This is a genomic window from Micromonospora noduli, assembly GCF_003264475.1.
Taxonomy (GTDB): domain Bacteria; phylum Actinomycetota; class Actinomycetes; order Mycobacteriales; family Micromonosporaceae; genus Micromonospora; species Micromonospora noduli.
This window is the reverse complement of record NZ_PYAC01000004.1, coordinates 1-55526: the sequence shown is the minus strand read 5'-3', so window position 1 is coordinate 55526 and position 55526 is coordinate 1. Positions and strand designations below refer to the sequence as shown.

Sequence of the window (55526 nt, the reverse complement as noted above, 5' to 3'; positions counted from 1 at the left end):
CCGAACACAGCGCCGAGGAGCCGGTAGGCGAGGCCTACTGACCGTCCCGGTCCCGGCCCTGCCGCTCCGCGATGCGCCACCCAAGATCCGCGCAGTTTCGGGGAAAGTGCTGCCTCGCTGCCCGCTGAGGCAGCACTTTCCCTGAAGTTGCTTGGATCTTGGATGGCGCGTCGGTGTTTGCGGGCCGGGCGGCGTCAGTTCAGGGCGCGCCAGAGCAGGTAGAGGCCGATCGTCGTACCGAACACCACGATCACCGTCTTGAGCACCACCGACGGCAGCCGGCGGACGAGCCGGGCGCCCGCGTACCCCCCAATCAGGGTGGCCGGCGCGACCACCGCGACCGCCGCCCAGTTCAAGGGGCCGAACAGGGCGAACACCACGAGCGTCGTGAACCCCACCACCGCCGACAGCAGATTCTTGATCGCGCTCACCCGGGCCAGGGTCGCGTCCAGCACCAGGGCCAGCCCGGCCACCAGCATCACCCCGAGCGCCGCACCGAAGTAACCGCCGTACACCGCACCGAGCGCGACCATCGTCTGCACCGCGATCGTCCGCCGGCGTGGCGACAGGTCCCTGGGATGACCGACCAGCCGGCGCAGCGGGTCCTGGAAGGCCAGGACCGCCGTCGCGCCGAGGACCAGAAAGGGTACGACCAGCTCGAATGCGCGGGCCGGAGTGGCCAGCAGCAGCAACGCTCCGAGGATCGTGCCCACGATGGTGGTGGGCACCAGCGTGGCCAGCGCGCGGGGTCTCGGCAGGTCCTGCCGGCTGCCCGCCACGCTGGCCAGGTACCCGGGGAAGACGGCGACGGAGTTGCTGACGTTCGCCGGCACCGGGGGCAACCCGATCGCGATCATCGCCGGGAAGGTGATCAACGAACCGCCACCGGCCACCGCGTTGACAGTGCCAGCGGCGAGACCGGCGGCGAGCAGCAGCGCGGCGTGGGAGAGATCCATAGCCCCACGAGGCTAGCCGTTGCCCTACGGCACGCATTCGCCGGATCGTCCGTGAGCAGCGCGATCTTGCCCGGGCGGGGCGGCAATACCCGCAGCATGCTCGTCGTTAGGATGAGAGCGCGACGGACGAGTCGACCGGGCGGCCGCGTCGGCGGGCTTCGGCCCGCCGCCGAGGAACGTCCGGACTCCACAGGGCAGGGTGGTTGTTAACGGCAACCCGGGGCGACCCGCGGGAAAGTGCCACAGAAAACAGACCGCCGACCCCAACGGGGACGGTAAGGGTGAAACGGTGGGGTAAGAGCCCACCAGCACCCCGGGTGACCGGGGTGGCTCGGTAAACCCCACCCGGAGCAAGGCCAAGCAAGGGCCGTCACCGCAAGATGACGACCCGGCGCAGACGCTTGAGGGCTGCCCGCCCGATGTCTGCGGGTAGGCCGCTGGAGCCTGCCGGCAACGGCAGGCCGAGATGGATGGCCGCCGCCGGCGCAAACCCCTCGGGGTACGCGCCGCGCACTGAATCCGGCGTACAGGTCGACTCGTCCGTCGCCCACCAGCTCAGAAACCTGATCAAGGTTCTGATCTGGATCTATGTTCGGGTGTCGATGGTCGTTCATGGTCAACATTAAGCGGCGTTTGACGCCCTGACTGCGCCCTGACGCCCTGGAGACGCCCTGAGCGCCGGCTCAGTCGGGCAGCCGGAAGCCCCGACACACGGCCGCGGCCGACTCGCTGGCTTCCGTAGCGGTTTTGGTGGTCCCATTCGTGGATGAGGTGGGATGAGTGCGTGCCGGAGCTGCTGGAGCACCTGGGGGAGATGGGTCTGGTCGGGCTGGTCAAGATTGACGGGGAGCGGGAGCGCAAGCCCTGGACCGTGGTGATCTCGGGTCAGCGGCTCGATGGTGCGGCGATAAGGGTCGACGGCCACAGCCTCGATTACTGCCTGCGGCATGTGGTCGTCGCGCTTCACGAGCGCTTCCCAGACGAACTCGCGCTGAGCTGAGATCCGACTGTGGGGCGGTTTCCCGGCGGCTGTCGGTGGCTCACCGCCGGCCGGGCTTGCCGCCCCGCACCCGCGCGGAGCGCGGTGCCTTGATCCAGAACAGAGGAAATCGGCAGTAACAACACTGCTCACGGATGTCCCGTCACGGCTGATGCTTGACACTCGCGTCCCACCTGATGCTTGACATGATCACCGTTTGGCTTCTTGATCGCGTGTTGTTGCGGTAGGACTCGATCTGGGAGCCGAGATCGGCACTGGTGGAGATGTCGATCGTGGAACAGCGGTATCAGGCCGTGATGGCGGTCCTGGGACCAAAACCTAGTTAGGCCCAAGCGTCAGACGTTGAAGCGGAACTTAGACCGGCTCGCAGGTGACCTGCGGCGGCCTGGCCGGCGCGCTGCATACGCTCGTTCCGGGGCTCACGGTGTTGATGGCTCGTTGCCGACGTTTCGCTGCTTTGTGCCCCGTGTGTGCCCCGGCAGGCTCCGTGCCTCTATCTAGTCACCTGACTCCACTACGTCAACTGGTGAGAAATCAGCCCTTATCATCTTTTGATTCGGCCTCCTGCGGCCATTTTTTCGCCAAGAAAGTTTCGAAGTCCTCATTAAGGATGCGTGATTCGGAATTGCCCGCCAAGACCTCCAATCTCACTTCTTGAACCCAGGACTGCAGGTCATAGCAATGCTCCCCCAAAAATTCGACCCTCTCCGCGTATCCGCAGCAAAAATATTCACTGCTGGGCTTCGCGGTCAAAAATTCCTTCCACCCCCTGTGGGTATGTAGTCCGTAAAAAACGATCCCCTTATCGAGTGCTTTAATAACTACACTTGGGTAGTGAGTTTCGTGAACACTTATCGCCTCTTCGACCTCCTTGGCAGCGAGGCGCATTCCGAGGGTTTCGTCATCAAGAAATCTCACATTTCGCTGATCGTGATAGTCGCTATGTATTCTGCTAGCTTCGTCGAATGCACGTCCAGCTTTGTAGATCAAGCGAGAAAGCTGATTCAACGCATCGTAGCTCGCCTGATTTCTGGCAAATGCGACTTGCCGTTCATGTGCTAGGTCAACCTGGGCGATAGCAGTTCGAAAAGCTGAGCGTCCTTGCAGCCAAGCCCCAAAAGCGGTGAACGCGCCACCGATAACAGCACCCACGAGGGAACTGACGACACCTGCCCAGAATGCTGACATCACTCAACCTTGGCACGGCTCGTCAAGGCTATATTGACGCCTAGCAGTCCACGGTAGGCGGGTCTGAGGCCGGGGTGGGGATGCGGCGCGTGCAACCCGGGCAGGCCCCCGCCTGCGGTGGCCTCGCCCAGCGGTACCGTGCGATGGTCGACCTGGGTGCCGGCTGCGGGCTGCGCCAAGGCGAGATCCTGGGGCTCGGTGTTGACGACATCGACCTTGACGCGGGATGGGTGCACGTCTCGCGTCAGGTCAAGCTCGTCCGCTCCCGGCTCGTCTTCGGCCTGCCTAAGAACGACCAGGACCGCCAGGTGCCGCTGCCCGACTCCGTCGCCCTGGTGCTGCGTCAGCACATCAAGGACTGCGATTCGGTGGCGCTCACCCTGCCGTGGGAGAACCCGGCCGATGAGGAGCGGGTGACGGTGCCGCTGCTGTTCACCACCACTCGGCGGGGTGCGATCAACCGGCACACCTTCGACGACAGGAGTTGGCCCCGCCGTACGGACGGCCGGCATCACGCCGACCCGGGAACCCGGCATGCACGCGCTGCGCCATTTCTACGCCTCGTCGCTGCTCGACGCGGGGGAGAGCATCAAGGCCCTGGCGTCGTACCTCGGGCACGCCGATCCGGGCTTCACGCTCCGGGTCTACACGCACCTGGTGCCGGCCAGCGAGGAACGCACCCGCAATGCGATCGACAGCCTCTTCTCAGCGGCTCGGGGGCAATGAGGAACCAGCGTCACGGCGTGAGGCGCTGGGCCGTCAGGGGTGCCTTGTAGTCTCCGCCTATGCCTCGGTCTCGCCGGAAGAAGAAGAACCCAAGTCGCGGCCAACAAGGAATAGCGCTGTATTACGACATGCGCGTCGAGGATAATTTCGAGCGCTGCGCGCAGCGTTTGGTGGAAATCGTGGCATTCGCTGCTCGAACTCAACCCCGCAAGAAGCGATACTTGTACCTGGATGTTCAGGGGCACAAAAACGACGCGGGCGGTTACGATCGAGATGCATACGAAATTATTAAAGAGTTCTTGGCGGGCTTCCTGATGCCTTATCTTACAGAGGTTCACACGCCGCTCGGGACATTTCGAAATCCCGAGGGGCAGCGGAAGGACGTTCCTGAAGTCTTGGAGGTCAGAGACCCCGACGAGCGTCCGGACGAGTTGCTTGACCTGAAAATGCGAGTTAGAGGGCGGGTGCAAGATGGTCGCAGGACAAGGCCGCCGCTGTCGAGGATCGCCGACTATCTCGGAGTGAAGGAAGCGGCCTGCATAATCTGCTGGTCGACGCCGGTTCATCGTGCTCACGCCGTTCCGGATGGCTTAGGTGGTTCGAACGATGTCCGAAACTTCGCCCCTCTCTGCGAGGAGCATCATCGGCAAGCACCTGACGTGATCGATGCGGAATCCTTCTGGAATTGGATCGACTATGCCTGCGAAAAGGAGGCGGGAAAGCGCCTTGCGATCATGCATAAAGCAGCACCCGCGTTGATTCCAGATCCGGGCCCTGAGGTGGTTCGCTCTCCGGCCACATTCTTTGAGCAGATCAAGCGCGAGTTGGTCGAGCTGTACGGTTGGGTGGAAAGTGACTTTGAAGGGCTCGCCTGGACTCGGGTGCTTGATGATTTCTATGTCGTCCTAGAGCAGGCGACCGGCAAGCATTTCGGGGTTGATCGCAAGGTCTCCACCTATGCATGGGCCTACAACATGGCCAAGAAGCGAGTGCATCTGAGAGGCCTCGCAGGTGACGACACTTCCCACGCCTGACGCCCTGGCGACGCCCTGAGAGGGCGTCAGAAGGGTGAAGCGCCTACTCGGGGTGCGTATACCTTTCACAATCCGGCGTACAGGTCGACTCGTCCGTCGCCCACCAGGTCGGCCGCCATCACGCGGGGCCGACCTACTGTTTCGCCAGATGCTGCTGGTCGTCATTGGTCGGCGCTAGACGGCCCGGCGGCGGCCCAGACGGCCCACGGACAGCCGCGTGCTGCCGATTCTGATGGTTGACACCTGCCGGGGGACTCGGCGGATCATCTGGCGTGCTTGATCAAGCAGGACGGGGCCAAGCAGATGATCGACCCCGGACGACCGGCTGTCGCCAGTGGGTCCGGAGCCGCCGAGTTTCTTGAAGTTTTTCGGATCGGCGGCAACCTGCGGGTGGTGGATCGCATGTACCCGGATGTAAGCCAAGACAGCCACGATCCGGAGGACCTGAGATGTCTACGCGTCTACGTTCGCTGTTACCCGTCGCCACCGTCCTGTTCGGACTTGCCGCTTGTAGTTCCACGTCGTCTCCTACGCCGCCCGCCGCTGCTCCGCCCGCCGCTACGTCGACTCCCACTTCGGCTGCTCCGGTTGAGGTGGCCCCAGCCACTTCGCCCGCTGTGGCTGCGAAGGCGTCGGACCGTACGGCCGGGAGCGTCACGTGTCCCTCGGCGAAGGCCCTCGCGAAACTGGTAGCACTGCCGAAGGGCTGGTATTTCGTTCCGTCGAGCGTGGAGTGCTGGAAGGGATGGGCGACGGCCGAGCCGGACGGTCCGAGCACCGGCGACGGCGTCTACCTGTTCCAATACAAGGCCGGCGCGGGCTGGCGGTACCACAGCCAGGGCAGCGCTTACGACTGTAAGGATCTCGGTATCAACGAGCCTGCGCCGTTCTGCCAGTATCCCTAAGCCATGGTGACCGAGGGTAGCGCGCTGGTCCGTACCGGCGACGGTATACGGCATAGTCGGCCCGGGCCGCATCGACGGACAGCGCCGCCGGAACGAATTTCGGCACACGGGGGGCACGAGCGGAGCATGTCGAACTCCATAGACGAGCTTTTTCGCGAGTTCGTCCAGACCCGGTCGCCCGCGCTGCTGCGGACGGCGTTCCTGCTGACCGGTGACCGGCACCTCGCCGAGGATCTGGTACAGGATGCGCTGGCCCGCACTCATCGAGGCCGAAACCGGCTGGATGATCTCGGACACTTCGAGGCTTACACCCGCACGGCCATGTACCACCAGCATGTGAGCTGGTGGCGGCGCCGCAAGGTAGCCGAGTCCATGCCGGGCGATCTCACCGACATGGCGCAGCCCGGCAGTGACCACGCCCGGCGTACCGATCTCAAGCTCGCGCTGCACAAGGCCCTTGCCCAACTCACCCGGAGGCAACGCGCCGTGCTCGTGTTGCGGTTCTTCGAGGACCGCAGCGAGGCCGAGGCCGCGGATCTGCTGAACTGCTCAGTTGGCACGATCAAGAGCCAGACCAGCAAGGCGCTGGCCCGCATGCGAGAGATGGCACCCAACCTCCTCTCGGCCGTGATGGAGGAAGCCTGATGACCGACAACCTCGGGCCGATGCGTCAGGCCATGTCCGATCTGGCCGAGCACGGCGGCAGAACCGACATGTACGAACGCGCCCTGCGCAAGTCGCGGCAGTCGCAACGGCGTACCGCGTTCACCACCGGCGCCGCCGCGGTGGTGCTCGCCATCGGCGCCCCGGTCACCTTTGCCACCGTCAACCGGCCGGGACCGTCGACTCCGGTCGCGACCCAGCCGCCGGCACCCAGCGTCGCCCCGACCTCCGCGACTCCGAGCACGACGCCGTCGTCGACGCCGAGCACGACGCCGCCGTCGTCGTCGACGCCCTCATCCACGCGAACCAGTAACCGACCCCAGTATCCCGACTGTCCCTCGGCGAAGACCCTAGAGAAACTGGTGAAGCTGCCTAAGGATTGGTATTTCGTGCCGTCGAGCGTCAGTTGCTGGCGGGCCTGGGCGACGGCCGAACCGGACGGTCCGATCACCGGCGACGGCGTCTACCTGTTCCACTACAGGGCCGGCGGGGGCTGGCGGTACCACAGCCAGGGCAGCGCCTTCCATTGCGAAGACCTGGGGATCACTTCCGGCAACCCACCGTTCTGCGAGATGGACTGAAGCGTCGTGGACCAACTACCTGCGGCCCAGCGTGACGCTCGGCCGCGGGCTCCCGCCTTAGTCCGGTGAGGTCCAGGTCCGCCGGCCTCGCCGGCACATCGATGCTGAGAAAGAGATGCTCAAAGGGACTAGCCAACGAACCGGCCGGGTGGGTTGCCCCACCCGGCCGGTGTCCGGATCCCTGCAAGCAGGCTCTAGTGCTTCTTGAACACCGGCATGGTGTCCAGCGTGGTGGTGATGTTCTGCGTGGTGCCGCCCCGGTACGTCTTCCCGGTGAAGATGTCGGTCCAGCTGTTGCCCGGCGGGAACCACACCGACGTGGTGGCGGTGGTGCCTGGCGTCGTCACCGGTGCCACCAGGTAGTCCGGGCCGTAGAGGTACTGCGAACCGGCGGTGGCGTACGCGGCCTGCTCATTCGGGTAGGCCAGGTACATCGAGCGGACGATGGGCGTACCCGTGCGGGTGGCCTCCTTGGCGGCGGCGTAGGTGTACGGCAGCAGCTTTTCCCGCAGGTTCAGGAACTTCTTGGCCGACGCGTTCGCCTCCGGGCCGTACTGCCAGGGCAGCCGGTCGCTGTGATTGGAGTGCAGCCGGTCGATCGGCTGGAACGTGCCGAACTGCACCCACCGGGCGTAGAGGTCGTCGGGCAGCTTGGTGCTGCCCGGTTCGGTGCCCGGCTCCTGGAGGCCGCCGGTGTGCCCGCCGATGTCGTGGCTGACCGCGGCCAGCCCGGTCGCGGCCGACTCGCCCGGCGTGTAGCCGACCTCCATCTGCAGCGTTGACCAGTCGGAGGTGGTGTCGCCGGTGAAGTGCAGCGTGGTGCGCTTGTCGGCCCACGGCCCGGTCGACACCGGGGTCGGGCTGCTGTAGCCGCCGGCCTGCAACGAGCCGTACGCCCGGGAGAACGCGAAGCCGGTCTTGTCGGCGTACTGCTGGTTGATCCACGCGTCGGCGGTCACTCCGGCGAGCGAGGACTTCGTGTTGTCGCAGCACCAGTCCAGCCACCAGAGGTCCGGGCCCTTGGTGCCCTTCGGGATCATCCCGTCGTGGAGCTGCATGTACGCAGTGAGCTGGTCCGGGTCGCCGAAGTCGAACGCGTAGCAGTCGGGGCCGCCGTTGCAGCCGACGCGCTGTAGCTTGCCCTTCGCGGTGGCCTGCGCCTGCGCGAACTTCGGGTCCGAGCCGAGGATGCTCGGGTGGATGTTGATGCCGGTGTGCAGGCCCTGCTTCCTGGCCCAGTCGAAGAACGCCGTCGGGTCGGGGATGCGGGTGGGGTCGATGCTCCAGCCGTTCCACTTGTCCGGCGCCTTGACGTCGGTGTCGAGGACGAGCACGTCCAGCGGGACACCCTCGGCCTTGGCCCGGGTCACCAGGTTCTGGAACTCGGTGGCGGTGCGGTCGTAGTACTCGGAGTACCACACCCCGTACGCCCACTTCGGCAGTAGCTTCGTGGGCCCGGTCAGGGTCGACAGGTCCTTCAAAGCACGGGTGAAGTCCTGCCCGTACGCGAAGACGTAGCCGTCCTGCTTGGCGGCGGGCCGGGGCTTGGTGGTGCTCAGGGCCGAGGCCGAGTCGTCGAGCAGGTACCAGCCGTCCTGGTAGAGCAGGCCCGGAGCGGTGAGGGCGGAACCGGTCACGCCGTCCAGGCCCCGGCGGTAGCCGCCGAGCGGCGCGTGCGGGGCGAGCAGCGGGGAGCCCTTGCTCGTGACGGCGACCGTGTCCACGTTGACGTTGCAACTGGCGTCCGTGGGGCAGCCCAGCGTCACGGTGTTGGTGCCTCGGTCGAGGTGGACCGGGACGGAAACGGTGTTCCAGTAGTCCCACCCGCTGGTCGGCGGAAGGGTCGCCGTGACCGGCGCCGCCGTTCCCGCGGTGACCGACATGGTGCGCGTCTGGCTCGGCTGGGCACCGGCCTGGCCGTTGGCGTACCGGATCTGCACCTGGTAGTCACCGGCGGACGGAACATCCGTCACGGTGAGCGCGTCGGCGGACGTGGTGCTCTCCAGGCCGGCCAGGAATCCCGTACCGGAAGCGCCGTTGTGGTCGTTCGCGGGCCTCGCGCCGCCGGTCAGCGCGCCGGTCTCGGCCTCTCCCAGCGTGCCGAACCGCAGGGGCTGCGGCTGGGGCGGGGTCGGCGCCGGGAACGAATCGCCCGGGTTGACCACCGCGAGGCTGTCGACATTCACGTTGCCGGAGTCGTTGGGACCCCGTACGACGCTGATCTCGTGCCGGCCCGCGGTGAGGTCGACCGGCACGTTGGCCAGGCCCCAGGTGTCCCAGTTTGCGATGGGCGGCAGCGTCAGCGTGTGGCCGGCGTCGCCGTCGACCTGAACAGTAAGGGTGCGGTCCACGTTCTGGCCGTCGCCGCCGGTGCTGTTGGCGTAGCGGACGGCGAGCTGCTTTGTGCCGCCCTCGGGAGCGTCGAGCGCGAATTTGATCGAGTCGCCGGACGAGGCGAAGCCGGCCGCGAAGCCGCGTCCGGTGAATCCCCTGTGGTCGGTGGCCACACCGGGCCCGTTCAACTGCAGCGATTCGGCCTCGCAGAGCGCGCCGAACGCGCAGGCCGGGGCGGTGTGGCCGGCCCACGGTTGCCCCTGCACGGTCTGCTTGCCGGCCTTGAGCTGCACCGTGAGGTTATCGGCGGTGAACGCGCCCGAGCCGACCCGGTAACGCAACGTCATCGCGCCGGTGTCGAGGGTGAGCCAGCCGTGGTCGACGTGCTTGGTGAAACGCGTACGGGGGAAGTCATCGCGCCCGATGGCGTTGAACGTGGCGGCGTCGGTGAACCTGCCGTCCTTCTGGTACTCGGTGCGGATCAGGGTCGGGGACAGCACTTCGAAACGTGCGTCACCCGACCGTACGGCTCCGTCTTGCGCCCGGTGGCGACTGGCCTGGGCCGGCGCGGACGGGGCGAGCGCCAGCCCCGTGATGAGAATGCCGACTGCGGCGACTGCTGTCGCGCTACGGCGGGGTGAGTTCCGATAGAGCAAGATGCGCTCCTCGTCTCAAATGGAGGAAATGAGTCGATGACAACGCTGTCACTCGCTCGAAACGCATGTCAACGGGCCTCGGAGGGTGTCCCTTCTCTCTTTCGTCACCTGCCGTACTCGTCCGGCAGGCGTCGCTGCGCACGGTGACGAAGACGGGCCGCCAGGTTGGTGGGCTACCGCCCGACCACCAGCTCAGACGTACGGGGTCCAAGGCTCGGGCTGTTCGGCGTCCCAGCCCAGCTTGTCGAGTGCGCGCAGGACCGCGCCCGCGCGGGGAGTCCAGAAGAGCAGGATCTGGTCGCGTCCCTCGACGTCGAACCAGACGGCGGTCGCCGGCAGCGGGAACCGTCGGTGAAACGGATGGTGCGCCAGCGCGGCCACGTAAAAGTGCTCCAGGGTGTCCGATCCGGTGCGCGACGTGAAGGTCAGCGTGCTGCCGTCGGCGTGCAGCTGCACTGTCGGCCAGGCCATTCGTCGGACGGCTCTCAGGGGGTTGCCTCGGGTGAAGTCGAGGCGGTCAACGTAGGTGAGCCCGCCGCGCGCATCGAAGGTCTCCGAGATCATCGTGAGATGGTACGGCGGGTACCAAGGACGAGCCGCAGCGGCGGCAGCTACCAGATAGGCGCGCGCTCGTCGATGAATCGAGGCGGTTCACCGAGGAAGGTGTCGGCCGGAACCGCGCCATGTGCCAGGTTGAGCGTGTCCAAGCGGTACAGCCAGGCGCCGTCAGACGTCCCGGTGAAGCGGTAGTTGATCTGCCAGCGCAGCCATTCGCCGTGAGCGAGTCGCACCGCGGGCGGCCGGCGATCACGCCGCGGCCTACCCCAGGCCGACGCGAGCAGTTCAACCCGGAGTTGACCGTCCACCAGCCGGAGACGCACATCGCTCCGGTACGACACGCGTCGCAGGCCCTCGCGAGGCTCGAACCCATCGGCCTCCGCCATGTCCACCTCGTGGGCGAGCGGCGCGGCCCGTGCCGGCAGGGCGAACGCCACCGGTACGGCGTTACGCCGGGTCGCCTCGGCTCCGCCGCGCGAACGCTTGGTCCACGACGTGCGAACCCACTGCACGACAGCATCCACCCGGCGATACTCGGCCGCTACCTGTCCTGACGCAACCCGGATTCGCCCACCCAGCGTTTCAACACGACGGGCTCCTCACTCGGGGCTGGCCACACCTGCACGCGCAGCCGCTCCATCGTCTGCAGGGCTTCGTGAGGTGGTGGATCTGGTGGTAGTCCGCGAAAAGCTCCACGTCCAACGAATCCACGCCACGCTCCTCTGTCGATCTACCTGCGATGATCTGGTACCTGGCTCGACGACGCGCAGACAAGTTGGCGAATGCGGTCGGTCTCGTGACGCTCGGCTTCGGTGTGGTGTTGACGGCCATGCCACGACGCAGCGCGGCAGCCCTCGGCTGGGTGGTCGCCCCGTCCTGGCCCGAGGGGTCGGTTTGACTGATCTCGTCGTCGGTTCCGGCGTCTTGTGTGAGCGCCCCCGTTAACCGACGAGTCCGACAAGCGTTCCGGCAGAGTCCGCACTGCTGACAATGACGACGGCCCGAGAACAGGACGCGTCCGCCGTCGAGCGTCGGCTAGCCGACAGTCAATTGCCGAAGGCTGGTAAAGCACATCAAAAGGCGCTGTTGATCGACGTTAGGTGGGGCGGGCAAACCGAAGGGCTGGCTAGAACTGTGAACTCGACGGATATAGTCCTTTCGAGAGACACTCCATCGTAGAGGGAGCTGCTATGCCAGACGTCCCGCCTGCTCAGCCGAACTACGCCGAGGTTCGCAGGGCAGAGGATCAGAAAAAGTACGCCGAAGAGCAGCATCGCCTTCGCAAGAAAGAAGAGGAAGACCGTCAGAAGGCCCTTGTCGCCGAGTCTCGGCGCCGGGCAGCGGAAAACGGGCAGAGTCGCTAGCTGCGACATCGCCGCTCTCGTGAGATGACCCAAAAGGAGGCGTGACGCATCATGCAAACCGAGTCCGTCATCGTGGAGACCGCAATCCCTCTAGCCGAGGCGGCGGCAATACTCAACGTAGCGCTAGCCGGCCACAAGGCCACTATTGAACCCTTGACGGTCAGCAACAACCCCCTTGATCAGCTAGGCCATCAGCCCGACGTGGCATTGTTGGCCTCCCGTAAGGGCGCCATGGGGGCATGGGGCGTCCGGGTTTACCTGACAGATTACGGGGATCGTCGTGAGATCCACCTGGAGGCACTCGGCGACGGTGGTTTTTCCCGCGCCTTCCATGGCATCAAGAACACCTTTTCTCTGTCGAAGAGCCTGGCCAAGGCGCAGGCATTGGCCGCCAATGTCGTGAATTCCGACGCGACTGCGGTCGTTCGATAGCCGCGATTCGTATGGGCGGGCGGCAGCGAGGATGGCAGCCCTCCTCAGGGGGCGTCGGACAACCTGCCTGCCGCTAGCGGGGAAGGTAGTCCTCGCCCGGCACTCCGTCGGGGCACGACCGGCGCAGAGTCTCCCGTTCGGGACCGGGTCACTCAAGACCAGGCGGTCAGCAGCGGGGGCGGTCGAGTGGAGCGGCGGCACCCGCGAGCGCTTCGACTGTCGCCGTCGGTGCGACTGACTCCGTCGGCGTCGGTGCGGGCGCGGTGGTGGGGCTGGGCGGGGCAGAGGGTGAGCCGCTGGGCGTGGGGGAAGCCTGGGCAAGGGTGGCCGTGCTGCGTTGCACCTGCTTGGTGACCATGCGGATGCCGGTGGCGGTCGCCTGGCGTCCGTACACGTCGGTGACCCTGATGCTGTATGGCCCGGGGCCGATCCCGCCCTCGATGGTCCAGTGGTTGTCGCTCTGTCGGGCCGCCTTGCGGAAGCCGCCGCCCGGTCCCTTCGCCTCGACCGAGCGGAGTGGGTTGCCGTGGTTGCCGACCTGCACCGCGAACCAGTATTTCGAGGCGCCGCCCTTCACCCGGAAGGTGAGCCCTCCGTCGAGTGGCGGGTTCACCACCGCCCGGTACGTCACGGGCGCGATGCCCTGCGACCGGTCGGCGATCCTGGTGAACGCCTCGGTGGACAGGTCGATCTTGCTGGGCCCGCAGCCGCCGCACTGGTCCATCACCATGACCCGGACCTTCCCCTTCGGGCCACTCACCTCCAGGTAGCTGCCGCAGGCCGCCGATCCGGAGTACTGGGATGCGCCGAGGGCCACGTAGAGCCGGTCCGCCGGCGGGCCCGGGAAGGAACAGTTGCCGCCGGAGCGGCCCGCGTCGTAGAAGCTGGCGGTTCCCTTGTGGATGACGTTGCCCGTCGGCGGCGCGGCGCAGGCCGGGGTGGCGCCGCCGCGAACCGCGAGGGTGATGCCCAGGACGGCGGCCAGGGCGGTGACCCCGGCGCCGGCCAACCAGTGTCTGACCCGCCGACTCGACCGGGGCGTGCCGTCGTCGCCGGCCGGGATGTCGTTGTCGGGGGCCGTGCCTGGTGCCGTCACGGCGCCTGATGTTGCCGCACCGCGCTGTGGCAGCGCAAAGCCGTCCCACCGATCGTCACTGTCTGGATCGGCGGGGGCGCAATCCGTTGAGGGCGGTGCTGACGACCAGGTCGGCGTACTCGGCGGTGAGCGGCCCGCTGCGTTGCAGCCAGCGGTTGAGCACCGGCCCCCAGATCATGTCCACCGCCACGTTGAGGTCGATGTCGTCGGCGATCTGACCGGCTTGCTGGGCGCTGCGCAGGCGCTGCCGTTTGGCCTTTTTCAACGGCCCGTCCAACCGTTCGGCGTACGCCGCGGCCAGCTCGGGGTCGAGCGCGATCTCGGTGGCCAGCGCGCGCATTGGTTGCTCGTACCGGGGGTCGTTCATCTCCTCGACCGTCGCGCGCAGCACCACTGTCAGGTCCGCCGCGAGGTCTCCGGTGTCCGGCAGCGTCGGCGGCCCACCCTCGGTGGCCTCGCTGAGCATGAGGAAGGCGTCGAAGATGACAGCGCCCTTCGACGGCCACCAGCGGTAGATGGTCTGTTTGCCGACGCCGGCCCGCGCGGCGATGCCCTCGATGCTGAGCTTCGCGTACCCCGTTTCCTGAAGCAGGTCGAAGGCCGCGGTGAGGATGGCACGCCGGGAGGTCTCCCTCCGGCGGGCCGTGTTGGGCGTCATGGGCAGAACGATACCAGCGTACGAGACGAACCGTCTCGTCTTGACGGCGGCGGCGTGGCAGGCCTAGTCTCGGTCCATCACGAGACGGACCGTCTCGTCTTGAAATCCTTGGAGAGCACATGCGTACCTGGTTCATCACCGGTGCCAGCCGCGGCCTGGGCCGCGCCTTCGCCGACGCCGCGCTCGACCGGCGTGACCGGGTGGTCGCCGCCGCCCGGACCATCGCCACTGCCGACTTCGACGAGAAGTACGCCGACCGGCTGCTGGCCCTGACCCTCGACGTGACCGACCGCGCGGCGGTCATCGCGGCAGTGGACACCGCCGTCGAGCACTTCGGCCGGCTCGACATCGTCGTCAACAACGCCGGAACCCTGTCCATGGGCATGATCGAAGAGTTCACCGAGGCCGAAGCGCGCGCCCAGTTCGAGGTCAACCTCTTCGGCGCGCTCTGGGTCAGTCAGGCCGTGCTGCCGCACCTGCGCGCCCAGCGGTCCGGCCACATCGTGCAGGTCTCCAGCATCGCCGCGCTCGGCGGCTTCCCGAGCACCGGCCTCTACAGCGCGAGCAAGTTCGCCCTGGAGGGCATGAGCGAGGCGCTGGCGATGGAGGCGGCGGCCTTCGACATCACTGTCAGCATCGTGCAGCCGGGCGGATACTGGACCGACCTCTACACCAGCGTGCGCGCCACCACCCCGATGGACGCCTACGCGCCACTGCGCGCCGAACTGGAGCGCCAGTGGGCGGAAGGCTCGATCGACAGCGAGCCCCGTCTGGCCGCCGAGGCGCTGCTGCAACTGGTCGACAGCGACGAGCCGCCGCTGCGGCTCCTGCTCGGCAGCATGGTGTACGACCTGGCGTTCGACATCGCCCGCCGCCGGATGGACACCTGGGCGAGCTGGGAGCAGGTCAGCCGCGCCGCCGAACACGCCGTCGCCGCCCCCGGAGCTGACGGATGAGAGGGCTGCTCGTATCGCCACGAGCAACCGGTGCGGCGTTCTAGGCTCCGAGATATGGCGGCGGCGTGCCCATCGTTGGCACATAAGTCCGGGCAGAGCCTTTCACCCATGATTTCTCCTCGCGAGGCGCAAACCTAGACGGAGAGGAAACACGCATGGCTGTCAAAACCAAGACTCGTCCCGGCACCACGGAGATTCGGCCGTTCTCGGTCGACATTCCTCAGGCCGACCTCGATGACCTGAAGAGGCGCATCAAGGCCACCCGCTGGCCGGACAAGGAAACTGTGGACGACCAGTCGCAGGGCGTGCCACTCGCGACCATTCAGGCCGTCGCCCGCTATTGGGAGAAAGAGTACGACTGGCGCAAGGTCGAGGCGCGGCTGAACGCCGTACCGCAGTTCATGACCACCATCGACGGGGTGGACATCCACTTCATCCACGTGCGCTCGAAGCACGAGGACGCGCTGCCGCTCATCGTCACCCACGGGTGGCCGGGCTCGGTGATCGAGCAGATGAAGATCATCGAGCCGCTCACCGACCCGACGGCGCACGGCGGGAGCGAGTCGGACGCCTTCCACCTGGTCATCCCCTCGCTGCCCGGCCACGGCTTCTCCGGCAAGCCGACCGAGTCGGGGTGGAACCCGCAGAAGATCGCGACCGCCTGGACGGAGTTGATGAAGCGGCTCGGCTACAACCGGTTCGTCGCGCAGGGCGGCGACTGGGGTGCGGTCATCGTCGACCAGATGGGCATCCAGGCACCTCCGGAACTGCTCGGCATTCACACCAACATGCCCGGTGCGATCCCACCGGAGATCGACCTGCTGTTCCAGGGCGACACCACCGGCGCGAACAACGCCATGGGCTCGCTGCCATCCGGCCTCTCCGACGACGAAATGCGTGCCGCCGAGGAAGCCAACTACGTCTGGAAGCACGTCGCCTACGCCCTCATGATGGCGACACGTCCGCAGACGCTGACCGGGCTGGCGGATTCTCCGGTTGGCCTGGCGTCCTTCCTGCTCGACCACGACGCGAAGAGTCTGGCCCTGATCGCGCAGGTCTTCGATGGGGCCCAAGCGGGCCTCACCCGCGACGACATCCTGGACAACATCTCGCTCTACTGGTTGACGAACACCGCAATCTCCGCGTCCCGTCTGTACGCGGAGAACAAGCTGTCGTTCTTCGCCGCCAAGGGCGTGAACGTCCCGGTCGCCGTGAGCGTCTTCCCCGACGAGCTGTACGAGGCGCCGCAGAGCTGGGCCGAGCAGGCGTACTCCAACCTCATCTACTACAACAAGCTCGACGTGGGCGGGCACTTCGCGGCCTGGGAGCAGCCGAAGATCTTCTCCGAAGAGCTTCGCACCGCCTTCCGGTCACTGCGCTAGATGGCCGTGCACCTGCCCCCGCTGAACGGGGCGGCCGAGTGGCTCAACTCCGAGCCACTCGGCCCCGCCGACCTGGGTGGGCGCGTCGTCCTGGTCAACTTCTGGACGCTGACCTGTATCAACTGGTTGCGCCAGGAGCCGTACGTGCGTGCCTGGTCGCAGGCCTACCGCGATGACGGGCTGGTCGTCATCGGGGTGCACACGCCGGAGTTCGGATTCGAGCACGACGTCGACTGGGTGCGGCGGGCGGTCGCGGCCCGCTCGATCGACTACCCGGTGGCGGTCGACAACGACTACGCGATCTGGAGTGCGTTCGACAACCACTACTGGCCGGCGCTCTACTTCGTCGACACCGACGGCGTCATCCGCGACGAGCACTTCGGCGAGGGACGCTACGAGCAGTCCGAGCGGGTGCTCCAGCAACTGCTCGGCATCGAGCGGGAACCCGTACCCGTCCGCGGGCTCGGCCCGGAGGCGGAGGCCGACTGGACCAACCTGCGCACGCCCGAGACGTACCTCGGTTTCAGTCGCGGCGAACACTTCGCGTCGCCGAACGGCCCGGCGCTCGACGAACGCCGCGCCTACCAGGTGCCCGAGAGCCTCGGCCTGAACCAGTGGGCGCTGGCGGGGGAGTGGACGATCGGGTCGGAGAACGTCGTGCTGGACGCGGCCGGCGGCGGCATCGCCTTCCGGTTCCACGCCCGCGACGCGCATCTCGTGCTGGCCCCCGGGGCGGGAGCGTCGATCCCGTTCCGCGTGCTGCTCGACGGTGACGCTCCCGGCCCGTCACACGGCGTCGACGTCGACGAGCACGGCAACGGCGTACTCCAGGACGGCCGGCTCTACCAGCTCGTCCGCCAGGACGGTGCGGTCCGGGAGCGGACCCTGGAGATCACGTTCGGCGAGCCCGGCGCCGAGGCGTACGCCTTCACCTTCGGCTGACGCACAGATCGACAGTGTTCACAGTGCCGGAGACCGGTGAGAAGCTGCGTACCTGAGCGCCGGGACGCAGACGGCTGTCGGTCGCGTACCGGTCGGCGAGCGCCTTCTCCGCAGCCTCGTCGCCGTCGTCGGCTTCGAGCAGCAGGGCGGCGATCTCGTCGGCGAGCGTGAGGTCGGCGTTGGCGAGGTGGTCGGTCATCGCGCCGAAGCTGTCCCACAGCAGCAGCTCGTCCTTCTGCCGATGGGCCAGTTCGTGCAGGACGTAGTTGTAGATGAACCAGGCGCCGTGGACCGGCATGTCGGGGGCCACGCCGTAGACGTCGGGATCGATCGTCCCGGCCCGGTACGCCGACCACACCCGCGCTGCCGAGTCGAAGAGCCCTGCCGTCGGGTCGATGTCGTAGCCGTCGAACCGCCAGTCGCCGGCCGGGTCGAGCTCCGGGTCGGCCCAGACCCAGCGTTCGCCGTTCCAGTACTCCACCAGCACGTGATCGTGGTGCCAGCCGGGGGTGAAGTAGGAGGCGAAGCCGACCCGGCTGCGGCTGGGAATGCGGTGCTGACGAAGGATCGCGATGGAAAGCAGTGTGTGGTCCCGGCAGCAGCCGGCCACCCGGTCCACCGCCGGGCGCTCAGCGGTGAGTGGCACTGGAAAGCGGGACTGGTCGGTGTCGAGGATGCGGTCCACCCAGCGGCGGTTCACCTCGTCGAGCCGGTCGACGGGCAGGTCAACTCCACCGGCCCGGTAGTGGACGATCACGTTGCGGGCGGTCGCCGCCACGCTGGGGATGTCGGACGCCACGGCGTCGAGGAGCCCTCCGTGTCGACCGGGGTCGCTGTAGGGGGACTGTGTCCGGTAGTCATCGAGGTCCATGGGGTCAGTCTCGGGGCCGCCACCGTGTCAGGGTCAAGGCGCTTTTCCGGATAGTGTCGACTGCTGTGACAACGCCCGAGATCACCATCGCCACCCCAGCGGACCGCGACGCGGTGGTTCGTTCGCTGGTCGCCGCGTTCGTCAAGGATCCGATCCTGCGGTGCCTCTTCCCCGACGAGGAGACCTATCCGCGATACGCCGCCGCCTTCTTCGGGCACCTCTTCGACAAGCGCGTGCACCAGTCGTCGATCTGGACGCTCGGTGGGGGCGCGTCGGTCGCCATCTGGGAGCCACCGGCGGGGTCGCTGACCGGGTCACCGCAGGGCGGGCTCGCCGCTCACTACCCCGCCGACGTGCTGGCCCGCGTCCAGAGCTACGACGACGCCGTGCACGCCGCGCTGCCGACGTTCCCGTTCTGGTACCTCGGCGTCCTGGGCACCCACCCCGACAGCGCCGGACGCGGTTGGGGCCGTGCCGTCATGCGGGCCGGCCTGGCCCGTGCCGCCGCCGACGGCCTGCCGGCGATCCTGGAGACCAGCAACCCGGCCAACGTCGAGCTGTACCGCCGGGCCGGCTGGGAGGTGGCGGGCTTCCTGGCCGAGCCCGTGCCCACCTGGATCATGCAGCAGCCGCCGCGCTGAGAACGCTGATTGCGCGCCTCCTACGATCGGCGGCGTGCACACCACCCCTTCCAGCCCCATCGACGTGCCACAGATCTTTCCGGCGGTTGCGCCGTTGGCGCGGACGACCGTCCGGTTGCATCCCCGCCCGGGTGCGCCGACAGCGGAGCAGAGTTCGGTGGGCGGCCCGCTGCTGTGGCCGGCCGACGAAGCCTGGCCGATGTGCGATGGACCGGAGCCCGGCGACCACTACCTCGATTCTCCGGGTGAACCGGCGGCGCCGCTGGTGCCGGTGGTGCAGTTGCTGGCCGAGGACGTGCCTGAGGTGCCGTTCCCGGCCGGCGCGGACGTCCTACAGGTGTTGTGGTGCCCATTCGAGCATGAACCGTGGACGTCACCTCGCCCCGAACTGCGCTGGCGTCGCCGCGCCGACATCGGTGCCCAGCTTCAGGAAATGCCCGTACCGGATGTGGAGTCAGATCCATCGCACGTCCCCCGCCGCTGTGTGCTCGACCCGGAGCGGGTTACCGAGTACCCATCCTGGGACCTCCCGCGTGCCGTCTGGCCGCAGATCGAGGACACGATAAGGCGGGTGACGCAGGAGACCGGTTGGAATTACGAAGGCGATCTGGCGGTCGCCTCGGGGATCAAGGTCGGCGGTTACCCCGGCTGGACGCAGTCTCCGGACTGGCCGGTCTGCGAGTGTGGCTCGTCCATGGACCATCTGCTGACGGTGGCCAGCTGGGAGTTCAGCCGCGGTGACGAGAAGAGATGGATCCCAGTAGAGGATCGTCCGGCGATGGCCGGTTGGGAAACGGCCACCACCGACGATCACCCGTGGTGGACGATCCAGAACCCCAGCGGGCTCATGCTGGGTGACGTCGGCGGGATCTACCTGTTTGTCTGCACGACCTGCCCCACCAGGCCGTTCGACTACCGCTTCGACTGTTCCTGACGAATCCGGATGGTCGCTGGCAGCTCACATCCCCGGTTTACGGCCGAATCTTGGACAGTTTCCGTTAGCTGATGACGGAAACTGTCCAAGATCTACTTGCGGCCGTCCGCGCCGAACACGCTGATAGCGCTCACCTGAGGGTGAGCGGGACCGGTTGCCCCTGGCGTATCTCGAGGACCGGCCGCCTGCCCAGCGGTTGGGCCAGATTGAGGGTTGCGGTACGCCGGAAGCCCGCAAGGGTGCACACCTCGCCGCTGTTGTGGTGCTGCGCGATGACGATGACCACGACGGCGTTGGCCGACTCGACCGACTCCGCGTGGTAGTCCGCGCCACAGCCGCGGGTCGCCGGCCCGAAGGCGCCGGTGAAGTCGACGGTCAGCTGCGTACCGGCCCCGGTTGTGGTCGCCGACTCAATGGCGATGCCCGGCGGGGAGTTCCACGGTGGTGGTGTCGGGGTGACGGCGCCAGCGCCACCTGCGTCGATGACGGCCTGGTCGTACCGGGCCAATGCCTCCCGTGCCTGCTGACGCAGCTCGCCGAGGCTCTCCCCGCGGGGTAGCGCGGCGTCGACAGGGGCGTTCGCGTCGGTGTCACAACCAGCGAGCATCGCCGCCGCCACCACCCCGACGACCCAATGCCATCGCACCATTGAAGACCCCTTTTCCGGCAGAGTGACCGCCAGGATTATCAACCGTCGGCCCGGGTGGTTCCGCCCGGCTGCTCGGCCTTGGCTGCTGACGCCGAGGCGGCGAAGATGCGCGCGTAGATCTCGTCGATGACGTCGTTCTTCGCCAGGCTGTAGTCGCGGGGCCGGTGCGCGGTGTCCCGCGCGAGGCGGCGCTTGGTCGCGGCGTACCGCTCCCGGTCGTGCGGATGCGAGCGCAGCCAGTCGCGGAACAGCAGGTGCCGGACCGGTTCCGGCGCACCCTGCGGCCAGACGTGCAGGTTGACGTCCTCGGCGGGGCTGAGAAGCATCCGGTGCCCGTGCCACCAGGGCTCCCGAAGGACGAGCCGGTACCCGAGCCGTTCCAGGGCGGGGAGATAGCCGGACTCCTCGGCGGTGTCCCCGATGACGAGGTCGACGTCGATGACGGGCTTGGCGGCCAGCCCCGGCACCGCCGTCGACCCGACGTGTTCCACACAGATGATCAGAGCACCCAGCGCCTCGGTGAGCGACGACCGGACGGCGATGAACCGCTGCGCCCAGGCCCTGTCGTACTCCTCGATGACGATGGACTCCCACGTCCGTGGCGGCTCGCCCACCAGGCCGGCGTCGACCTGTTCGGGGGTGCCGTGGAAGCGCTGCACGACGTTCTGCGGATACTCGGCCACGTCCAACCTCCTCGGGAAGCAAAGTCCGCCAGGCTACGACACGACGACCGGTGCGGCCGCACCCGACCGATGCGGGCATCGGATGTCGGGTGGGCGACCGACCCCGCGACCTAGCGTCGGTACTCGAAAGGGAAGGAGGCCCGGGTGCTGGATCGGCTCAACGAGGCCATGGCGTACATCGAGCGTCACCTCGACCAGAAGATCGAGGTGGCCGAGCTGGCGCGGATCGCGCTGACGTCGGAGTACCACTTCCGGCGGCTGTTCTCCGCACTGGCCGGAATGCCGCTGTCGGAGTACATCCGGCGGCGTCGGCTCACCGTCGCCGGTGCGGACGTGCTGGCGGGGGAGCGGACGTTGCTCGACGTCGCGGTGCACTACGGCTACGGCTCGGCGGAGGCGTTCGCCCGGGCGTTCCACGCCGTGCACGGCGTGGGGCCCGGAGAAGCCCGGCGTACGGGGGCAGCGCTGCGCGCCCAGCCCCGGATGTCCTTCCGACTCACAGTCGAAGGGAGCGGCAGCATGGAGTACCGAATCGTCGACAAGGACGCGTTCGCGCTGGTGGGGCGCAAGGCCCGGGTCCCGCTGGTGCACGAGGGGATGAACCCGGCGATCGTCGCGTTCATCCGGAGCATCGACAAGGAGACGACCGAGCGGATCGAGGCGCTCTCCGATCAGGAGCCGAAGGGAATCGTCAACGTCAGCGACAACCTCGCCGACAGTCGGCAGGAGGGCACCGAGCTGGACTACTGGCACGGGGTGGTGACCAGCGCCGCGCCGCCGGAGGACCTGGACGCGCTGCTCGTGCAGGCCGGGTCGTGGGCGGTGTTCACCACCTCCGGTGCGTTTCCGCAGGCGGTGCAGTACCTGTGGCGTGACGTGTTCACCCAGTGGTTTCCGTCCAACCCGTACCGCAGCCGACCTGGACCGGAGATCTCCCGGGTCCGGGTGTCGGCGGACGGCACCCAGGCGGACGCCGAGCTGTGGATCCCGGTGGAGCGGGTTCCGTCCTGAGCTGCGGCGCCGGGTCGACGTGCGCAACGTCGGCCCGGCGCCTGCCCGGCCTGCCGTTCACCGCCAGCGGCCCGGCGGATGGTCGGGCAGCCGCAGGTCCGCGAGTACGCCGAAATGGTCGCTGGCCCAGACCCCGTCGACCGGCTCGTCGAAGACCCGCTGGCAGTCCGCCACCGCCAGGTTCGGCCCGTGGGGGCCGCAGCGGACCATGACGTAGTCGATCCGACGTCCCGTCTCCAGTGGCATCGTGCCCGCTCGCACCAACGGGTTGCGCGGGGTGAAGGTGTGCCCGGGATCGTCCGGGTGCACCGTTGCCCAGGCGTCCTGGTAGGCGACGCTGCACCCGTGCAGCGACTGTTTGCCGCGCCAGAAGCGCACGCTGGCGGAGTCGGCGTCGTCGTCGAAGTCGCCGACGAGGACGACGGGCAGGTCCCGTCCGGCCAGCAGCGTCTCGATGAAGGTCGCGGACCGGACGGCCTGCAACTCCCGCTCGTGGGCGTACCCGTACTGGTAGGTGGGTTTGTGGTGGGCGACCAGCACGGTGCCGATGGGCGGTGGCACCTCTATTTCCGCCACGACCACCGCCGACCAGGGCATGTCGACCCGTTCGGTCACCTGTAGGTCGAGTTCGCGGACGGTCCCGACCGGCCAGCGGCTGACCAGTGCGGCGCCGACCCCGTCGGCGGAGCGCCCGCCGTGGCGTACCACGTGCAGGTCCGGGCCGAGCAGGTCGACCGCCTGGTCGTAGCCGTTGCCCCAGACGGTCTCCTGAAGGGCGACCACGTCCGGCCGCAGGCGGGGCAGGCCCGGTTTGAGGACGGCCCGGCGACTCTCCCAGTCGGCGAATTCGGGGGCGAGCAGGTTGAGGGTCAGCACCCGCAGCCCGGCGGGTTCGTCGTCCGTCGTCATGCCCTTGGTGCTTACCCGCGCCGGCCACGGTGGAACCCCGACATCCCCCACCCCTATGTAGAGTTCCGATACAGTGGTCGGATGCGGATGACCATTCCGGTCGCGAAGGTGCTCGCGGCGCTGCTCACCGAACCCGAGGAGCAGCGCTACGGGCTCGACCTGATGCGACTGACCGGCCTGCCCAGCGGCACCCTCTACCCGGTGCTGCACCGGTTGCAGGGGGCCGGCTGGCTGGCCGCCGACTGGGAGGCGATCGACCCCGTCGCGGCCGGCCGCCCGGCCCGGCGCTACTACCGACTGACCGCCGTCGGGGTGACGCAGGCCCGCCAGGCGCTCGCCGACCTGCGGGCAGCGATCCCCGACGGTGGCCGTCGCTCGTGGGGCGGCGCCGAGCCCACCGGGGCACCGTCGTGGTGACCCGCCGGGTCGCCGAGCTGCTGTTGGAGTTGGCCGCGCGTCGCTGGCCGGCCGAGGTTCGCGACGACCTGCGCCGCGAGTGGGCCGCCGAGCTGCACGTGCTCGCCGAGAGCGGCCGCCGGACGACGATGGTGGGCTTCGCGGCGAGCCTGGCCCTCAGTCGCGCCGGCGCCCCGATCGTCGACCGCACAGTGATGCGCGGTCGGGCCGGCCGCACCGTCGCCGCGCTACTGCTGTCCCCGATCGCCTGCGTCGGGATCGTGGCCCTCGGTGTGTTGGCGCTGTTCTCCGTCGACTCGTTGCTGGTGCGGGCGAGTTGGGTGGAGCGGGCGCAGAGGCCGATCTGGGCGGCGTTCACCATCGTGCTGGCGGTCGTGCTGGCGGTGTTCGCCGCCCGCTGGGCCCGGCACAACGCACTCGGCGGCCCACTGCGTATCGCGCTCGGCGTGGTGCTCCCGGTCGGTACGGCCGTCATCCTGTTCGTGTACGTCGTCAACTTCAGGTACGTCGTCAACGCCGAGGGCCTGGCCGACGCCGTACCCGGTCTGCTGCTCTGGTTGGCCGGCCTGACCCTTGCGCTCTGGGCCGCGGCGAGCCTCGCCGCCCGGGGTCGCGTCCGCGCCGCCTGGTGGGTGGGCGTCCTCGGGGCACTCGTCGCCGCGGACCTCGCGGTGATCCTCGTCATCGTCGATGCGTACCCCGCCGGATTCGGCGCTGGGCCGACGATCGAGGCACGGGAGCGCGTCGACCCGATCTCCGCGCCGCTGTGGCTCTTCGCCTGCTGGACGGACTGGAACTTCGGCCTGCCCCGGCCGATCGAGTGGGAGATCTTCCTGATCACCAACCGGGTGTTGATAGAGCCCATGCTCTACCTGGCCTGCACGCCGTACGCGCTCGCGTACACCATCCGGGCGGCCCGGTTCGCGCCGACCGCGCCGGTCGCTCTGGTCCAGACGCGCAGCGACACGGGCTGGACGTACAAGGCGAGCGGAAAGCCCCATCGGGGCACCCGATCGGCGAACGGGTGAGTGCGACGCGAGCAAACGCCGGAGCGCCGCCATGGTGACCCGTCGGATCGCCGAGCTGTTGCTGGATTTGGCCGCGCGCCGTTGGCCGACCGACGTCCGCGACGACCTGCGCCGCGAATGGGCCGCCGAGCTGCACGTCCTCGCCGAGAGCGGTCGCTGGACGAAGATGGTCGGCTTCGCCATGAGCCTGGCCGTGAGCCGGGCCGGCGCCCCACTCCTCGACCGCAGCATGATGCATCGGCGGGCCCGCCGCACCGCCGCCGCCCTGCTACTGGCCCCGCTCGCCTGCGCCGGGATCGTGGTCGTCAGCGCGCTGGCCATGAGTCAGGTCTACAACGTGCTGTCGATGCGGGTGAGCTGGTCGACAGCGGCGCAGTTGCCGCTCTGGTCGACGCTGACCGTCGGCTTCGCCGTGCTGTTGGCGAAGTACACGTCACGGTCGGCCCGGCACACCGCATTGCAGGGCCCGCTGCGTATCGCGCTCGGCGTGGTGCTCCCCGTCGGTGTGGCCGCACTCGGGCTCATGTCCGTCATCAACGGCAGTGTCCTCGGCCGCTTCGTACCCGGTGTGCTGCTCTGGTTGGCTGGCCTGACGCTGGCCCTCTGGGCTGCGGCGAGCCTCGCCGCCCGGGGTCGGGTTGGGGTCGCCTGGTTGGTTGGCCTCGTCGGCGCGCTCGTCGCGGCCGACCTGGCCGTGATTCTCTTCGTGCTCCAGACCATTCCGGGGCCCGGCGCCGGTCCGGTCGACCCGATGACACCCGACAGCGTCGACCGGATCTCCGCGCCGTTGTGGCTCCTGGTCTGCTGGACGGACTGGAACTTCGGCCTGCCCCGCCCCACGTCGTGGGAGATCTTCCTGATCACCGACCAGTTGTTGCTGGAGCCGATGTTCTACCTGGCCTGCACGCCGTACGCGCTCGCGTACACCATCCGGGCGGCCCGGTCGGCCCCCGCCGAGACGGTCGCTCTCGCGCCGACCCCGGTGTGAACCTCAGTCGGGTACGTCGTCCCACGTCGTACCCGGCTCCAGGTAACCGGCCAGCTGGTTCTCGCGCAACGCGTACGCGATGACCAACAGGGCGTGCTTGTCCAGCTCGGGCAGCCGGTCCAGCGGGAACCACCGCACGGCCAGCGACTCGTCGTCGTTGACGCGGGCGGTGCCGGCCACCAACCGGCACAGGAACCCCAGGTTCAGGTAGTCGCAGCGGTCCCCATTCGGGTACGTGTGCGGGTGCGACACGGCGCTGGACATCCGCACCGGCGCCACCTCCAGGCCCGTCTCCTCGCGCACCTCGCGGACCAGCGCGGTGGCCGGCTGCTCGCCCGGCTCGACGAAACCGCTGACCACCGACCAGCGCCCGTCGTCGGCTCGCTGGCCGAGCAGCAGCTCACCGGCGTCGTTGCGGACCACCGCGCTGACGCTCGGCAGCCACAGCAGGTCGTGACCGACGTGCTTGCGCAACCCCACGATGTAGTCCGGAATCGCCATCCGGCGATCATAGATGTGCCCTGGAGCGAGGCTCACCTGCGCATCTTCTGGTGTTCCAGTCCCACGCGTTTCGCCGTTCCGCCCCGACGAACGCAATGCATATCTACTGTGGAGATCGTCGGCGACTTGTGCGATCCGGTGGCGGCCGGCCGGTTCGCGGTGCACAGTGATTCCCATGAGCGACAGCGGACGTGGTGGGCAGTTCTACTGGTGCACCCGGCATCACCGGGTCGAGACGGACTCCAACGTGTGTCCGGCGAAGCACGTTCTCGGCCCGTACGACTCGGCGGCCGACGCGGAGAACGCCCTGCAACGAGTGCAGGAGCGGAACGAGGCGTGGGATGCCGAGGACGCTCGTTGGGCCGGGGACGACAGATAGGCGGCGCGGGACGGCTCGCGCCGAGGTATTTCGTGCTCCGCGAGGACGCACGCGAGAGCACGTCCCCCGAGGAGGGAACCACGATGGCCGAAGCACAGCAGGCCACCAAGCGCCCGGCCGCCCGACGCACCACCGCGAAGAAGACCGCCGCGGCGGAGCGGAACACGGCGGCGAGCCGGACCACCCCCGTGCGCAAGTCCACCACGGCTGCCGCGAAGGCACCGGCCCGCAAGGCCGCCGGCGGGGCGGGCCGCGCCCCGGCCAGGAAGACCACCACGGCGGCCACGAAGGCCCCCGCGAAGAAGGCCACGACCAAGACCACCGCCGCGGCCAAGAAGGCCCCCGCGAAGGCCTCGGCCACCACCCGCAAGACGACCACCGCCGCCAAGCGGGCCCCGGCGTCCACCGCGCGCAAGACCACCACCGCCGCGAAGAAGACCACCGGTACGGCGAAGAAGACGGTGGGCGCCGCGAAGAAGACCACCGCCGCGGCGGCGAAGAAGACCACCACCGCGGCGAAGGCCCCGGCGCGCAAGACCACCACCGCCGCCAAGGCCTCGGCGCGCAAGACCACCACCGCGGCGAAGGCCCCGGCGCGGAAGGTGGCGACCAAGGCGTCCGCCGCCAAGAAGACAGCGACGAAGAAGACGGCCGCGGCGAAGAAGACCGCGTCGACCCGCCCCAGCGGCGGCGCGCGCAAGGCTCCGGCCAAGAAGGCCCCGGCCGCGAAGGTGACGGGTACCTCGTCGACCACCGCCCGCAAGGCGGCGGCGAAGAAGGCCCCGGCGAAGAAGACCGTCGCGGCCAAGGCGCCGGCCCGCAAGGTGACCGCCCGCAAGACTCCGGCACGCCCGGTCGCCGCCCGAGCCACCGCTCCCAGGGGGGCCCGCAGCGCCGCCCGCAAGGCGACCGGCTGAGCGGGGAGCATCCCGTCACCGGGCGGATTTCCGGCCGGTCACCGGAAGCGGATCACCCGTGGCGCTGTCAGGATTGACCCGTGGTCATCCGACGCGTACTCGCGCCCCGCATCGACTTCGGCGCGTTGCGCCGCGAACTCGGCCTGTCCGAGGAGTTTCCGGCCGACGCCCAGCGTGAAGCCGACGAGGCGGCTGCGGCACCGCCGCAGCCGCCCGTCGACCGCACCGACATACCGTTCGTCACTGTCGACCCCGCCAGCTCGCGGGACCTGGACCAGGCGATGCACCTCAGCCGCCGCTCTGGTGGGGGCTACCGCGTGCGGTACGCGATCGCCGACGTCGCCGCGCACGTCGCCCCGGGCGGGGCGTTGGAGGCGGAGACCTGGCGGCGGGGGCAGACCATCTACCTGCCCGACGGCAACGTGCCGCTGCACCCGCACACCCTCAGCGAGGGTGCGGCCAGCCTGCTGCCCGACGACGACCGGGCCGCTGTGGTCTGGACCATCGACCTGGACGCCGACGGCGGCACCGTGGCCGTCGAGCTGGAACGCGCCCTGGTCCGCAGCCGCGCCAAACTCGACTACACCGGGGTGCAGGCGGCAGCCGAGGCCGGGCGGCTACCCGACCCGATCGCGCTGCTGCCGGAGATCGGCGACCGACTGACCGCCCGTGGGCTGAGCCGGGGCGCCATCAACCTGCCGCTGCCCGAGCAGGATCTGGAGCCCGACGGTGAGGGCTGGCGGCTGGTGCTGCGCGCGCCGGTGCCGATGGAAGAGCACAACGCGCAGATCTCCCTGCTGACCGGGATGGCTGCCGCCGACATCATGCTGGCCGGCCGGGTGGGTCTGCTGCGGACGATGCCGGCGCCCAAGCCGGACGCGGTGCAGCGGCTCCGGGCCGCCGCCGCGCCGCTGGGCGTGCACTGGCCGGACGACGTGGGCCCGGGGCAGGTCATCGCCGGTCTGGACGCCGCCCAGCCGCGCGCCGCCGCGTTCATCGACCAGGCGGCCGAGCTGATGCGCGGTGCCGCGTACACCGCCTTCGACGGGGAGCTGCCGGAGCAGCCGGAGCATGGTGGCGTGGCGGCCGCTTACGCCCACGTGACGGCCCCGCTTCGGCGGCTGGCCGACCGGTACGCCACCGAGGTCTGCCTGGCCCTGCACGCGGGTCAGGCGGTGCCCGACTGGGTCCGTGCCGCGTTGCCCCGGCTGCCCGAGGTGATGGCGAGCACCGACCGGGTCGCCTCGGCGGCCGCTCGTGGCGCCGTCGAGCTGGCCGAGGCGGCGGTGCTGGAGCACCGGGTGGGCGAGACCTTCGACGCGGCCGTCCTCGACGTCGACGCCCCACCCAATGGCAAGTCCCGGCCCCGACCGCCCGGTGGCACCGTCGCGCTTGACGCCCCGCCGGTACGCGCCCGCTGCCTCGGCCAACTGCCGCTCGGCGAACGGGTCCGGGTCCGTCTGGTCACCGCCGACCCGGCGGCCCGTACCGTCCTGTTCGAGCTGGCCTGACCGGGCCGCCGTCTGGCCCTGTTCTCGCCCGCTGGCGCGGTCGCTCACGTGCAGCGGGGATTCTCACAGCGCTCGGCGCTGCTGACCGGCCGAGCGGTTTGCGAGGATGAGGCCATGGCATACGACGCGAGCACGCTGCCCGACGTGTCCGGGCTGACGGTCGGCATCATCGGCGGCACCGGCGACCAGGGGAGGGGCCTTGCCTACCGGTTCGCGCGGGCCGGCCAGACGGTGCTGATCGGATCCCGGTCGGCTGAGCGGGCCGCCGAGTCCGCGGCCGAGATCGCCGCCCTGCCCGGGGTGCCGGCCGGCGGCAGCGTCGCCGGTGCGGCCAACGACGAGGTGGCCCGACGCAGCGACGTGGTGATCATCGCGGTGCCGTGGGACGGGCACGCTGCCACCGTCGCCGCCCTCGCCGAGCCGCTCGCCGGCCGGATCGTCGTCGACTGCGTCAACCCGCTCGGCTTCGACAAGCAGGGTCCGTACGCGCTGACCGTCGCCGAGGGCAGTGCCGTGCAGCAGGCCGCCGCGCTGCTGCCCGACTCCCGGGTCTGCGCCGCGTTCAACCACGTGAGCGCTCCGCTGCTGGCCGACCCCGAGGTCGACCGGATCGACCTGGACGTGCTGATCTGCACCGAGGACCGCGAGCTGGTCGACATCGTCGGCGCGCTGGCCGCCCGGATCCCCGGTATGCGGGGCATCTACGCCGGCCGGTTGCGCAACGCCCACCAGATCGAGGCGTTCACCGCCAACCTGATCGCCATCAACAAGCGCTACAAGGCGCACGCCGGCATCCGCGTCACCGATCTCTGACCCGAGCGGCGTGATCCACTCCGGTTTCATGAAAGCGGGGTGTCCCGGGCACCGGGACACCCCGCTTTTGGCAAAACCGAGTGGATCACGCCGTGCCCGGTCCTAGAAGGTGTGTTCAGCGGCGGGGAACTCGCCGCCGCGGACCTCGTCGGCGAAACGGCGGGTGGCGTCGGTGAGAGCGCCGGCCAGGTCCGCGTACCGCTTGACGAAACGGGGCGCCTTGCCCGTCCGCAGCCCGGCCATGTCCTGCCAGACCAGCACCTGCGCGTCGGTGTCCGGGCCCGCGCCGATGCCCACAGTGGGGATCGGCAGCTCGTGGGTGATCCGCTTGGCCACCTCGCCGGGCACCATCTCCAGCACCACCGCGAAGGCCCCCGCCTCCGCCACCGCCCGCGCGTCGGCCAGCACCTCGTCGGCGGCGTCGCCGCGACCCTGCACGCGGTAGCCGCCCAGTGTGTGCTCGCTCTGCGGCGTGAAACCGATGTGCGCCATCACCGGAATGCCGGCACCGACGATCGCGGCGATCTGTGCGGCGTTGCGGCGGCCGCCCTCCAACTTCACCGCGTGACAGCCGCCCTCCTTCATGAACCGGACGGCGGTACGCAGCGCCTGGGCCGGACCCTCCTCGTACGAGCCGAACGGCAGGTCACCGACGATCAGCGAGTGCCGGGTCGCCCGCACCACGGCCCGGACCAGCGGAAGCAGCTCGTCGGCGGTGATCGGCAGGGTGGTCTCGTAGCCGAACACGTTGTTCGCGGCCGAGTCGCCGACCAGCAGCACCGGAACACCGGCCTGGTCGAAGATCGACGCCGTGTACTGGTCGTACGAGGTGAGCATCGGCCACCGCTCGCCGCGCTCCTTGGCGGCCATCAGGTCGCGGGTGCGGACCCGTCGGGTGGCCGGGCCGCCGTACAACGCGGTCACCTCGTGCGGAGTGGACTCCACCATCTCTGTCTCCCTTCCTCGAGGCCGCCTGCGCGGTCCCCGGGTTCCGTCGCGATCGTCGCACCGCGAGACGGGCTGACGGCAGGGCCCAGTGCAAGATGTCACTCCACCAGCGCGGGGCCGCCCCACCTGGCCACCCGGGACCGCGCCGCGAGGTCACCGCCCGGCGGCGCCGGGCCGCCCCACCGACCCGGCACCCCCAGGGGTACGGCTCAGCCGTGCTCGCGCCACCGGTTGGTGATCGGCAGACGGCGGTCCCGGCCGAACGCCTTCATGGAGATCTTCGTGCCCGGCGCCGACTGCCGTCGCTTGTACTCGGCGGTATCCACCAGCCGCAGCACCTTGTCCACGATCGCCGGGTCGTGACCCGACTCGACCAGCCCGTCGCGGCCGAGGTCGCCGTCGACGTAGCCGATCAGGATCGGGTCCAGGACGTCGTAGTCGGGCAGGGTGTCGCTGTCGAGCTGGCCCGGGCTCAGCTCGGCGCTCGGCGGCTTGCCGATCGAGTTCTCCGGGATCGGGGCGGTCTCACCGCGCCGGGCCGCGTCCCTGTTGCGCCACTTCGCGAGCCGCCAGATCAGCGTCTTCCAGACGTCCTTGACCGGGTTGAAGCCGCCCACCGAGTCGCCGTACAGGGTGGAGTAGCCGACCGCCAGCTCACTCTTGTTGCCGGTGGTCAGCACCAGGTGGCCCTCCTGGTTCGACAGCGCCATCAGGATCACGCCACGGACCCGGGCCTGCAGGTTCTCCACTGCCACGCCGGACAGCGACAGGTTGGCCAGGAAACCGTCGACCATCGGCTGGATCGGCTCGACGCGGTAGTCCAGGCCGGTGCGCTTGGCCAGGTCGGCGGCGTCCTCCCGGGAGTGCTCCGAGGAGTGCTGGCTGGGCAGCGACACCCCCACCACCCGGTCCGGTCCGAGCGCGTCGACGGCGAGCGCCGCCACCACCGCCGAGTCGATGCCGCCGGAGAGACCGAGCACCACCGACGGGAACCGGTTCTTGTTGACGTAGTCGCGCAGACCCAGCACCAGCGCCTGCCACACCTCGGCCTCGTCGGCCACCGGCTCGATCAGCCCGCCGGTGGCGGCCGGGCCGGACGGCGTGGGCGGAATGCCGTCCGCCGTGCTGTGCACGATCCGCATGCCGTCGGCCACCGTCTCGCTGGTCGGCGGCCCGGCGGCGGCCGGCAACTCGACGTCGTGCACGAGCAGGTGTTCGACGAACTGCGGTGCCCGGGTGAGCAGCTCACCGTCGGCGCTCACGATCATCGAGTCGCCCTCGAAGACCAGCTCGTCCTGGCCGCCGGTCATGTTGACGTACGCGATGGCGGCGCCCGCCTCGGCGGCCCGGCGGCGGACCAGCGGCAGCCGGATGTCGTCCTTGTTCAGCTCGTACGGCGAGCCGTTGATGTTGACGACCAGGCCGACGCCGGCCCTCCGGGCGGCGGCGAACGGACCGCCGGCCTGCCACAGGTCCTCGCAGATGGTCAACGCGACGTCCACGCCGCCGATCCGCACCACTGTCAGCTCGTCACCGGAGACGAAGTACCGGTCCTCGTCGAAGACCCCGTAGTTGGGCAGGTGGTGCTTGAAGTAGCGGGCGGCCACGACGCCCCGGTGCAGCAGCGCGGCGGCGTTGCGGGCACCTCGGCCCGGCTCGGCGTCCCCGCTGACCTGCGGCGGACCGTCGGCGTCCAGGTAGCCGACCACGACCGGCAACTCGCCGAGACCGTCGGCGGCCAGGTCGGCGGCCAGCCGCTCCACGGCGGCCCGGGACGCGGCCACGAAGGAGCGCCGGAAGACGAGGTCCTCGACCGGGTACCCGGTCAGCATCATCTCCGGGAAGAGCACCAGCTGGGCACCGGCATCGGCGGCCTGGCGAGTCCAGCTGCGGACCAGGTCGGCGTTTCCGGCGATGTCGCCGACGCTCGGGTTGACCTGGGACAGGGCGAGACGCAGGGTGGGCATGCCTTCATCTTGCCCCAGCCTCGTCGCGACAATCCGTACCCTCCGACGAGATTGCCGCCACCCGCCGCGACGGGCGCCCGCGAGGCCGCGGCGGCAGGAGCTCGGCCGTCCTGACAGCGGACGCGGCGGCACCGTGGGGGCCCGCGCTCGCCGGGCGGGACACGAGGGGACGGCCGGCGGCAGTTCGCGTAACGTCTGCGTAACCAGGCCCGGGAACACTGGGCGATCAGGTCGGGTACAGCCCGGCCAAGGCGGACAAAAGAGTGTCGCGAGGGGTTGGGGAAGTGGACCGTCAGCAGGAGTTCGTCCTCCGCACGCTGGAAGAGCGGGACATCCGGTTCGTCCGGCTGTGGTTCACCGACGTTCTGGGCACGCTCAAGAGCGTTTCGGTGGCCCCCGCCGAGCTCGAGGCGGCCTTCGAGGAAGGCATCGGCTTCGACGGCTCGGCGATCGAGGGCTTCGCCCGGGTCTTCGAATCGGACATGGTGGCCATGCCCGACCCGACCACCTTCCAGGTCTTCCCCTTCGAAGGTGGGGTCAGCGGCGAGAGCGCCCGGATGTTCTGCGACATCCTGCTGCCCGACGGCGGGCCGTCCTGGGCAGACCCCCGGCACGTGCTGCGCCGCGCGCTGTCCAAGGCAGCCGAGAAGGGCTTCACCTTCTACACCCACCCCGAGATCGAGTTCTTCCTGCTCGAAAACGGTCCGCAGGACGGCTCGGTGCCCACCCCGGTCGACACCGGCGGCTACTTCGAGCACACCACCCACGCCGTCGCCCGGGACTTCCGTCGCCAGGGCGTACTGGCGCTGGAACGGATCGGCATCTCGGTCGAGTTCAGCCACCACGAGGTCGCGCCCGGCCAGCAGGAGATCGACCTGCGCTACGCCGACGCGCTCACCACCGCCGACAACATCATGACCTTCCGGCACGTGGTCAAGGAGGTCGCCCTCTCCACCGGTGTGCAGGCCAGCTTCATGCCGAAGCCGTTCACCGACCAACCGGGCAGCGGGATGCACACCCACCTGTCGCTGTTCGAGGGCGAGCGCAACGCCTTCCACGACAGCGGCGACCCGATGAAGCTGTCCAAGGTGGCAAAGTCGTTCATCGCCGGTCTGCTGGTGCACGCCCGGGAGTACACGGCGGTCACCAACCAGTGGGTCAACTCGTACAAGCGGCTCTTCCCGCAGCACCTGCCCGACCGGATCACCGAGAGCCCGGCGTACGTCTGCTGGGGTCACCTCAACCGGTCCGCGCTGGTCCGGGTCCCCGCGTACGGCAAGCCCAACTCGGCCCGGGTCGAGGTCCGCTCGCTGGACTCGGCGGCCAACCCGTACCTCGCCTTCGCGGTGCTGCTCGGCGCCGGCCTGAAGGGCATCGAGGAGGGGTACGAGCTGCCGCCGGGCGCCGAGGACGACGTCTGGTCGCTGACCAGCGCGGAGCGGCGCGCCATGGGCTACGAGGCGCTGCCGGAGAACCTCGCCGAGGCAATCGACGTGATGGCCGGCTCCGAACTGGTCGCCGAGGTGCTCGGCGAGCACGTCTTCGACTTCTTCCTGCGCAACAAGCGGGCCGAGTGGGAGCAGTACCGCCGCGAGGTCACCCCGTACGAGCGGCAGCGCTACCTGGCCCTGTAGACGCAGGGGCTGACGCCGTTGCGCGCTGCCGCTATCGTCTCGATCACCGCGCCGGTACCCCTCCGGGCGGAGAGTCGGGAGGCAAGTCGGTGCTGGAGGATCTGTTCAGCGGTGCCTGGCAGAGCGTCGTGTTCGGGATCGTCGGCGTCGGCCTCATGGCCGCCGGCTTCGTGCTCGTCGACCTGCTCACCCCGGGCCGGCTGCGAGACCTGATCTGGGTCGAGCGCAACGCCAACGCGGGGCTGCTGCTCGCCGCCAACCAGCTCGGCATCGCCGGGATCGTCTTCACCGCGATCCTGACCAGCTACAGCGACTTCGGCAAGGGCCTCGCCTCCACCGTGGTCTTCGGACTGGTCGGGTTGGCGATCATGGCGCTGGCCTTCGTGGTGCTGGACCTGCTCACCCCCGGCAAGCTCGGCGAGGTGATCTGCTCACCCGAGCCGCACCCGGCCGCCCGGGTCAGCGCCGCCACCCACTTCGGGGCCGCGCTGATCGTCTGCGCCTGCATCGCCTGAGGCGGCTGTCCGCGTCGCTGTGCTGGCGGCTGTCTGCGTCGCTGTGGCGGTTGTCCGCGTTGCCGCGCGGGCGGTTGCTGGAGGGCGTCGTACCCCGGTCGTAGCGTGCCGGGCATGAACCGCACGGATCGCCTCTACGCGCTGGTCGAGGAGCTGCGGGCGGTGTCACCACGGCCGCGCAGCGCCCGCTGGCTGGCCGCGCGCTTCGAGGTGAGCAGCCGGACCATCGAACGGGACCTCGGCGCGTTGCAGGAGGCCGGGGTGCCGATCTGGGCCGAGCCCGGGCGCACCGGCGGCTACGTCCTGGACCGCGCCCGCACCCTGCCGCCGGTCAACCTGACCGCCGCCGAGGCGGTGGCGATGGCCGTGGCGCTGCACCGGCTCGCCGGCTCGCCGTTCGCCGGGCCGGCCGCCACCGCGCTGCGCAAGCTGGTGGCGGTGCTGCCGGCCGCCGACGCCGCCGAGGCACACCGCCTCGCCGGCCGGGTGCACCTGATCGGCGACGGGCCGGCCACCCCCGTCCCGGCCACCGTCGCCGACGCGGTCGCCGCGCGGCGGGTGCTGCGCATCCGGTACGCCGACCGCGCCGGCGCCGACTCGACCCGTGACGTCGAGCCACTCGGCTACCTCGGCAATTCCCGACACTGGTACCTGGTCGCCTGGTGCCGTCTGCGCGACGAACTGCGGTGCTTCCGCACCGACCGGATCCGGAGCGTCGGGGCGCTGCCCGACGTGGTGGCCCGGGAGCTACGCCTGACAGATCTCGACATCCCGCACGAGCGGGTCCGCCCGCTGAGCCTGGTCTGAGACGGGCTCAGTGCGGCGGGCCTCGTCTGAACGGGGTTGGCGCGGCGGCCTGGTCTGAGCCAGGCTTGGTGGCGCGGCCTGGTCTGAGACGGGCTTGGTGGCGCGGCCTGGTCTGAACGAGGTCGGCGCGGTGGCCTGGGCTGAGACCCGTTCGCGGCCGGCCCGGTTGGGTCTTGTCGCTGGAAACCCCGCCGGGTGATCCGGAAACACCGACAGGACGCTGTCGCCAACGGCCCCGAGACTGCTCCAGACGACGGCCGAACGGCCGGCACGGAAATTCTGGAGGCAGTAGATGTCCAGGTCCACCACGCCCATCACCTGGTTCGAGATCGGCACCGACCGGCCCGAGGACGCGGAGCGGTTCTACGGGGAGCTGTTCGGCTGGACCTTCGAGGAGCAGGGCTCGACCAACGGCGGGTCCTACCGCGTGACCGGGGCCGGCGGCGACACCGGGATCGGCGGGGCGATCCGGGCGACCGACGGGACGTCGCCGAACTACGCCGTGTTCTACGCCGAAGTCGCCGACGTGGCGGAGACCTGCCGACAGGCCGAAGCAGCCGGCGGTCGGGTGCTGGTGCCAGCGCGTACGGCACCGAGCGGTCTCACGTTGGCCCACCTACTCGACCCGGCCGGCAACCACCTGGGCGTGTTCACGCCCCCGCCCCCGCAGCCCTGACCCCTTGCAGGGCCGGGCTGATGCCCCCAGGCTGGCCCCGCGCTATCGGTCAGGCTGGCTCCGGGTGGGCCTGGCTCTGGGGTGGCCTGGTCCGGGGTGGCCTGGTCCGGGGTGGCCTGGCCCTGGGGTGGCCTGGCTCTGGGGCCGTCACCCTGAGCGGGTGTGACGGCCGAGCCAGCCTGGCCGCACGCATCCGCGCGCGTGATCGACTCGGTTTTCATGATGTCGGGGTGTCCGAGCGCGCCGGATACCGCGACTTCACGGAAGTCGAGTGGATCAAGCTGGGGTAGGGCCTGACCTGCTCAGGTCGACCGGGGTAAACCCTGACCATTCGGACGTACCGGGGCTTGTTGGGGTTTGGCAGGGAGTGCTCGGCCTGACCGGCGGGCTCCGGGGCCGGTGATCGACTCGGTTTTCATGATGTCGGGGTGTCCGAGCGCGCCGTATACCGCGACTTCACGGAAACCGAGTGGATCAAGCCGCGACGGGCCCGGGCAGGCCCGACCCGACAGGCCGGCCCTCGGCCTGCCCGGGCGCGACAGGCTGGCCCTCGGCCTGCCCGGGGCGTACCGAGGCCGGCCCTCGATCTGCCCCGGGGCAGGACGAGGCCGGCCCCGGCCTGCTGGTGCCTGCCGGGGCCGGTCTCGTCGCACTACTTGCCGGGCGTACCGGCGCCGTGGTGGCCGCCCGGGCCGCGGTGACCGCCCGGGCCGGGGAAGACGCCGGCCTCGACGGCCTTGGTGATGGCGTCGGCCTGCTCCTGGGTGAGCTTGCCGTCCTTGACCGCCTGGTCCAGGCGCTGCTTGAGCGCGGCCTGCCGGTCCTCGGCGGACGGGCGCTGCGGGCGGTCGGCCGGCCGGTGCTGCTCGCGGATCTTCTCCAGTGCGGCGGTCACCTTGTCGGTGGGCACGCCCAGCTCCTTGGCGAGCGCCTCGGCGAACTCGCCCTGCCGGTCGGCCTTCGCACCCGGAGCCGTGCCGGGAGCCGGGGCGGTGCTGGCGCTCGGTGCCGGCGTGGGAGTGTCGGCGGCGAACGCGATCGTCGGGGCCGCGATCCCGACGCCGAGGACGCCGGCGGCGGCCAAACCGGCCAGCAGGTGCTTCCTACGGATGGTGCGGGACATGCTGTCCTCCAGAGGTTCGGTCATCCTGCGCTGTCATCACCGACAGTGACCGGGTTGTCTGGGGGGAAGCCGTGGCGACCCTGTCAGCGAGCTGACAATCAGGGGCCGGCGGTCGGCGAAATCGGTTGTGTGGTCGCTGGCCGAGCGGTCAGGGTGGACGATCCACCGACGGAAGGACACCGCGACATGACCGTCGAGATTCGGGAGATTCCAATCGGCGAGCCGGGCGCCGGACCGTACGGCATCACGTCTGGCCCGGACGGCGCGCTGTGGCTGACGTTGGCCCATGCCGGCGGCATCGCCCGGTTGTCGCCCAACGGTGCGGTCCGGACCTACCCGCTGGATCCGCCCGGCGGTCGCCCATTGATCATCACGGCCGGGCCGGACGGGGCGCTCTGGTTCACCCGCTCGGGAGACGACCGGATCGGTCGGATCACCGTCGACGGTGAGCAGCGCACCATTGCCCTGCCGGCCGGCACCGGGCCGGGCGGCATCGCGGCTGGGCCTGATGGCGCGCTCTGGTACGCCGGGATGACCTCCGACAGCATCGGCCGGGTGGAGATCGACGGCACCCACACCGCATTCCCGCTGCCGGTGACCGGCGGATTCGCCTCGATGATCACTGCTGGCGCGGACCAGGCTCTCTGGTTCACCCTCAATCAGGCGAACGCGATCGGTCGGATCGATCTCGACGGCAGGGTGACGCTGCATCCGTTGCCCACGATGAAGGCCGGCCCGGTCGGCATCACCTTGGGCGACGACGGCGTCATCTGGTTCGTGGAGATCGCCGCCGGTCAGCTTGGCCGGATCGACCCGGACGGCAAGATCGTGGAGTTCCCGCTGCCGGACCGGGCCGCCCGCCCGCACGCGATCGTGGCAGACCCGGACGGCGGCGCGTGGTTCACCGAGTGGGGTGCCAACCGGATCGGTCACCTCGACGCCACTCGACGGATTGAGGGCTACGCCCTACCCACTCCCAACGCCGAACCGCACGGCATCACCCGCACCCCCACCGGCATCTGGGCCGCCCTGGAAATCGGCGCAGTAGCCCACCTGACTCCACCCACCATCCCGCCCGCCCCCTGAACCTGGCCCCGGTTGATCAAGAGGTTTGCGTCAGGATCCGCTCCGAACATGACGCAAACCTCTTGATCACCGGGGAGGGCCGGGGCCGGGGGTTAGTGGACTGCTGGGGTTGCGGTGAGGGTGGCGGTGGTGGTGTCGAGGGTGGCGGTTGTGCCCACCGGGACTGTGAGCTGGTTGGGGCCGTGGCCGATGGGGAGGCCGCCGAGGACCGGTACGCCCAGGTCGCCGAGGCGTTCGGTGAGTACGTCGACGATGGTGGTGTCCCAGCCGTCGCCGCAGTCGGTGAACTGCCCGACCGCCACCCCGGCCAGTCCGTCCAGCACGCCGGCCCGGCGCAGGTGGGTGAGCATCCGGTCGACCTTGTACGGGGGTTCCTGCACGTCTTCGATCAACAGCACCGCACCGGTCAGGTCGGGCAGGTCCGGCGTGCCGATCGACGCGGCGATCATGCACAGGTTGCCGCCGAGCAGGGTGCCGGTGGCGCGACCCGGGACGCGTACGCCGAAGGTCTCCTCGGTGGGGACCGCGGTGATCGACACCGGTTCGGTAGTCATCAACGCCGCGTGCAGGGATTCGGCGGAGCGCAGTGGCGTCCGCTCGTCGCGCCAGGCTGCCCCGGGGCCGTGCACCCCGGCCAGGCGGGCGCCCCGCCACAGTGCGAACTGCAACGCGGTGATGTCCGAGAAGCCGGCCACCACCTTCGGGTCGCGGCGGACGGCGGCCATGTCGATGGCGTCCACGATCCGCTGGGCACCGTAGCCGCCGCGGGTGCAGATCACCCCGCGTACGTCAGGGTCGGCGAAGGCCGCGTTCAGGTCGGCGGCACGCAGGTCGTCGGTGCCGGCGAGGTAGCCGTGGCGGGCGTACGCGTTCGGCGCCGGCACCGGGCGCAGGCCCCAGCCGGTGAGCAGTTCCATGCCCCGGGCCACCCGCTCGGGCGAGGTCGGCCCGGACGGCGACACCAGCAGCACCGTGTCACCAGGGAGCAGCACGGGCGGGCGTACGGCGGCGCTGTCCTCGCTGATCACAACCGCAGAGCCTAACCACCCCGCCGTGGTCGGGACCCGGGCACGGGCGGCGGGAGCCGCGCGGCCCGTGCCGGGGCGTGGTGCCGTGCGGCGTACCGGCTAGCCTCGACGGGTGGCAACCGCGCTGGTGATCGAGAACGACCCGACGGACGACGCGCGCCGGCTGGGTGAGTGGCTGACCGAGGCTGGGCTGGAGCTGTGGGTGGTGCGTCCGCACGCCGGCGACGAGCTGCCCGCCGACCTGGAGGGGTACGCGGCGCTGGTGGTGCTCGGCGGCGACCAACAGGCGTACCCGTTGCCGGACGGCTCGCCCGGCGCGCCCTGGTTTCCCGCCGTGGAGGGCCTGCTGCGCAAGGCGGTCCGATACCGGGTGCCGACCCTGGCGGTCTGCCTGGGCGCGCAGTTGCTCGCGACCGCGCACGCCGGGTTGGTGGAGCGCAGCCCGTCCGGGCCGGAGATCGGCCCCGGCGTGGTCGGCCGGCGCGACGCCGCCGAGAACGACACGTTGTTCCGGTACGTGCCGTTGATCCCGGACGTGCTCCAGTGGCACGCCGACGAGATCACCGAGCTGCCTCGGGGCGCGACACTGCTCGCCGCCTCCACCCGCTATCCGCATCAGGCGTTCCGCCTCGGTGACCGGGCGTGGGGTTTGCAGTTCCACATCGAGTGCGACGCCGCGATGATCGCCGACTGGGCCACCGACTCGGCCCAACTCGCCGAGCTGGGCTACGACCCGGAGCTGGTGGTCGCGGCCTGCGCCTCGGTGCTGCCCGACGTCGAGGAGGTCTGGCAACCGTTCGCCGCCCGGTTCGCCGCGCTGGCCCTCGGCGAGCTGGACGACAGTACGACGCGGCGCGGTCTGCCGCTGCTCGGGCACTGATGAGCCGGCCGACCAGGGCACCGGGCCGGCTCGCCCGGTACGGCTTCGGCACCGCCGAAGGCGATGGCGGCGCGCGCGCCGCGGACCTGCTCGGCCCGGAGGGGCTGCGGCTGTGGCGGCCAGCCGAGCAGGAGCCGGTCGACGAGGCCGCCGCGGAGCTGCTCGCCGCGCTGTCCCGGGCCGCCGACCCGGACCTGGCGCTGCGCCAACTGCACCGCATCGTGGAGGCCGAGGGCCGCACCATCGAAGGCGGCACCGAATCGCCGCTGCTCGCGGATGTGCACGCCGATCCCGGGCTACGGCGGCGGCTGATCGCGGTGCTCGGCGCGTCGGCGGCGCTCGGCGACCACCTGGTGGCCCACCCCGAGCACTACCAGGCGCTGCGGACCGCCCCGGACGGGCTCGCCCCGACCGCTGAGGGGCGGCTGGAGCCGGCCGACGGCGGCAACGCGGTGGCGGCGCTGCGGGCCGCGTACCGCCTGGCGTTGCTGCGGATCGCGGCGGCCGACCTGACCGGCGGTCGCGGGCTGGAGCAGACGATGGCCGCGCTCTCCGCGTTGGCCGACGCGACGCTCTCCGCGGCGTACGAGATCGCTGTCGCGGAGCTGGCGGAGGGGACCGAGCGGCCCCGACTCGCGGTCGTGGCGATGGGCAAGTGCGGCGGCGGCGAGCTGAACTACGTCTCCGACGTGGACGTCATCTTCGTGGCCGCCGAGGACGCCGACCTGTCCGCCGCGACCCAGGTGGCGACCCGACTGATCTACATCTGCGGGCTGGTGGCCTGGCCGGTGGACGCCGCGCTGCGCCCCGAGGGCAGCCGCGGCCCGCTGGTGCGGACCCTCGCCAGCCACCTGGCCTACTACCGGCGGTGGGCGCGCACCTGGGAGTTCCAGGCGCTGCTCAAGGCCCGCCCGGCCGCCGGTGACCTGCCGCTGGCCCAGGAGTGGATCGACCAGCTCGCGCCGCTGGTCTGGCGGGCGGCCGAGCGGCCCGAGGCGGTCGAGGACGTCCGCGCCATGCGTCGCCGGATCATCGACCACATCCCGCCGAAGGAGCTGGAGCGCGAGATCAAGCGCGGTCCGGGCGGGCTGCGCGACATCGAGTTCGCCGTCCAGTTGCTGCAACTCGTGCACGGTCGCGGCGACGAGACGCTGCGCCCGCCCGGCACCATCCCGGCGTTGCGCGCGCTCGTCGCCGGCGGCTACGTCGGGCGGGCCGACGGCGAGGCCCTGTTGCGCGGCTACCGCTTCCTGCGCAGCGTCGAGCACCGGCTGCAACTCCAGGGCCTGCGTCGTACGCACACGGTGCCCGCCGAGCCGGGCGCGCTGCGCTGGCTCGCCGCCGCGCTGGGTTTCACTGCCTCGCCGGGGCGCAGCGCCGTGGAGAGCTTCCGGGCCGAGTGGGTCACCCACGCCACCGAGGTACGCCGACTGCACGCCAAACTGCTCTACCGGCCGCTGCTGGAGTCGGTGGCCCGGGTGCCGGCGGACGGGTTGCGGCTCACCCCGGAGGCGGCCAGGAACCGCCTGGAGATCCTCGGCTTCGCCGACCCGGCCGGGGCGCTGCGCCACCTCCAGGCGCTCACCGGCGGGGTGAGCCGCACGGCGGCCATCCAGCGCACCTTGCTGCCGGTGCTGCTCAGCGAGTTCGCTGACGCGCCGGAGCCGGACCGGGGGCTGCTCAACTACCGCAAGGTCTCCGACAAGCTGGGCAGCACCCCCTGGTACCTGCGGCTGCTGCGCGACGGCGGCCCGGTCGCCCGTCGGCTGGCCCGGGTCCTCGCGCTGTCCCGGTACGTCGCCGACCTGCTCGCCCGCGACCCGGAGGCGCTGCGGCTGCTGGCCGAGGAGAACGAGCTGGCGCCACGCGCGCCAGAGGTGCTGCGGGAGGGGTTCCTGGCGGCGGCGGCCCGGCACACCGACCCGGTCGAGGCCACCAGCGCCGTGCGCGCGCTGCGACGTCGCGAGCTGGTCCGGGTTGCCTGCGCGGACGTGCTCTGCCGGGCCGGCGCGCTCGCGCCCAGCCCCACCCGGGCGGACGGCGCGAACCGGCCCGCCCGCGGGCTGTCCGACATCACCGAGGTCGGTACGGCGCTCGCCGACGTCACCGACGCCACCCTGGCCGCCGCGCTGCGGGCCGCCCAGGCCAGCCAGCCGGCACCGGCAGGGCTGCGGTTCGCGGTGATCGGCATGGGCCGGCTCGGCGGGTACGAGTCGAACTACCTCTCCGACGCCGACGTGCTCTTCGTCTACGACCCGCCGCCGGGCACCAGCGAGAGTGCCGCCAGCGCCGCCGCGCACGCCGTCGCCGAGGAGCTGCGCCGGCTGCTCGGCGTACCCGCCCCCGACCCGCCGCTGGGCGTCGACGCCGACCTGCGGCCGGAGGGCCGCCAGGGTCCGCTGGTACGCAGCCTCGCCGCGTACGCGCAGTACTACGCCCGCTGGTCGCGGGTGTGGGAGGCGCAGGCACTGCTGCGCGCCCGGTTCGTCTGCGGTGACGCCGACCTGGGCGCCGAGTTCGAGGCGATGATCGAGCCGGTGCGCTACCCGGCCGACGGGCTGACCCGCGAGCAGGTCGTCGAGATCCGGCGGATCAAGGCCCGGGTGGAGACCGAACGGCTGCCCCGGGGCGCCGACCCGGCCACCCACACCAAGCTGGGTCGCGGTGGGCTCGCCGACGTGGAGTGGGCGGTGCAACTCGTCCAGCTCCGGCACGCCGGCGCGATCCCGGCGCTGCGCGGCACGCGTACCCTCGACGCCCTCGCGGCGGCCGAGCGGGCCGGCCTGATCGACGCGGCGGACGCCGCGGAGATGGCCGCCGGTTGGGCCCTGGCCGCGCAGGTCCGCAACGCGTTGATGCTGGTCCGGGGCCGGGCCGGCGACCAACTGCCCCGGCACGGGGTGGAGTTGGCCGGGGTGGCCCGGCTGCTCGGCCGCGACGATCCGGGGGAGTTCCTCGACGAGTACCTGCGCACCGGCCGCCGCTCCCGCGCCGCTGCCGAACGGGTCCTCGATGCCTGACGCGTCGCCGCGCCCAACCGGGCGGAGCGTCGCGGGCTGGGCGGCGGCGACCGGGGTGGCCGTGCTGCTCGCCGTCGCGTTCCTCCTCGCGCCGCCGATGGGCACCGACCTCGCCGCCCAGGTGGCCCGTGCCGGCTTCACCGAGCGGTACGGGGCCGCGCCGGTCGACTTCGGCTGGTACGGCGGCGTCAACCAGTACGGCTACAGCCTCTTCACGGCCAGGTTGGGCGCGCTGATCGGGGTGCGTCCGCTGGGGGCGATCGCCGCCGTGGTCGGCGCGGCCGCGCTGGGTTGGCTGTTCACCCGCAACCGGGCCCGCCGACCGCTGCTGGCCGGCGTCCTCGGCGCTGTGGTGCTGGTCGGCAACCTGGCGAGCGGCCGGATCACCTTCGCGGTCGGGTTGGCGTTCGGGCTGCTGGCGCTCTGCGCGGTCAGCGCGGAACGCCCACCGCGCTGGCTCCGGTTGACGCTCGCCGCCGTCTGCGCCGCCCTGGCGACGGCGGCCAGCCCGGTCGCCGGCCTGTTCACCGGGCTGGCCGGCGCGGCGCTGCTGCTGGGCGCCCTGCGCACCGGTGACGGGCCGGGCCGCCCGCTGCCCGGAGGCTGGCGAGCCGAGCGACCACTGGCCGAAGGGTTCGTCCTGGCCGTGGCGCCCGCCGTCACGCTCGCCCCGATGGCGTTCGTCTTCGGCAACGGCGGCACCCAGCCGTACTCGGCCGAGTCGATGCGCATCAACGTCGCGCTCGCGGTGCTGGTGGCGGTCGTGCTGCCGCGTCGCCGCCGGGTGCTGCGCGTCGGCGCGGTGCTCACCGTGCTGCTCCTGATCGGGGCGTACTACGTGCCCAGCCCGATCGGTTCCAACGCGCTACGGCTGCCGATGCTGTTCGCCCTGCCCCTGCTGGCCGGGTACGCCGCGTTGCGCGGGCCGTGGCTGGCCGGGCTGCTCGCCGCGACCGTCTGGTGGCAGTCCCCGGTGATGACGAGCGACGTGACCCGGGCCGGCGCACCGGAGAGCGCCGAACGTTTCTACCAACCGCTCGTCGCCGAACTCGACCGGCGGCAGCCGGCCGGGCGGGTCGAGGTGGTGCCGCTGCGCGACCACTGGGAGTCGGCGTACCTGCCGCCGACAGTGCCACTGGCCCGGGGTTGGGAACGCCAGGTCGACAGCGACCGCAACGCGCTGTTCTACGACGGCAACCTGAACGCGCAGACCTACGAGCAGTGGCTACGGCACGAGGCGGTGAGCTACGTGGTGCTCGCCCCGGACGCACCCGCCGACCGGTGGGGCCGCGACGAGGCCGCGCTGATCCGCGGCGGCCTGCCGTACCTGCGGGAGGTCTGGCGAGACTCCACCTGGCAGATGTACGCGGTGGTCGATCCGACCCCGCTGGTCGACGCCCCGGGTCAACTCGTCGCCGCCGACCGCGGTGCGGTCCGGCTGACCGCCACGCCCGGGGACGTGCCGGTCCGGGTTCGCTGGTCGCGCTGGCTCACGTTGAGCGGCCCGGACGGCTGCCTGCGACCGGGCGCGGACGGGTGGACCGAGGTGCGGGTCCGCGCCGCCGGCGACTACTCGATCTCCAGTGGGCTGGCACCGGCGCGCCACTGCTGACCCGTGCCTGCCGTCGGCCTCCCACCGACGGGCTGGCAGCATGTCCGGCGTGCCCTCCCACCTCGCGCGCTGGACCGGCCTGGCCGGCTCGATGCTGCTCGCGCTCTCCGCTTTCCTCGGCGGCGCGTTCCCCAGCGGCCCACTGCGAAGCACCCCGGTCAGCATCTGGCAGGGGCCCAACGGCCCGCTGATCCTCGCCGCCTGGCTGGTCGGCACCGGCCTGATGGCGTACGCCTGGTGGGCGCTGCGCGACGGAGGGCCCTCGACGCGGTGGGCCCTGGTCACCGTCGGGCTCTGGCTGCTGCCGCTGCTGATCGCGCCGCCCTTCGGCAGCCGGGACGTGTACGCCTACGCCTGCCAGGGCGCCAGCTTCGTCGGCGGTATCAGCCCGTACGAACAGGGCGTCTCCGCACTGCCCTGCCCCTGGCTGGACACCGTCTCGGTCATCTGGCGCGACACCCCGGCGCCGTACGGGCCGCTGTTCGTGCTCATCGCGGGCGCCGTGGTGAAGGCCACCGGCTCGCTGACCGCCAGCATCGTGCTGTTCCGTGCGCTGTCGCTGGTCGGCGTGGCCATCACCGCGTGGGCCCTGCCGGCGTTGGCGCGTCGGGCCGGCGTGCCGGCGAAGCGGGCGGTGTGGCTGGCGTTGGGTTCCCCGCTGGTCGCCGCGCACCTGGTCGGTGGCCCCCACAACGACGTGTTGATGCTCGCCGCGCTGGTCGGCGGGCTGGCCGTGGTGGCGGCGCACCCGGGCCGGCGCGGCATGCTGCTGGTCGGCGGGCTGCTCCTCGGAGTCGCGGTGGCGATCAAGGTGACCGCCGTGGTGGTGGTCCCGTTCGCCGCGCTGGCGGCCACCGCCGGGCCGTACCGGATCCGCACGCTGATCCGCGACGGCGGCTGGGTGGTCGGCGGCACGGTCGTCACAGTGGTCGGCGTGACCATCCTCGGTGGGCTGGACTTCGGCTGGATCGGCGGGCTGTCCCAGGGCGGCGCCGCCATCGCCTGGACCTCCCCGTCGACCGCCGTGGGGCAGACGGTCGGGTACGTCGCGGCGCTGTTCGGTGGTCACATCGACGCGCTGCCCGTCACCCGCGGGATCGCCGTGGTCCTCCTGGCCGTACTGCTCGTCTGGCTCTGGTGGCGGGCCCGTACCCGCGACCCGCTGTACCACGCCGGTCTCGCGCTCGCCCTCACCGTCGCGCTCGCCCCCGTCGTGCACCCCTGGTACTGGACCTGGCCGCTGTTCGTGCTGGCGGCCACCGCCCAGCGCACCAGATGGTTCACGGTGGTCGCCCTGGTCGCGTCCTTCCTTGTGCTGCCCGACGGCACCGGGTTTCCCCGGTACACCAAGACGGTCGGGGCGCCGCTGATGACGCTGTTGGTGATCGTGCTGGTCATCCGGTTGGTACGGTCGGCTCGAGCGGCCCGTCAGCCGGTCGCCGCCGATTGAGGGAAGGTGCGCCGGTGACCGCTCCCGGCCCGCCTGTTCCGCCGCCTGTGTCGTTGGCGGCATTGCGTGCCCGGTACGCGGGCCTGGTCGGCGCGGTCCTGCTCGCCGTGGCCGGCTACCTCGGCGGGGCGCTGCCCGACGCCCCGCTCGGCGCGACACCGACGTCGATCTGGCGAGCCCCGGACGGCCCGGCGACGCTGACCTGCTGGCTGATCGGCACCATGCTGCTGGTCGGGGCCTGGTGGTCGCTGCGCGAGGGTGCGCCGTCGACCCGTTGGGCGTACGTCACCGCCGGGCTGTGGGCTCTGCCGCTGCTGGTCGCGCCACCGATGGGCAGCCGGGACGTCTACTCGTACGCCTGCCAGGGCTGGACGTACGCGCACGGCGTCGACCCGTACACCGTGGGAGTGGCGGCGGCGGGCTGCCCCTGGCTGGACACTGTGGCGCCGATCTGGCGGGACACCCCGGCACCGTACGGGCCGGTGTTCATGCTGCTCGCGGCCCTCGCCGTCAGCCTCGGCGGCGGGCTCACCGGGACGATCGTGGCGCTGCGCGTGATCGCCGTGGCGGGGCTGCTGCTGGCCGCGCTCTGCCTGCCCGGTCTGGCGCGGGCGGCCGGGGTGCCGGCCCGGCGGGCGGTCTGGTTGGCGCTGGCCGGCCCGCTGGTCGGCGTGCACCTGGTGGCCGGCGCGCACAACGACGCCGTGATGCTGGGCCTGCTGCTGTGTGGGCTGCTGGTCGTGGTCCGTCGACCAGGTCGGCCGGCGGGGCTCCTGCTGGCCGGAGCGCTGCTCGGGCTGGCGGTCACGGTGAAGGCCAGCGCAGTGGTGGTGGTGCCGTTCGCGGTGCTGGCCGGGATGCCCGGCCGATACACCGTACGGGCGTTGCTGCGCCACTGTGGTTGGCTGGCCGGAGGGCTGCTCGCCGCGCTGCTGGTCACCTCGGCGGTGTCCGGCCTCGGCTTCGGCTGGGTGGGCGGGCTGACCCACAGCGGCGACTCGGAGCAGTGGACGTCACCACCCACCGCCGTGGGCTTCGTGATCGACTACGCCGGCGCGCTGGTCGGCCGGGACCCGCAGGCGGTGCCGGTGGTCCGGGCGGTGGCGCTGCTGCTGCTCGCCGGTGTGCTGGTGGTGCTCTGGTGGCGGGCCTGGCAGACCCTGTGCCGGTTGCCCGAGGATGCGGGTCCCGAACTGGCGGGTCCGGCGCTGGTGGCTTCCAAGCTGGTGGGTCCCGAGGGAGCGGGTCCTCGGGTGGCGCGTTCCCGGGTTGCGTTGCACGGCGCGGCGGTGGCGCTGGTCGCCACCGTCGTCCTGTCCCCGGTCTTTCACCCCTGGTACGCGACCTGGCCGCTGGCACTGCTGGCGCTCACCGCCGCCCGCACGACGTGGTTCGTGCTGCCCACCGCGGCGGCAGCCTTCCTCGCCCTGCCCGACGGCACCAACCTGGCCCGCGTCACCAAGGCACCCGGTGCCCTGGCGATGACCGCCCTGCTCCTGACCGTGCTCGTACGCACCGCCCGCCGCCGACCCCGCTGATCATGAGGTTGTCGGGGACCAAGTGGACAGAGCTTCCTGCTAACCCGTGATCACCGAGGCGGGTGGTCAAGATCGCGCTTGAACCTGGATGTAGTGAGCTGTCGGCGGGTTCGAGGCCCCTGCATTCAGGATCGAGCACGATCTCGGTTGAAGGTCTACGCCCAAGATCCGATCAACTGCAGGGAAAGTGCTGCCTCCGGGGCGCCGGAGGCAGCAACATCCCCGAAGTTGCGTGGATCTTGGTGCGTGGATCTTGGCGCGGGGCGCGGGGCGCGGGGCGCGGGGGCGCGGGGGCGCGGGGCGTTACGGGGGACGGTGTTGAAGGGGGAAGCGGGCCGGGCCGGCTCCGCGGTGAGCGGAGCCGGCCCGGCCGGTGTTCGAGCGACTGCTCAGCAGTCGTCGTGCATCTGACTGCTCAGCAGTCGTAGTACATGGCGAACTAACCGCCCATCGGGGCTGACCTGGGGGAGTGGCGTCGATCAAGCCCCTGAGCAGGTCGTACGTCGCATATCAACTTCCATCGTTATCCGGTGTTTCCTGGTGGCTCTTGTACCCGTCCTGTGCCTAACGATCATGGAGTCGTGTTGTGTGCGGGTGGCTCGGAAGTGGGCCGGTGGGGCATCCCGTCGCGCAGGCTCCGCCCGGCGCGGTCTGGTCGCCTCCGGTGCGCGACGGTACCCGGTCGCGGCCGGGGCATCCCAGAGTCGCCGAGGGTTCGGGGCGAGTAGCCCCGACCGCCGGAGGCCATCCCCGGGTCGTAGGGCCGGAGGCCCTGCCCGCCGGAGGCGAGGCCCTTGCTGCTCGGGAAGCCCCGGAGGGTTCCCATCACGATCGGTGCTTCCCCGCTCACATTGGCGTCGATACCTTGATGCCTATGGATGAACCGGACTGGGACGAACAGAAGCGGGGCGAACCCGATTGGGTCTACGACCCACCGGACGAGGAAGACGGATACGACCTGGCCGACGCAGGCGTCGGCCTCAAGAGCGACCCCGCTGGGATCGCCGAGATCCGGCAGCGTCACCCGAAGGCGTACGATCCGTGGACACCCCAGGCTGACTCCGAGCTGATGAAGGGCTACCTGGCCGGCCACAGCATTGACGAGCTGGCGGTGTCATTCGAGCGGCAGCCGAGCGCGATTCAGCGACGCCTTGAGCGGCTGGCCTTCGCCGAGATGAGTCGACATCGCGCTGTGCCAGGTGCGCCCGAGCCGGGCTGACTCAACCGATCCTCCATGCCCTGCGCCGAGTTCCAAGCGGCGTGGGGCATCGGTGCGTCCGACTGCCGGTCCGCCGTTGCCGCAGGCATAAGGCGGAACCGGCAGGGGTCCGACGACGCGGCCCGAAGGGCCGCCTTGAAGACGTATGGAAAGTTCTCACCCCCGGTCACTCACGTCTCTGTCGTACTCCGCTCGATCCGTTACAGATTGACTCCACATGATGCGTGACAGGCCGAGATACCTCAACCGTCACCCACCGCCGCGCCCGCCAGGCGACCGGCATCTTTGTGCCAATCTCGATGGACGGTCGGAGCCAGCGGAGGTAGCTTCACGCCGTGACGCGGCTCAGGCGGTATCGGTATGTCGGACCAGCAGAGATCTTGGCCCGGCAGGCAGCCGCGGTGGGAACCGTCATCGCCGACACGCGCAGCGCGCTCGATACGTGGCTCGATGATCGGCGCGGGACTGGGCTCGACGAGCCTGCCACGTTCGTTGTCGACCTTCACGGCGCGCTCCGGGTGGCACCCCGCCAAAGCGAGCACGTTGCCTGTGCTGCCGGGCAGGACGTCTTGGCTGCCGGAGAGATCACCTTCGCCGCGAGCGACAGCGGATACTTCGTCCAGGCGGTCAGCAACCACTCGACCGGCTACTGCCCAGACCCTGACTGCTGGCCAGCAGTCGCCGCAGCACTTGATCGTCTCAGCATGCCGCATCCCGGCGGCTTCACCGCCGCGCTGATCTTCAGACGTTGCACAGCCTGCGGGGAACGCAACATCGTACGAGACGACGACTTCGCATGCGCCCTCTGCGATGCGGCCCTGCTACCTCATTGGAACTTCTACCCGGCGTGACGACCCCGCGTGACTCGCCAGCATCTCTAGGCGGAGCTGTCACGCACCATCTGACGCTGAGACGTAACGCATCAAGTGGAGCCCGGCAGGTCACTTACGTCTCCCTGCACGGAAACTTGCCCGAGGCGAGGCGGGGATCATTCCTCCGGGGGATACAGGTAACCGCGCCGGAGCAATGCCCGACCAGCTGCTAGCGTACTGTGAATTTGCTGGGCAGTAATCGGAATCGAGTCTTCGCCGCTTCGACGGACGATGCTGATGTAAGCGCCCTCGGTACGGCCACCAACAATCGCACCGTGGACTAGGAATGGCTTTAGCTCTTCTTCCTGCCGTGGAATAGATACGATGATCAGGCCCTCGTGTGGATTGATCTCCACCGCCGTAATTTCGAGCCCAAAAGGAAACGGAAAGAGCCGGCTCTCGATAGCCTGGCGGTATCGCCGGATCGTTGTGCCGATGATCGGGACAGGCTTGATGGACCTGATAACTTCTCCGCCTGCGACCCGCTTGGTGTCCATGCCTACAATAACAATCCCGCCTTCCTCCGCATTGGCAAACCGGCTGACGGCCTCAGCGAGAGAAATTTTTCCACGATCTGTAGTCAAGTCATAGTGTTGTGATTTGACATCCAGCCACGGGCCTTCCGGGAGGCCTTGGAGTAGGTCGGCGCGTCCCCCGGCTACTAGGTCAGCGGCAGTCTCTCTGGTTAGTTCGCCGGTGACTGAGGCGTCGAATATTGCTTTGACGCCCTGCCCAACCTGATAAAGGTCGTGGAGGTTCCTTCCCCACGTGACAACGGAGAACTTGACTCTGTAATAGTAGGGCGCACTCGGCCGCCCTCCGTCACTAGCTACGCTCAATAGTCGACTATTAGTGCGCTGGAGGAGTGGTCCGATCAGGCGCTCGACGAGGGGGAAAAACTCATCGTCTTCATCAAAGTATTCATGAGAGGTGAGATCGCATTCAATGGCCAGCTTGCCGTCATCATGGAGCGTAAACGTGACAGGCTCTACGATGGCACCCTTTCCCCAATATTGATCCTCGGGAGCAACGTCAACGAGAATGGGCGGTGGCTCCCAATTAAGCTGGCGAGCTTTACGCAACTCACGAGATAGATCTGCGGCTTTTGTTGCGCTAAGATCGCTATGGGTGATTACGATGGAGCCCGAGCCGTCGTCATACCGGCGCTTACCGCCGAAAAACCACATACCAAGGCGCGGGTCGAATGAGACGGTGTTGGGCACGAAGAATAGAATCTCACAGAAGCTCCGACCATGATTGAGCTGGCGTACCAGACTTGCAGTCACCTTGGCGGCCATACGTCAGTCACTGCCGGCGGCCAGACCCGGCGGGGGCTGCGAACCGTCGACGCGGTAGTAACGTGCCGTGGTCCCCGGGGATGAGTGCGATGATCGCCTAATGCGGGCAGAATGGCGGACGTGACGAGCCCTGATCCCGACGCGGAGTGGTGGACGACCTCGGAGGTCGCCGCCTACCTCGGGGTGCGGGTCGGCACGGTGGCGACGTATCGGAAGCGGGGGCAGATGCCGGCGCCCGATCTGACCCTTGGGCGGACGCATGTGTGGCGGCCGGCGCACATTGTTAGCTGGCATGAGGCGCGACCGCGACCCGGTGTCGGCGGCAGGGCGCGGGCGGAGGTTCAATCGCCCTCGGGCGATGACGCTGAACGTTAGGCGTTCGGGCACAGCACGCCGACCGTCACGCTGAACACGTACGTACACGAGTGGCCGGACGTGGTCGACCGGACCCGCCTGCTCGTCGACAGCGCGCTCGGCGGACGCCAAACGGCGGCCACGCCGGCTGGGAGCCGAGCATGACCGCCGTTTTGTCAATCTGTACCCAACCTGTACCCAAGATCAGTAGCAATCCTGTTGGTGCAGGTCAGAGCCTTGATCAGGCTCAGCAGTCGTAGTACATGGCGAACTCGTGCGGGGTCGGGCGCAGACGCACCGGGTCGACCTCGTTGGCGCGCTTCCAGTCGACCCAGGTGGAGATCAGGTCGGGGGTGAAGACGCCACCGTCGAGCAGGTAGTCGTGGTCGGCCTCCAGCGAGTCGAGCACTGCCGACAGCGAGCCCGGCACCTGCTTGACGTCGCCCCACTCCTCCGGCGGGAGGTCGTAGAGGTCCTTGTCGATCGGCGTCGGCGGCTCGATCTTGCTCTTGATGCCGTCGAGGCCGGCCATCATCATGGCGGAGAAGGCCAGGTAGACGTTGGCCGACGGGTCCGGGACGCGGAACTCGACGCGCTTGGCCTTCGGGTTCGCGCCGGTGACCGGGATGCGGGTGCAGGCCGAGCGGTTGCGCTGGGAGTAGACCAGGTTGACCGGCGCCTCGAAGCCGGGCACCAGACGACGGTACGAGTTGATCGTGGGGTTGGTGAAGGCCAGCAGCGACGGGGCGTGGTGCAGCAGGCCGCCGATGTACCAGCGGGCCATGTCGGACAGGCCGGCGTAGCCGGTCTCGTCGTAGAACAGTGGTTCGCCGTTGAGCCAGAGGCTCTGGTGGGTGTGCATGCCGGAGCCGTTGTCGCCGAAGAGCGGCTTGGGCATGAAGGTTGCGGTTTTGCCGTTGGCCCAGGCCTCGTTCTTCACGATGTACTTGAAGAGTTGGAGTTGGTCGCCGGCGTGCAGCAGGGTGGAGAACCGGTAGTTGATCTCGGACTGGCCGGCGGTGCCGACCTCGTGGTGTGAGCGTTCGACGTTGAAGCCGGTGTCGACGAGGCGGCGCACGATCGAGTCACGCAGGTCGGCGTAGTGGTCGACCGGCGGGACGGGGAAGTAGCCGCCCTTGTAGGCGGTCTTGTAGCCGCGGTTGCCGCCGGGCTCTTCGCGGCCGGTGTTCCAGGCGCCCTCGATCGAGTCGATGTAGTAGAACGACTGGTGCGCCGAGGTTTCGTGGCGGATCGAGTCGAAGATGTAGAACTCCGCCTCGGCGCCGAAGTAGGCGGTGTCGGCGATGCCGCTGGCGGCGAGGTACGCCTCGGCCTTCTTCGCCACGTTACGCGGGTCGCGGCTGTAGGCCTCGCGGGTGAACGGGTCGTGGATGAAGAAGTTCAGCGCGAGTGTCTTCTGCGCGCGGAACGGGTCGATGAACGCGGTGGCGACATCCGGGAGCAGGAGCATGTCCGACTCGTGGATCGCCTGGAAACCGCGGATCGACGAACCGTCGAACGCGAGGCCGTCGGTGAAGAGGTCGTCGTTGACGGACTCGACCGGCAGATTGAAGTGCTGCATCACGCCGGGCAGGTCACAGAAACGAACGTCGACGAACTTCACGTCCTCGTTCTTGAGGTATCGCAGCAGTTCCTCGGGATTGGCGAACACACATCCTCCTGGCACGTCCACGGGGTGGCTAGGCTTCTGGCGACGCTAGGGCCGGGGGGTTGCCCAGCCGTGTCTCCGTTGTTTCTGCCGTGTTACGTCCCTCGCGGAGCGTCAGCGACGCCCCGGTCCACGCCTCCGGCCCGCCAGGAACGCCGTACCGACTGTGCCAGTGTAATGACATCTGATCGCTTTAGCCTGAATCGGCACACAGCGGCGGCGGCACCCGGCAAGCCCTCATCCCGGCGCGGATACCCTTGACCGCTGTGACCAATCCGCACCTCCCGGCAGCGCCGGCCACCGACCCCACCTTCACCGCGCCGACCCTCGGTCGGCGATTCGGTGCGCTGATCATCGACTGGGTGCTCTGCCTGCTGGTGTCCAACTTCTTCGCCGACCCGGTACGCGACGGCTGGGCCCCGGTGCTGGTGCTTGTCCTGGTGTACGGCATCTTCCTCGGCCTGTTCGCCCAGACGCCGGGCATGTACATCACCAAGATCCGCTGTGTGAACTGGCACGACGGTGGCCGGATCGGCGTGCTCCGGGGGCTGATCCGTGGCCTGCTGCTGGCCCTCGTCGTCCCCGCACTGATCATGGACGAGCACCGGCGCGGCCTGCACGACCGAGTCGCCGGCTCGGTCATCGTCGACGCCCCCCGCAGCTGAGCCAACCCCGCCAAGGCCGGTCCGGGGCCACGCGAACCGCAAGATCGCACTCGATCCAGGATTTAGTGGCATCCTCCGCGCGCGAGGCCACTACATCCAGGATCGAGCACGATCATGCCGGGGCCGGGGCCGGGGCCGGGGCCGGGGCCGGGGCCGGGGCCAGGGCTGGAGCCAGGGCCAGGGCCGGGGACCTAGGCGGCGGGCTGGGCCGGGGCGGCAGGTCGATCCGGGCGGTCGCCAGACCAGGGCGTGGCGCGGGCCGGGCCAGGCCGGGGCGCGGGGCTGCGGGCGGCCAGGGACCGGAGGCGGACGGCGCGTCAGGGCCGGTGCACAAGAGGGTGTACGTAAAGGAGCCGGACCCGTGCGGGTCCGGCTCCTTCGCGTACACCTGAGGGGTCAGCGGCCCCGCGACTGGCGGAAGGCGCCTGGCGGCCGCATGTTCTTCGGGATCGCGCCCTTGGGCATCTGTGGCCGGGCGGTGAGCGCCTTGAGTCGCTTGTCCAGCGAGTTGACGTCCTTGCCGGAGAGGGCGCGGGGCAGGCGCAGCAGCGTCGTCCGCAGCTTGCGGATCGGCAGCTCGCCCTCCTCCTGCCCGATCACGTAGTCGTGCAGGGGGGCGGAGCCGATCACCTTGGAAAGCCGCCGCTTCTCCTGGCCGAGCAGGCCGCGCACCCGCTGCGGGTTGCCCTCGGCCAGCAGGATCACGCCCGGGCGGCCGATCACCAGGTGGACCATGTCCATCTGGGTGGTCGAGCTGACCGCCGGGGTCACCCGCCAGTCGCCGCGCATGTTCTCCATGATCTGCGCCGCCGCGCCGGGTTGCCCCTCGGCGGCGTTCATCATCGCCTTGTTGGACCGCAGGTTGAGCACGATCAGCACCGCGAGCAGGACGAACAGGATGCCGATCGGCAGCCAGATCCAGCTCCAGAGGATGACCGCGACCACGGTGAGGGCGAGCGGGATGAGCACCGCGGCGGCGACCAGCGGCGCGAACCACCGGTCCTGCTTGGCGGTGAACTGGAACACCATCCCGATCTGCTTCAGCCGCTGGCCGAACGAGACCTTCTCCTGGGGCTTTGCCATGCCGCAGAGTCTAGTGGTCGCCGCCGGCCCGGTTGATCCGCGTCCGGGTGCCGGGGCAGCTGAGTACCTTACGTCGCCGTACGCGCCTGGAGCGGCTGGGTAAGGAGGCTGTGGGCGGGGAAGATGAGGCGCCATGCCCATGCCCGGGTGGGGCCTTCGCGCGGAGAGTCGTCAGCAGAAGACGACGACCCCACGAAGGAGCCCGACATGTTCGGCAACGACGCAGATTTCCTGCTCACCCTGCACCGTACCCACGCCGCCGAGCTGCGCGCCGACGCGGCCGCGGACCGGCTCGCCCGGTCGCTGTCCCGTCCGGTCAGCCGCGGGTGGTTGGGCCGGCGCAGGCAGGCCGGTCGCACCGGCGACGCCCGCCGGTGACCGCGCCCAGCGCGACCGCCG

General features: G+C 69.9%; 55 protein-coding genes, 1 other RNA gene and 1 pseudogene (1 of these 57 running past the window's edge). 37 read left to right on the top strand and 20 right to left on the bottom strand.

Features of this window, described 5'->3' with window-relative positions; genetic code table 11:
• A protein-coding gene (locus tag MED15_RS07510; RefSeq protein WP_112699518.1) for an MFS transporter crosses the window boundary here: on the top strand, window positions 1–41 show its 3' portion. It extends 1192 nt beyond the left edge of the window; the window shows 41 of its 1233 coding nt (coding positions 1193–1233); the start codon falls outside the window, past its left edge; the stop codon is at window positions 39–41.
• Window positions 42–194: 153 nt separating this feature from the next.
• Here MED15_RS07510 and MED15_RS07505 read toward each other — a convergent pair whose 3' ends face one another.
• Window positions 195–956 carry a sulfite exporter TauE/SafE family protein gene (locus MED15_RS07505; protein WP_112675913.1) on the bottom strand — a complete coding sequence of 254 codons (762 nt, stop codon included), beginning with the start codon at window positions 954–956 and terminating at the stop codon, window positions 195–197.
• Window positions 957–1083: 127 nt separating this feature from the next.
• On the opposite strand from MED15_RS07505, the gene rnpB reads away from it, so the two are divergent.
• Together rnpB and MED15_RS07495 are read left to right on the top strand one after the other, a co-directional pair.
• Window positions 1084–1499: RNase P RNA component class A (gene rnpB / locus MED15_RS07500), an RNA gene on the top strand.
• Window positions 1500–1740: 241 nt separating this feature from the next.
• Window positions 1741–1956, top strand: coding sequence for a hypothetical protein (locus MED15_RS07495; RefSeq protein WP_244220408.1), 216 nt, complete (start codon window positions 1741–1743; stop codon window positions 1954–1956).
• A gap of 534 nt (window positions 1957–2490) precedes the next feature.
• Here the strand turns inward: MED15_RS07495 and MED15_RS33195 are convergent.
• Window positions 2491–3144, bottom strand: a complete 654-nt coding sequence (locus tag MED15_RS33195; RefSeq protein ID WP_146766699.1) for a hypothetical protein — start codon at window positions 3142–3144, stop codon at window positions 2491–2493.
• Window positions 3145–3224: 80 nt separating this feature from the next.
• On the opposite strand from MED15_RS33195, the pseudogene MED15_RS34530 reads away from it, so the two are divergent.
• The 3 genes and pseudogenes from MED15_RS34530 to MED15_RS33795 form a co-directional block, all read left to right on the top strand.
• Window positions 3225–3560, top strand: a pseudogene (locus tag MED15_RS34530) (tyrosine-type recombinase/integrase); the annotation flags it as partial.
• A gap of 118 nt (window positions 3561–3678) precedes the next feature.
• Window positions 3679–3870, top strand: a complete 192-nt coding sequence (locus MED15_RS34525; RefSeq protein WP_112735157.1) for a tyrosine-type recombinase/integrase — start codon at window positions 3679–3681, stop codon at window positions 3868–3870.
• Between the two features lie 59 nt (window positions 3871–3929).
• Window positions 3930–4904: an HNH endonuclease signature motif containing protein gene (locus MED15_RS33795; RefSeq protein ID WP_208646593.1), complete on the top strand. Its 975-nt coding sequence runs from the start codon at window positions 3930–3932 to the stop codon at window positions 4902–4904.
• Between the two features lie 174 nt (window positions 4905–5078).
• On the opposite strand, the gene MED15_RS33190 is transcribed toward MED15_RS33795, so the two are convergent.
• Entirely contained in the window at window positions 5079–5327 is a 249-nt protein-coding gene (locus MED15_RS33190) for a hypothetical protein (protein WP_146766698.1), read from the bottom strand.
• Between the two features lie 608 nt (window positions 5328–5935).
• Between MED15_RS33190 and MED15_RS07470 the strand changes: the two genes are divergently transcribed.
• Window positions 5936–6454, top strand: coding sequence for a SigE family RNA polymerase sigma factor (locus MED15_RS07470; protein ID WP_112582624.1), 519 nt, complete (start codon window positions 5936–5938; stop codon window positions 6452–6454).
• Window positions 6454–7053, top strand: coding sequence for a hypothetical protein (locus MED15_RS33185; RefSeq protein ID WP_146763122.1), 600 nt, complete (start codon window positions 6454–6456; stop codon window positions 7051–7053). Before MED15_RS07470 ends, MED15_RS33185 begins: the two co-directional genes overlap by 1 nt.
• A 194-nt stretch (window positions 7054–7247) precedes the next feature.
• On the opposite strand, the gene MED15_RS07455 is transcribed toward MED15_RS33185, so the two are convergent.
• The 3 genes from MED15_RS07455 to MED15_RS07445 all read right to left on the bottom strand — a co-directional run bounded on the left by MED15_RS07455 (window position 7248) and on the right by MED15_RS07445 (window position 11125).
• Window positions 7248–9887, bottom strand: a complete 2640-nt coding sequence (locus tag MED15_RS07455; RefSeq protein WP_244220407.1) for a TIM-barrel domain-containing protein — start codon at window positions 9885–9887, stop codon at window positions 7248–7250.
• A 348-nt stretch (window positions 9888–10235) separates the two neighbouring features.
• Complete coding sequence (locus MED15_RS07450) at window positions 10236–10607, bottom strand: hypothetical protein (protein WP_112735151.1); 372 nt, start codon at window positions 10605–10607, stop codon at window positions 10236–10238.
• A 47-nt stretch (window positions 10608–10654) separates the two neighbouring features.
• The gene (locus MED15_RS07445; protein ID WP_112735149.1) at window positions 10655–11125 is read right to left on the bottom strand and encodes a hypothetical protein; all 471 of its coding nucleotides are present in this window, start codon (window positions 11123–11125) and stop codon (window positions 10655–10657) included.
• 891 nt (window positions 11126–12016) lie between these two features.
• Between MED15_RS07445 and MED15_RS07435 the strand changes: the two genes are divergently transcribed.
• Window positions 12017–12397: a hypothetical protein gene (locus MED15_RS07435; protein WP_112734452.1), complete on the top strand. Its 381-nt coding sequence runs from the start codon at window positions 12017–12019 to the stop codon at window positions 12395–12397.
• A gap of 166 nt (window positions 12398–12563) precedes the next feature.
• On the opposite strand, the gene MED15_RS07430 is transcribed toward MED15_RS07435, so the two are convergent.
• Window positions 12564–13493 carry an expansin EXLX1 family cellulose-binding protein gene (locus MED15_RS07430; protein ID WP_112735147.1) on the bottom strand — a complete coding sequence of 310 codons (930 nt, stop codon included), beginning with the start codon at window positions 13491–13493 and terminating at the stop codon, window positions 12564–12566.
• Between the two features lie 55 nt (window positions 13494–13548).
• Window positions 13549–14151 carry a TetR/AcrR family transcriptional regulator gene (locus MED15_RS07425; protein ID WP_112735145.1) on the bottom strand — a complete coding sequence of 201 codons (603 nt, stop codon included), beginning with the start codon at window positions 14149–14151 and terminating at the stop codon, window positions 13549–13551.
• A 119-nt stretch (window positions 14152–14270) separates the two neighbouring features.
• On the opposite strand from MED15_RS07425, the gene MED15_RS07420 reads away from it, so the two are divergent.
• From MED15_RS07420 to MED15_RS07410, 3 genes are all read left to right on the top strand, one after another.
• Entirely contained in the window at window positions 14271–15107 is an 837-nt protein-coding gene (locus tag MED15_RS07420) for an SDR family oxidoreductase (RefSeq protein WP_112735143.1), read from the top strand.
• 155 nt (window positions 15108–15262) lie between these two features.
• Entirely contained in the window at window positions 15263–16489 is a 1227-nt protein-coding gene (locus tag MED15_RS07415; protein WP_112699541.1) for an epoxide hydrolase family protein, read from the top strand.
• Entirely contained in the window at window positions 16490–17431 is a 942-nt protein-coding gene (locus MED15_RS07410; RefSeq protein WP_112735141.1) for a redoxin family protein, read from the top strand.
• Here the strand turns inward: MED15_RS07410 and MED15_RS07405 are convergent.
• Window positions 17418–18302 carry a transglutaminase domain-containing protein gene (locus MED15_RS07405; protein ID WP_112735139.1) on the bottom strand — a complete coding sequence of 295 codons (885 nt, stop codon included), beginning with the start codon at window positions 18300–18302 and terminating at the stop codon, window positions 17418–17420. The genes MED15_RS07410 and MED15_RS07405 overlap by 14 nt on opposite strands.
• 65 nt (window positions 18303–18367) lie before the next feature.
• Here MED15_RS07405 and MED15_RS07400 point away from each other — a divergent pair, with 65 nt between their 5' ends.
• Window positions 18368–18943 (top strand): GNAT family N-acetyltransferase, encoded by a 576-nt coding sequence (locus tag MED15_RS07400; protein WP_181518370.1) that lies wholly within the window; start codon window positions 18368–18370, stop codon window positions 18941–18943.
• A gap of 34 nt (window positions 18944–18977) precedes the next feature.
• On the top strand, window positions 18978–19877 hold the full coding sequence (locus MED15_RS07395; protein WP_208646591.1) for a hypothetical protein: 900 nt from the start codon (window positions 18978–18980) through the stop codon (window positions 19875–19877).
• 130 nt (window positions 19878–20007) lie between these two features.
• On the opposite strand, the gene MED15_RS07390 is transcribed toward MED15_RS07395, so the two are convergent.
• Window positions 20008–20526 (bottom strand): hypothetical protein, encoded by a 519-nt coding sequence (locus MED15_RS07390; protein ID WP_112699545.1) that lies wholly within the window; start codon window positions 20524–20526, stop codon window positions 20008–20010.
• Window positions 20527–20564: 38 nt separating this feature from the next.
• On the bottom strand, window positions 20565–21209 hold the full coding sequence (locus MED15_RS07385) for a GrpB family protein (protein ID WP_167457619.1): 645 nt from the start codon (window positions 21207–21209) through the stop codon (window positions 20565–20567).
• A gap of 144 nt (window positions 21210–21353) precedes the next feature.
• Here MED15_RS07385 and MED15_RS07380 point away from each other — a divergent pair, with 144 nt between their 5' ends.
• Window positions 21354–22220, top strand: a complete 867-nt coding sequence (locus tag MED15_RS07380) for an AraC family transcriptional regulator (protein ID WP_112735133.1) — start codon at window positions 21354–21356, stop codon at window positions 22218–22220.
• Window positions 22221–22277: 57 nt separating this feature from the next.
• Here the strand turns inward: MED15_RS07380 and MED15_RS07375 are convergent, their stop codons facing one another.
• Window positions 22278–23129, bottom strand: coding sequence for an endonuclease/exonuclease/phosphatase family protein (locus MED15_RS07375; protein WP_112735131.1), 852 nt, complete (start codon window positions 23127–23129; stop codon window positions 22278–22280).
• Between the two features lie 81 nt (window positions 23130–23210).
• On the opposite strand from MED15_RS07375, the gene MED15_RS07370 reads away from it, so the two are divergent.
• The 3 genes from MED15_RS07370 to MED15_RS07360 are packed head-to-tail and all read left to right on the top strand — an operon-like array spanning window position 23211 to window position 25562.
• Window positions 23211–23546 carry a PadR family transcriptional regulator gene (locus tag MED15_RS07370; protein WP_112735129.1) on the top strand — a complete coding sequence of 112 codons (336 nt, stop codon included), beginning with the start codon at window positions 23211–23213 and terminating at the stop codon, window positions 23544–23546.
• Window positions 23507–24574 (top strand): hypothetical protein, encoded by a 1068-nt coding sequence (locus MED15_RS33790; protein WP_208646590.1) that lies wholly within the window; start codon window positions 23507–23509, stop codon window positions 24572–24574. The genes MED15_RS07370 and MED15_RS33790 overlap by 40 nt, the downstream gene beginning before the upstream one ends.
• A 31-nt stretch (window positions 24575–24605) precedes the next feature.
• Entirely contained in the window at window positions 24606–25562 is a 957-nt protein-coding gene (locus MED15_RS07360; RefSeq protein WP_244220406.1) for a hypothetical protein, read from the top strand.
• A 3-nt stretch (window positions 25563–25565) separates the two neighbouring features.
• On the opposite strand, the gene MED15_RS07355 is transcribed toward MED15_RS07360, so the two are convergent.
• Window positions 25566–26063 carry an NUDIX hydrolase gene (locus MED15_RS07355; RefSeq protein WP_112582642.1) on the bottom strand — a complete coding sequence of 166 codons (498 nt, stop codon included), beginning with the start codon at window positions 26061–26063 and terminating at the stop codon, window positions 25566–25568.
• 175 nt (window positions 26064–26238) lie between these two features.
• On the opposite strand from MED15_RS07355, the gene MED15_RS07350 reads away from it, so the two are divergent.
• The 4 genes from MED15_RS07350 (at window position 26239) to npdG (ending at window position 29683) form a co-directional block, all read left to right on the top strand.
• Window positions 26239–26442, top strand: a complete 204-nt coding sequence (locus MED15_RS07350; RefSeq protein WP_091409533.1) for a hypothetical protein — start codon at window positions 26239–26241, stop codon at window positions 26440–26442.
• A gap of 83 nt (window positions 26443–26525) precedes the next feature.
• Window positions 26526–27359, top strand: a complete 834-nt coding sequence (locus MED15_RS07345) for a histone (protein ID WP_225855220.1) — start codon at window positions 26526–26528, stop codon at window positions 27357–27359.
• 80 nt (window positions 27360–27439) lie between these two features.
• Window positions 27440–28870: an RNB domain-containing ribonuclease gene (locus MED15_RS07340; protein ID WP_112726059.1), complete on the top strand. Its 1431-nt coding sequence runs from the start codon at window positions 27440–27442 to the stop codon at window positions 28868–28870.
• Window positions 28871–28984: 114 nt separating this feature from the next.
• Complete coding sequence (gene npdG / locus MED15_RS07335) at window positions 28985–29683, top strand: NADPH-dependent F420 reductase (RefSeq protein ID WP_112735127.1); 699 nt, start codon at window positions 28985–28987, stop codon at window positions 29681–29683.
• A gap of 102 nt (window positions 29684–29785) precedes the next feature.
• Here the strand turns inward: npdG and panB are convergent, their stop codons facing one another.
• Together panB and MED15_RS07325 are read right to left on the bottom strand one after the other, a co-directional pair.
• Complete coding sequence (panB, locus tag MED15_RS07330) at window positions 29786–30631, bottom strand: 3-methyl-2-oxobutanoate hydroxymethyltransferase (RefSeq protein WP_112582644.1); 846 nt, start codon at window positions 30629–30631, stop codon at window positions 29786–29788.
• Between the two features lie 209 nt (window positions 30632–30840).
• The gene (locus tag MED15_RS07325; RefSeq protein WP_112582645.1) at window positions 30841–32598 is read right to left on the bottom strand and encodes an NAD+ synthase; all 1758 of its coding nucleotides are present in this window, start codon (window positions 32596–32598) and stop codon (window positions 30841–30843) included.
• A 284-nt stretch (window positions 32599–32882) separates the two neighbouring features.
• Between MED15_RS07325 and glnA (MED15_RS07320) the strand changes: the two genes are divergently transcribed.
• From glnA (MED15_RS07320) to MED15_RS07305, 4 genes are all read left to right on the top strand, one after another.
• Window positions 32883–34232 (top strand): type I glutamate--ammonia ligase, encoded by a 1350-nt coding sequence (glnA, locus tag MED15_RS07320; RefSeq protein WP_091409557.1) that lies wholly within the window; start codon window positions 32883–32885, stop codon window positions 34230–34232.
• A gap of 89 nt (window positions 34233–34321) precedes the next feature.
• Window positions 34322–34747 (top strand): DUF350 domain-containing protein, encoded by a 426-nt coding sequence (locus tag MED15_RS07315; protein ID WP_091409561.1) that lies wholly within the window; start codon window positions 34322–34324, stop codon window positions 34745–34747.
• Between the two features lie 114 nt (window positions 34748–34861).
• On the top strand, window positions 34862–35554 hold the full coding sequence (locus tag MED15_RS07310; protein WP_112600992.1) for a helix-turn-helix transcriptional regulator: 693 nt from the start codon (window positions 34862–34864) through the stop codon (window positions 35552–35554).
• A gap of 292 nt (window positions 35555–35846) precedes the next feature.
• Window positions 35847–36230: a VOC family protein gene (locus MED15_RS07305; protein WP_112582648.1), complete on the top strand. Its 384-nt coding sequence runs from the start codon at window positions 35847–35849 to the stop codon at window positions 36228–36230.
• Between the two features lie 652 nt (window positions 36231–36882).
• Here MED15_RS07305 and MED15_RS07300 read toward each other — a convergent pair.
• Window positions 36883–37353, bottom strand: coding sequence for a hypothetical protein (locus MED15_RS07300; RefSeq protein WP_112601025.1), 471 nt, complete (start codon window positions 37351–37353; stop codon window positions 36883–36885).
• 186 nt (window positions 37354–37539) lie between these two features.
• On the opposite strand from MED15_RS07300, the gene MED15_RS07295 reads away from it, so the two are divergent.
• On the top strand, window positions 37540–38439 hold the full coding sequence (locus tag MED15_RS07295; RefSeq protein ID WP_112735125.1) for a Vgb family protein: 900 nt from the start codon (window positions 37540–37542) through the stop codon (window positions 38437–38439).
• Window positions 38440–38531: 92 nt separating this feature from the next.
• On the opposite strand, the gene MED15_RS07290 is transcribed toward MED15_RS07295, so the two are convergent.
• The gene (locus MED15_RS07290; protein ID WP_112600990.1) at window positions 38532–39467 is read right to left on the bottom strand and encodes a S66 peptidase family protein; all 936 of its coding nucleotides are present in this window, start codon (window positions 39465–39467) and stop codon (window positions 38532–38534) included.
• A gap of 112 nt (window positions 39468–39579) precedes the next feature.
• On the opposite strand from MED15_RS07290, the gene MED15_RS07285 reads away from it, so the two are divergent.
• The 7 genes from MED15_RS07285 (at window position 39580) to MED15_RS07255 (ending at window position 50037) form a co-directional block, all read left to right on the top strand.
• A complete protein-coding gene (locus tag MED15_RS07285; protein ID WP_112700368.1) occupies window positions 39580–40347 on the top strand; it encodes a type 1 glutamine amidotransferase in 768 nt (255 codons plus the stop codon).
• Entirely contained in the window at window positions 40347–43367 is a 3021-nt protein-coding gene (locus MED15_RS07280) for a bifunctional [glutamine synthetase] adenylyltransferase/[glutamine synthetase]-adenylyl-L-tyrosine phosphorylase (RefSeq protein ID WP_112735123.1), read from the top strand. The genes MED15_RS07285 and MED15_RS07280 overlap by 1 nt, the downstream gene beginning before the upstream one ends.
• On the top strand, window positions 43360–44979 hold the full coding sequence (locus tag MED15_RS07275; protein ID WP_244220405.1) for a hypothetical protein: 1620 nt from the start codon (window positions 43360–43362) through the stop codon (window positions 44977–44979). Before MED15_RS07280 ends, MED15_RS07275 begins: the two co-directional genes overlap by 8 nt.
• Window positions 44980–45019: 40 nt before the next feature.
• A complete protein-coding gene (gene mptB, locus MED15_RS07270; RefSeq protein WP_112732975.1) occupies window positions 45020–46429 on the top strand; it encodes a polyprenol phosphomannose-dependent alpha 1,6 mannosyltransferase MptB in 1410 nt (469 codons plus the stop codon).
• A 14-nt stretch (window positions 46430–46443) separates the two neighbouring features.
• Complete coding sequence (gene mptB, locus MED15_RS07265) at window positions 46444–47967, top strand: polyprenol phosphomannose-dependent alpha 1,6 mannosyltransferase MptB (protein ID WP_167457618.1); 1524 nt, start codon at window positions 46444–46446, stop codon at window positions 47965–47967.
• 874 nt (window positions 47968–48841) lie between these two features.
• On the top strand, window positions 48842–49186 hold the full coding sequence (locus MED15_RS07260) for a hypothetical protein (RefSeq protein WP_112700370.1): 345 nt from the start codon (window positions 48842–48844) through the stop codon (window positions 49184–49186).
• A 401-nt stretch (window positions 49187–49587) separates the two neighbouring features.
• Complete coding sequence (locus MED15_RS07255; RefSeq protein WP_208646588.1) at window positions 49588–50037, top strand: hypothetical protein; 450 nt, start codon at window positions 49588–49590, stop codon at window positions 50035–50037.
• 137 nt (window positions 50038–50174) lie between these two features.
• On the opposite strand, the gene MED15_RS33180 is transcribed toward MED15_RS07255, so the two are convergent.
• Window positions 50175–51356, bottom strand: coding sequence for an AlbA family DNA-binding domain-containing protein (locus MED15_RS33180; protein WP_146766697.1), 1182 nt, complete (start codon window positions 51354–51356; stop codon window positions 50175–50177).
• A 111-nt stretch (window positions 51357–51467) separates the two neighbouring features.
• Between MED15_RS33180 and MED15_RS34780 the strand changes: the two genes are divergently transcribed.
• Window positions 51468–51731: a helix-turn-helix domain-containing protein gene (locus tag MED15_RS34780; protein WP_363698615.1), complete on the top strand. Its 264-nt coding sequence runs from the start codon at window positions 51468–51470 to the stop codon at window positions 51729–51731.
• A 226-nt stretch (window positions 51732–51957) separates the two neighbouring features.
• Here the strand turns inward: MED15_RS34780 and glnA (MED15_RS07240) are convergent, their stop codons facing one another.
• Window positions 51958–53382 (bottom strand): type I glutamate--ammonia ligase, encoded by a 1425-nt coding sequence (glnA, locus tag MED15_RS07240; RefSeq protein WP_112671701.1) that lies wholly within the window; start codon window positions 53380–53382, stop codon window positions 51958–51960.
• Between the two features lie 263 nt (window positions 53383–53645).
• Here glnA (MED15_RS07240) and MED15_RS07235 point away from each other — a divergent pair, with 263 nt between their 5' ends.
• A complete protein-coding gene (locus MED15_RS07235; protein ID WP_220090459.1) occupies window positions 53646–54044 on the top strand; it encodes an RDD family protein in 399 nt (132 codons plus the stop codon).
• Between the two features lie 396 nt (window positions 54045–54440).
• On the opposite strand, the gene MED15_RS07225 is transcribed toward MED15_RS07235, so the two are convergent.
• Window positions 54441–55127, bottom strand: a complete 687-nt coding sequence (locus tag MED15_RS07225; protein WP_091407420.1) for a DUF4191 domain-containing protein — start codon at window positions 55125–55127, stop codon at window positions 54441–54443.
• A 207-nt stretch (window positions 55128–55334) separates the two neighbouring features.
• Between MED15_RS07225 and MED15_RS33405 the strand changes: the two genes are divergently transcribed.
• Window positions 55335–55505, top strand: coding sequence for a hypothetical protein (locus MED15_RS33405; protein ID WP_167362519.1), 171 nt, complete (start codon window positions 55335–55337; stop codon window positions 55503–55505).
• Window positions 55506–55526: the final 21 nt, after the last annotated feature.

Excerpts from the sequence above, each read along its gene's own strand:
- MED15_RS07345 (WP_225855220.1), top strand. The coding sequence starts at position 26,526 with ATGGCCGAAGCACAGCAGGCCACCAAGCGCCCGGCCGCCCGACGCACC.
- MED15_RS07420 (WP_112735143.1), top strand. The coding sequence starts at position 14,271 with ATGCGTACCTGGTTCATCACCGGTGCCAGCCGCGGCCTGGGCCGCGCC.
- MED15_RS33795 (WP_208646593.1), top strand. The coding sequence starts at position 3,930 with ATGCCTCGGTCTCGCCGGAAGAAGAAGAACCCAAGTCGCGGCCAACAA.
- MED15_RS07370 (WP_112735129.1), top strand. The coding sequence starts at position 23,211 with ATGCGGATGACCATTCCGGTCGCGAAGGTGCTCGCGGCGCTGCTCACC.
- MED15_RS33180 (WP_146766697.1), bottom strand. The coding sequence starts at position 51,356 with ATGGCCGCCAAGGTGACTGCAAGTCTGGTACGCCAGCTCAATCATGGT.
- MED15_RS07435 (WP_112734452.1), top strand. The coding sequence starts at position 12,017 with ATGCAAACCGAGTCCGTCATCGTGGAGACCGCAATCCCTCTAGCCGAG.
- MED15_RS07415 (WP_112699541.1), top strand. The coding sequence starts at position 15,263 with ATGGCTGTCAAAACCAAGACTCGTCCCGGCACCACGGAGATTCGGCCG.
- MED15_RS33195 (WP_146766699.1), bottom strand. The coding sequence starts at position 3,144 with ATGTCAGCATTCTGGGCAGGTGTCGTCAGTTCCCTCGTGGGTGCTGTT.
- MED15_RS07225 (WP_091407420.1), bottom strand. The coding sequence starts at position 55,127 with ATGGCAAAGCCCCAGGAGAAGGTCTCGTTCGGCCAGCGGCTGAAGCAG.
- MED15_RS07360 (WP_244220406.1), top strand. The coding sequence starts at position 24,606 with ATGGTGACCCGTCGGATCGCCGAGCTGTTGCTGGATTTGGCCGCGCGC.
- MED15_RS07410 (WP_112735141.1), top strand. The coding sequence starts at position 16,490 with ATGGCCGTGCACCTGCCCCCGCTGAACGGGGCGGCCGAGTGGCTCAAC.
- MED15_RS07350 (WP_091409533.1), top strand. The coding sequence starts at position 26,239 with ATGAGCGACAGCGGACGTGGTGGGCAGTTCTACTGGTGCACCCGGCAT.
- MED15_RS07310 (WP_112600992.1), top strand. The coding sequence starts at position 34,862 with ATGAACCGCACGGATCGCCTCTACGCGCTGGTCGAGGAGCTGCGGGCG.
- MED15_RS07260 (WP_112700370.1), top strand. The coding sequence starts at position 48,842 with ATGGATGAACCGGACTGGGACGAACAGAAGCGGGGCGAACCCGATTGG.
- npdG (WP_112735127.1), top strand. The coding sequence starts at position 28,985 with ATGGCATACGACGCGAGCACGCTGCCCGACGTGTCCGGGCTGACGGTC.
- MED15_RS07425 (WP_112735145.1), bottom strand. The coding sequence starts at position 14,151 with ATGACGCCCAACACGGCCCGCCGGAGGGAGACCTCCCGGCGTGCCATC.
- MED15_RS33405 (WP_167362519.1), top strand. The coding sequence starts at position 55,335 with ATGTTCGGCAACGACGCAGATTTCCTGCTCACCCTGCACCGTACCCAC.
- MED15_RS07505 (WP_112675913.1), bottom strand. The coding sequence starts at position 956 with ATGGATCTCTCCCACGCCGCGCTGCTGCTCGCCGCCGGTCTCGCCGCT.
- MED15_RS07280 (WP_112735123.1), top strand. The coding sequence starts at position 40,347 with ATGAGCCGGCCGACCAGGGCACCGGGCCGGCTCGCCCGGTACGGCTTC.
- MED15_RS07300 (WP_112601025.1), bottom strand. The coding sequence starts at position 37,353 with ATGTCCCGCACCATCCGTAGGAAGCACCTGCTGGCCGGTTTGGCCGCC.
- MED15_RS07325 (WP_112582645.1), bottom strand. The coding sequence starts at position 32,598 with ATGCCCACCCTGCGTCTCGCCCTGTCCCAGGTCAACCCGAGCGTCGGC.
- MED15_RS07295 (WP_112735125.1), top strand. The coding sequence starts at position 37,540 with ATGACCGTCGAGATTCGGGAGATTCCAATCGGCGAGCCGGGCGCCGGA.
- MED15_RS07275 (WP_244220405.1), top strand. The coding sequence starts at position 43,360 with ATGCCTGACGCGTCGCCGCGCCCAACCGGGCGGAGCGTCGCGGGCTGG.
- MED15_RS07390 (WP_112699545.1), bottom strand. The coding sequence starts at position 20,526 with ATGGTGCGATGGCATTGGGTCGTCGGGGTGGTGGCGGCGGCGATGCTC.
- MED15_RS34525 (WP_112735157.1), top strand. The coding sequence starts at position 3,679 with ATGCACGCGCTGCGCCATTTCTACGCCTCGTCGCTGCTCGACGCGGGG.
- MED15_RS07355 (WP_112582642.1), bottom strand. The coding sequence starts at position 26,063 with ATGGCGATTCCGGACTACATCGTGGGGTTGCGCAAGCACGTCGGTCAC.
- MED15_RS07470 (WP_112582624.1), top strand. The coding sequence starts at position 5,936 with ATGTCGAACTCCATAGACGAGCTTTTTCGCGAGTTCGTCCAGACCCGG.
- MED15_RS34780 (WP_363698615.1), top strand. The coding sequence starts at position 51,468 with ATGGCGGACGTGACGAGCCCTGATCCCGACGCGGAGTGGTGGACGACC.
- MED15_RS33185 (WP_146763122.1), top strand. The coding sequence starts at position 6,454 with ATGACCGACAACCTCGGGCCGATGCGTCAGGCCATGTCCGATCTGGCC.
- MED15_RS07450 (WP_112735151.1), bottom strand. The coding sequence starts at position 10,607 with ATGATCTCGGAGACCTTCGATGCGCGCGGCGGGCTCACCTACGTTGAC.
- MED15_RS07305 (WP_112582648.1), top strand. The coding sequence starts at position 35,847 with ATGTCCAGGTCCACCACGCCCATCACCTGGTTCGAGATCGGCACCGAC.
- panB (WP_112582644.1), bottom strand. The coding sequence starts at position 30,631 with ATGGTGGAGTCCACTCCGCACGAGGTGACCGCGTTGTACGGCGGCCCG.
- mptB (WP_112732975.1), top strand. The coding sequence starts at position 45,020 with ATGTCCGGCGTGCCCTCCCACCTCGCGCGCTGGACCGGCCTGGCCGGC.
- MED15_RS07405 (WP_112735139.1), bottom strand. The coding sequence starts at position 18,302 with ATGGACCTCGATGACTACCGGACACAGTCCCCCTACAGCGACCCCGGT.
- MED15_RS07375 (WP_112735131.1), bottom strand. The coding sequence starts at position 23,129 with ATGACGACGGACGACGAACCCGCCGGGCTGCGGGTGCTGACCCTCAAC.